We start from the raw sequence: 47,160 nt of genomic DNA, 5'->3' as shown, positions 1-47,160 counted from the left end.
CGTCGATGAGCGGTTTATAGGACAACCCACGCCAAACCGTCAACCGCCAAAAATGCAGAATCGTCAGAAATCGGAGAAAAAACGGAAGTGGCTGATTTTACTGGGGAAATGGCGTCGTCGGTTTGAAATGATGTCGGTGACGTAACGATAAGGCACACCTCGGCGCCCTCTTGGCGGACGTCGCGGAGGCCCTGCCTTGGAGGTCGGCAGCATAGGAAATTGGCACTTGGTGCACTGAAAATCACCAGGGCGGCCGGAGAGGGAAAGGCGCACATTCTGCGCTTTGGCCAAGCATTGGCGGGGTTGGCGAGCCTCTTTCTGGAGATGCCGGTTCTCTGTAAGGGCCCATCCGATATGAGGGATACGAGCGCCCGATGGGGGAGGGGTTTTGAACCGAAAGCCGGGATGGTGGAGACGAGCGTTCTTCTCCCCCACGGGGAGAAGGTCCCGGCAGGGGGATGAGGGGCCTTCAGACGGGGAGGCCTTCGGTCGGCGTTCCGGTTTGTCCGTACGGCGAGGGCATGCCCCTCATCGGCCTGCCGGCCACTTCTCCCCGCAGGGGAGAAGAACCCTGTTTTGAAGGATCGCGCGAATTTCGCGGATGGTGAGAGCCGGTCGGGAGTCCGTTGGCGCAATGTGAGCCTCACGCATAGAGGACCCTGGCGGGAGAGCCGGCGTCTGCTCCTCCTATATATAGGCGCGTCCGTCGTCCGATCGGCGGTGGCGGGCCGGCGTCCGTGGCGGCGCCGACCCCGCCTTGGCGGCTGGGCGTGCCGGAGCGGTTCGACGACCGAACAAGAATGCACTTATGGGTTGTATATCTGACTAGCGGAGCTTTCGAGCACCCCCATTGCGAGAAACCCCTTTTCGACAACACTTTATGCTGGTAAACATCCGGCAGGCTCAACTCTTTCGACGGCGATCTGATGGACGGCGGGCGACGGTCCCTTCTCTTGTTCGGCAACTCAGCGCTGCAATGGGGCGAGGAGACGGTCGCCGTTCCGCAGAAGGTCTTCGTCCTGTCCGCGCTCCTGCGCCTCGCCTTCGATCGCCGGGCGCCGCGCACGACGCTGGCGGCCTGGATGTACGAGGAGGCCCATCAGTCCGGGGCGCTCGCCAATCTCCGCCAGCTTCTCCTGCGCATCCAGAGCCGGCAGGCCGAGCTCGGCGCGGAGCTGCTGGTGATCACCCGCGCCGAGGTGCGGCTGCCCCGCCCGGCCACCGCGCCCTTCTGCGATCTCGACCGGTTCATGACGCTCGGCGTGCCGAAGGACGCAAGCGAGCTCGCCGCGCTCGGGGCGCTCTATCGCGGCGATCTGATGGAGAACCTCGCCGGCTGCGGCGAGACGCTGAGCGCCCACATCGCCGGGCATCGGGCCCGGCTGCGTGAGCGCTTCTGCGATCTGACGCTGGCGGGCGCCCGCCTCGTCCGCGGCCGGGCCGCGGAGGATGCGCTGCGCCATCTCCTTCTCGGCGATCCCTATCGCGAGGAGGCCTGGCGCGCGCTGATCGAGCTGGCGGCGGACGGGCAGGGGAGCGCCTCGGCCGCCGCGATCTACGACGACATGCGCGCGCGCTTCGCCGCCGATCTCGGCACGGCGCCGGACGAGCGCACGGCGGCCTTCGTCGCGGGCCTCACCCGGCGCGCCTCCCTGGCGCCCTATCCGGCGGTGCCGAGCGCGCCCGCCTCCGAGCGCCCGGCCGAGCCCGTGGCGGCCTCGACGATCGCGGCGGCCGCCGTGCCGAAGGTCTGCCTTCTCATGCCGCCCGCCGGCGGCGCGCCGCCGGAGGCGCAGCATCTGGCGGAGGCGCTGATCGAGGATGTGAGCCTCGGGCTCTGCCGCCTGCGCTCGCTGGCGGTGATCGCGCCGCACACGGCCTGGCAGCTTTCCGATGCCGGCGTGGCGCGCGATGCCTATGGGATCGACTATTTCGGCGAGACCAGCGTGCGCGCCTTCGCCGGGCGCACGCGGCTCGTGGCCAAGCTCGTGCGATCCGGCGACCGGCTGACGCTCTGGGCGCAGGACTACGATCTTCTGGCCGGCGCGCCGGCCGAGCACCATCGCGAACTCTCGCAGTCGATCACGCTGGCGCTGGCCGACGGGGTCGAACAGGCGGAGCTTCGGCGCTTCGAGATGCTGTGCGATCCCGGCGCCTATGCTCTCTACCTGCGCGCGCGCGAGCACATGCGGGTTCTCGACCTGCCCAGCACGCGCCGGGCGCGGCGCGTCTTCGCCGAGAGCGCGGCCCTTTCGCCGACCTTCGTGCCCGCGCTGAACGGGCTCTCGCGCACGCTGATCGTGGAATGGTTTCTCCTGGCGCGCACCGAACCCGATCTCCTGCGGCAGGCGCAGAAGATCGCCCAACGCGCGGTCGAGATCGATCCGTTCAGCGGCGAGGCTCTGTGCGAGGTGGCGACTGCGTCGCTCTATCTCGGCGGGCTCGACGAGGCGGTCGAGGGCCTCGGCCGGGCCGAGCGTCTGGCGCCCCATCATGCCGACATCCTGGCAGAACATGCGGACGCGCTGACCCATTCCTCCGATCTGAAGCCCGCCTTGCAGCGCATCCTCAAGGCGATCGAGCTGAACCCGCTGCCGCCCGACGACTATCTCTGGAAGGCCGGGGGCACGCTCTTCATGCTCGAAGACTATGACGGCGCGCTCGCCCAGCTCGGGCGCATGAAGCGGCGCGATCCGGTCAACCGGCTGACGGCCGCCTGCCTCGTCATGGCCGGGCGCCCCACCGAAGCCGCCCAATTCGTGGCCAAGGCGCTGGAGGACCAGCCCCTGTTCAGGATCGACGACTGGATCGAGACGATCCCGCTGCGCTCCAAGGACCATGTCGCCCACTATGCCGGGGCCTTGCGGAAGGCCGGGTTCCACTAGAACCCTCCACTTCCAGCCCTTCGAGACATCGCGAACGTCCGCGGCACGACCCGAGGGCGCCGGACGGTCGCGCGCACGAATATCGGGAGGCTCCGTCGCGGGCGCCCGGTATGACCCCCCCTCCGTAGAAGGAACAACGGGCATGGCAACGATCTTCATCGTCGGCGAGACCGGCAATTCAGACCTCTGGCTCGTCGACACAGGCGCCAGGACCGTCCAGCCGCTGGCACGCGGCGAGGCCGGCGGCTTCGACACGCAGACGATCGAGGCCGCTCGCGAGAACGGCTTCTCCATCGAAAAGAACGTCGACGTCGCCATCGCGGCCTCGACCAGCGAGGACGCGACCGCACGCATGCTGACCAGCCGCATGCTGGCCACCCCGATGCCGACGGCCCGGCAGCTGACCGGCAACTGATCGGAAGGGGCTCGCCATGTCGCGAAGGATTGCTCCGGCATTCGCCCGGGTTCAGGGCAGCGGCTCGCGCCGGCGGGGCGTTTCGCCCGGCGGCTTCGATGCGCGCGGCGGGGCCGTTTCGTGACCCTGGCGGGCACCCTGCCTCTGGGGGGCCGGATCCGCGAAGCGTCCGAGACGGTTCGCGGGCTCCGGCCCCATCTGGCCGATCTCGGCATATCGCGGCTGGCCTGCCAGACCGGGCTCGACCGGATCGGCATTCCGGTCTGGGCGGCCATGCGGCCGAACTCGCTCTCGCTCGCCGTCAACCAGGGCAAGGGCACCGACGACCATGCCGCGCGCGCCTCCGCGCTGATGGAGGCGGCCGAGTTCGCCATCGCGGAAGCGCCGGACGCGGACGTCGTCATCACCGCGAAGGCCGATCTCCTGGCCGCCGGCCACCGCGTCTTCGATCCGGCACGGCTGCTGGCGGAGGGCGCCGCGATCCCGGCGGACGAGCCCATCGGCTGGCTGGCGGGCCGGCAGCTGATCGGCGGCGAGACGGTGTTCATCCCGCTGGAGGCCGCGCGGCTCGATCTGACGCAGGAGGTCTATGGCGGCCTGTCGCGGTCGTCCAACGGCCTCGCCTCCGGCAACAACGAGGACGAGGCGGTGCTCCATGCCCTTTGCGAACTCGTCGAGCGCGACGCGCTGACGCTTCTGACCTTTCGCGCCGGGCGCAGCATCGGCGCCGCGCGCATCGATCCCGCCGCCTTCGAGAGCCCGGCCATCGACGATCTTACCCGCCGCATCCGCGAGGCCGGCTTCAAGCTCGATCTCTTCGACCTGACGACCGGCCTCGGCATTCCCGTCGTCCAGGCGACCATCCGGGAGGCGCGCGGTCCCGTCCGGCTCCAGCTCGATCTCGCCGCTGGCGTCGGCTGCCACCCGTTCGCGGCCGTGGCGGCGATCCGCGCGATCACGGAGGCCGCGCAGACGCGCATCACCAATATCGCGGGCGCGCGGGACGATATCGACCCCGCCGAATACGACGAGCCGCTGCGCCCGGGCCTCCGCTTCTATCTGGAGGAGGCCGGCCCCGCGCGGGCGCCGGTGCCGGCTTCGGTCCGGCCGGAGGGCGCCGTCTCCCCGCGCTCGCTGCTCGATGCCGTCACGGAAAAGCTCGCGCGCGCCGGCATCACCGACCTGCCGCTCGCCGTCCTCGGCGGTGCAAGACAAGGCATCGCCGTCGTCAAGCTCTTCGCGCCGCAGCTGGAGGACCGCCCGGCCAACCGCAACTGGCGCCCCGGCCCGAGGATCGCTTCCGCGATGATGCGCCTGTGGTGAAGATCCTCTTCGCGGGGCCCAGCCTTCACGGCGCCTCGCCCGCCGACGAGCGCGGCATCCGGCGCCGTGCGCCGGCGGCGCAGGGCGATCTGCAGTCGGCGGTGCTGGAGGGCGCGACCGTGATCGGGCTGGTGGACGGGCTCTACGAGAGCATCGCCGCCGTCTGGCACAAGGAGATTCTCTTCGCGCTCTCGCAAGGGGTCCACGTTCTCGGCGCGGCCTCGCTCGGCGCGCTGCGGGCGGCCGAGTGCCACGGCTTCGGCATGGTGCCGATCGGCGAGGTCGCGCGGCGCTACATCGAGGGCACGCTCGACGACGACGCGGCGGTCGCCCAGCTTCACGCGCCCGCCGAACTCGGCTTCCAGCCCGTGACCGAGGCGCTCGTCGACTGCGCGCCGGCGATCGCCGCGCTCGAGGCGGCAGGCCTCGTCGACGCCGGAGAGGCCGCGCGCCTGATCGCTTCGGCCGAGCGGCTCTTCTTCAAGGACCGGACCTGGAGCGCCGTCCTTCGCGGCGCCGGCATCGGCGGAGCCCGGGCGCAGGAGGCGCTTCGCCGGCTGAAGGACCGGCGGACCAGCGTGAAGCGGCAGGACGCGCTTCGTCTCGTCGCCGCGATGGCCGCGATGCCGGACGAACGCGCCGACCCACGCCCCGCTTTCGCCGTTTCGCCGACGCAAGCCTGGCAGCGGACGATGGACGCGTCGCGCGACGCCTTGGCGACCTTGCCGGGCGGGATCGTCACGTTTCTGTGACGCGGAGAGGCGCAAAGACGGATGAGACGCGAACCTTTGTCGAGCCGGCCAGGGCGGGGAAGGGCAGGGAAGGCGGCCCGGCCGCCGGAGCCCCGTGCCGCTCTGCGACCGGACCGTCGGGGAATCAGGCGAACGACGGAGGTCTGCATGACGCGCCCCGAGCCCGGCCGAGCCGCACCGCGACCCGAGCGGACGGCTGACCGATGACCGCGCCCATCCGGCCGCCGGAGACGACCGACGGCGAGAGCGAGGACGGCGCCGCGCGGGTGGCGATCGGCGAGCTGGTCGGGCTCTGGTCGCAGAGCGCGCTGTTCATGGAGATCGGCCTTCGCGCGGAAACGCTGAGGCTCGATCCCGGCCGGGCCTTTCCCTGGCCGGTCCTGCCGGCGCCGCCCGTCGGCGGACGATCGGCCCGTCCGGGGCTGGAGCGGCTGGGGAAGCGGCTGGTCCACCGGCTGGAGCGGCAGATCGAGGATCTCATCGCCGGCCGCGAGGCGGACGACGATCTCGACCGCGAGCGGCTGCTCGGCGCCGCGCGGCTCGCCTGCCCTGTGGCGGCGGCCGCGGCCCTCGCGCCCGCCCTCGTCGCCGGCTTCGGCCTCGCACCGCCGATCGCGCCGCTGGCCGCCGCCGCCCTCTGCCGTCGCGGCGCGCTCGCGCGCTGGTCCGAGATGTTCGGCCGCAGCCGGAGCGAGGTTCTCCTCGCCATCGAGCGGCTCGCCTTGCCGAAGTGACAGTGACCGCCCGGGGCAGGGGCAGGGGCAGCGGGGGAGGGGACAGGATGCGACGATCGGCCGGCGAGCGGCGTCGCCTCTCTGTCACGCTGGAGTCACGCAAGCTGCGCTTTCCGTAGGCGGGACTTTTTCCCGATTCCGGAGCCGCCCTTCATGTCCGATCGAGATGCCCTCTGCTCCATGCTGATCTACGCGCAGCGCGAAGCGGAGGACCTGAGCCTGCCATCGGTCGCCGACCTGCTTCGCCAAGCCATTGCCAGAATGGACATGGCCCGCAGCGCCGCCCCCTTCGACGCCCCTCATTCCGGCACCGCCCATTCCGGCACCGCCCAGTCCAGCAAGGATGGCATGATCCGCACCGATCTGTCCGCGGACGTAGACGTGCACCAGCATTTCACAAGCAGCCGCCTTCAATAGTTGGGGAAAGGAGTGTAAGCTTATCTTTCAGCCGATATGCTGATGAGTTGCCCACAGGACTGAACATGAGCGATGACATTCACCCCGTCGATTTGCGCGTCGGACAGAACGTGCGTCGCTTGCGCATGCTGCGAGGCCTCTCGCAGACCTCGGTCGCCAATGCCGTGGGCATCACCTTCCAGCAGATCCAGAAGTACGAGAAGGGCACGAACCGCATCAGCGCCAGCATGATGCATGACATCGCCAAGACGCTCGACGTGGATATTCTGGCCTTCTTCGCCGAGACCACGGCCGAGAGCGATTCCAAGTCCTTCACCATTCCCGATACGGGCGAACTCTTCAGCAAGCTCGACCTGCGCGTTCTCGAGAAGATCGCCCGGATCGACAATGCCGAGATCAAGAAGCAGATTATTCTCCTGATCGACGCCGTCTCCACCGGCGAGGCCCGCACGCCCGCCGACCTCGCGGCGGAAGAGCTGCACGCGGACGCCTGATCGCGCCCCGCCGGCTTCGGCCGGCCGCGCCTCGTTTCCCGCCTTCCTGCGTCTAAAACGACGACCCCCCGCCCGATGCCGACCCGCTTCGTCCCGATGGCGGGCGCCGTCGCGAGGCGGGCGAAGCCGTGCGTCGTGTGGGCCGGGTCCACCTTGCCGGACGGCATGGCCCGCGACCGGTCGACGCGAAGCGCAAGATGCGAAGCCGGCCGGCTGCGCGAGATGTCGCTCCCTCGGGCCGACCATCGGGCGCCCGACGTTCCCCGGCGCGATCCGTCCCGGCGACCACCATCCATCCCCCCTCGTCGCGATCGACCTGCGCCTTGATGATCAGCGGGTCCCGCAATTCCATCGGGCCGCGCGCGGGCCGGATTGCGGGCGGCGGCGGCTCGGCAGAGGCTCGGCCGGCCGCCGAAGCGCGACGGCTCGGCCCCCCGCGTTCCACCGAACCGGCCGCCTTCAGGCTCGTCAGCGCAAGGTCTCGACAGTCTAGAATAGGACACTTGTATCGTTTCTTGATATTCGTGTCTTTTTGCAGCGCACATTCATGTTTTCGCCGCTGCGAAAATTCCCCCGGCGGCCCATTTGCGCCCACCCTATCATCAGGGCGAGGTTCTTACGCATGTCCGTTCGCAATAGTTATTAATTTCAAGCTGTCCTTCGTCAAGGCTCTGCTTCGTTTTCATGAAACCGCCGCGCTTTCGACTTTGCGTTAACCATTGGTTAACTCTTTTCAAAGACCTTGTGAGCTACAAGGTTTCGGGAGCAGAGACGGTCGATATCTCCTATCGGCCCGCCGACGACGGCAAGACACCAATACCCCATCGGACGGCTCGAAAAGCCTGCGCGCCCCGTTCTGCCCGCGGCGGACGGCACGCCGGCGCAAGCGTGAATGCCCTGCGCCCCTCCCGACATTAGAAGGCTTTCGGACGGCGACCGCCCTCCGGCGGTGCGGGACCCTCGCGTCCCGAAATTCAGGCGACGCTCCGGATGCGGAGCGCCGTCGATGGCATTCCCTCGTCCAACGACATCCCGCCGGCAGGGTCGGCGGCTTCCTCGTTTTCGTTTCATATCGAGCCGCGCCGACGCGGCCATCGGAGACCCAGAATGGCACTCGTGAAGAAAAGCGCGCTCGGCGGGATTCAGAAGACTGCGCTCGGCGCGGACGAGGCCAGTCTCGGTCGGCTGTCCCGCCTCGCCGACGAGAGCCGCCGCAACGTGCGCACCCATGCCCGCCAGCAGAAGTCGGCCGAGCGCATCGCCAGCGCGACGGCCGAGCTGGCCAGCGGCATCAGCGAATCCGCCTCGGCCGCCGAGGAGCTGCGCAAGGCGATGGAGCTGATCGCCGCCGGCGCCGAGGAAGCCTCCAGCGCCTCCGAGGAATCGCGCCGCGCCGTCACCGCGATCGTCGGCACGCTCGTGCAGGCCAAGGCGACGGCCCAGTCCTCGCGCGACAAGACGCAGTCGCTGCGCCAGCTCGTCGGCGACCTCTCCCGGCAGATCGATTCCAGCGTCGACAGCATCGGCATGGCGGCGGATCGCCAGACCGCCTCCGTCACCATGATCCTGGAGCTCGAGCGCCAGGCCGCCAGCATCGGCGAGATCGTGCGCGCCGTCGGCCGCATCGCCGACCAGACCAATCTCCTGGCGCTGAACGCCGCCATCGAGGCCGCCCGCGCCGGCCAGCACGGCAAGGGCTTCGCCGTCGTCGCCGACGAGGTGCGCACGCTCGCCGAGACCTCCGAAAAGAGCGCCAGCGAGATCCAGCAGCTGATCGGCGCCATCCAGGGCGACGTGAAGACGATCGCGGAAGGCATCAACCGCGCCGCCGAGTCCGCCCGCTCCGAGGTCGAGAAGGGCCGCAACGTCTCCACCCAGCTCGGCCAGATCCGCGAGGCCATGGGGCAGATCCTGACCGGCGCCGAGGAGATCGTGCGCCTCTCCGCCGAGAGCGAGAAGGCCTCGGTCGAGGCGCAGAAGGGCGCGGAAGCCATCGCCGCCGCCGCCGAGGAGCAGTCGGCGGCCTGCGAGGAGGCGCTGAAGACGATCGACCAGCAGACGACCGCGCTTTCGCAGAGCGATCAGGCCTCCAACGAGCTGTCCGCCCTGTCCGAGGACCTCAAGAACGCCACCGATGTCGGCAAGAGCGCCGAGGGCGTCGCTTCCTCGGCCGAGGAACTGTCCTCCGCCGTCGAGGAGATCAACCGCGCGGCCGGCCAGATCATGACGGCTCTCGACCAGATCAGCCGCGGCTCGCAGCAGCAGTCCTCGGGCGCCCAGCAGTCTTCCGCCGCCGTCACGCAGATCGAGCACGGCTCGACGATCACGCAGCAGCGCGCCCAGGAGGCCGTCGAGCGCTGCGAGGCGATGCTGAAGCGCACCGACGAGAACAGCGTCGCCGTCGATCAGCTCATCGCGGGCGTCACCGCCTCGCTGGAGGACACCAACCGGACGCGCGATCAGGTGAACGCGCTGGAGCAGGTCAGCCGGCGCATCGACAAGATCGTCGACGCCATTTCCACCGTCGCGATCCAGACCAACATGCTGGCCGTCAACGGCTCGATCGAGGCGGCGCGCGCCGGCGAGTTCGGCAAGGGCTTCATGGTCGTCTCGACCGACATCCGCAATCTCGCCCGCGATTCCGCCGAGAATGCCGAGCGCATCAAGGATCTCGTGAAGTCCATCCAGGACCAGATCGTCGTCGTGCGCATGGATCTGGGCAACATCTCCTCCTCCGCCGCGCTGGAAGTGGAGAAGAACAAGGCCATCACCGCGAACCTCAAGACGGTGCAGGCCGATCTCGCCCTCGTCGTCTCCGGCAATGTCGAAATCCTGGAAGGCAGCGGGCAGATCGTCCAGACGCTCGGCGAGGCCAAGCGCGGCATCGAGCAGATCACCGCCGCCGCCCAGCAGGCCGCCACCGCCTCCGGCCAGGCCCAGCAGGCCGCCAAGGAACAGGCCAAGGGCGCCGAGGAGCTGGCCGCCGCGATCGAGGAGATCGCCTCCCTCGCCGACGAACTGCAGAGCCAGAGCTGACGGTCGGCGTCGAGGAGACAAGCCCCATGTCGATCAGCACGCAAGGCGGCGCGGGCCTTCCCCCGCAGGGCTCGCCGCCCACAGGACCGGAGCTCGGCGAAGGCCTGCACGCGCAGGGCGCCGTCGCGCGCCAGTTCGTGACCTTCCAGATGGGCGAGGAGATCTTCGCCGTTCCCCTCACCGACGTGCAGGAGATCATCCGCCTGCCGACGATCGTCGAGGTTCCGATGGCCATGTCGAGCCTGGAAGGGCTCGCCAACCTTCGCGGATCGGTCCTGCCGATCATCAACCTCCGGCGCGTCTTCCATCTCGACGACAGCGTCCACGACGACGCCACGCGCGTCGTCGTCATCAACCGGGGCAGCCTCGTCGGCTTCGTCGTGGACCGCATGGCCCGCGTCGTCACCGCCGAGCCGCGCGAGATCGAGACGATCGCCGGCCAGTCCGCCATCGAGAGCGATCTCCTGGAGGGCATCATCAAGCGCGGTCAGTCGATGATCATGATCCTCGACACCGAGCGCCTCTCCGCGCAGCTCGGCTCCGCCGCCGACCGCGGCACGGGCCGCAAGGCCCGCGACGCCGGCGGTCCCGCCGCCGAGAGCGCGTCGGTGGAGATGGTCTCGGACGAGCTGCAGCTCGTCTCCTTCGAGCTCGACCGGCAGGAATACGCCCTGCCGATCGAGAGCGTGCAGGAGATCGTGCAGGTGCCGGGCACGATCAACGCGATCCCCCGCTCGCCCGGCCACGTGCTCGGCGTGATGAACCTGCGCAACCGGCTCCTGCCGCTGCTCAGCCTGCGCTCCATGTTCGGCATGATGTCCGCCCCGCTCGGCGAGCAGAGCCGCATCGTCGTCGTCGCCCATCGCACCGGCGGCGTGGAGCACGCGGTCGGCCTCGTCACCGACACGGTGAAGGAGGTCCTGCGCGTCCAGCGCTCGCTGGTCGATCCGATCCCGCCCATGCTGGCGGCCGGCGGCTCCTCCGACGAGGTGGACCAGATCTGCCGCATCGACAACGGGCGCCGGCTCGTCTCCATCCTGCGCCCCGACCGGCTGTTCCACGACACGGCGGTTCGGGACGCCCTCGCCCAAGCCTCGATCGAACACACGGAGAGCGACATGACGGGACCTGCCGGCGGCCATGCCGCGCCGCTCGACGAGGAGGAGCAGTTCGTCGTCTTCCGCGTCGCCGACGAGGAATACGGCGTGCCGATCGAGGCGGTCCAGGAGATCGTGCGCATCCCCGACCAGCTGACCCGCGTGCCCAAGGCGCCGTCCTTCATCGAGGGCGTCGTGAACCTGCGCGGCGCGGTCCTGCCGGTCGTGGACCAGCGCCGCCGCTTCGCGCTGCCGAACCTGGAGCGCAACGACCGCCAGCGCATCATGGTCTTCCTGATCCAGGGCATGCGCACGGGCTTCATCGTGGATTCCGTGTCCGAGGTCCTCAAGATCTCGCGCTCGGCCATCTCGGCGGCGCCCGACATGTCGCTCCAGCACGGCAGCGCGATCTCGCGCATCGCCAATATCGTGGAGCTGAAGCGCATGATCCTCATGCTCGACGTCGAGCAGCTGCTCGACCGCGCCGAGACCTCCGAACTGCGCGCCGCCGCCTGAGGGCGGGGGAGGGGGCGCCCGGCCGTCGATCCCGCCCGCCCGCCGGGCCGGATCGACGCCGGCGCCCGTTCGATCCCAGCATCCGCCACGAACGCCGAGCGCGGCGGGGCAAAGAGACACCCGCATGACCAAGCTCCTCATCGTCGACGACTCCGCGCTCATGCGCAAATACCTGCGCGAGATCTTCGAGGCCGACGGCACGTTCGAGGTGGCGACGGCGCGCAACGGACGCGACGCGCTGGCGCAGATCGCCCAGTTCAACCCCGACGTGGTGACGCTCGACGTCAACATGCCGGAAATGGACGGCATCACTTGCCTCGCCGCGATCATGACGGACACGCCGCGCCCGGTCGTCATGGTCTCCTCCATCACCACGCGCGGCGCCGAGGTGACGCTGGAGGCGCTGAAGCTCGGCGCGGTCGACTATGTCGAGAAGCCCGGCGGCACCGTGTCGCTCAACATCGACCAGATCGCCGGCCGCCTCGTCCAGACCGTGAAGGCCGCCGCCAAGGCCAAGCCGCGCCGCTCGCGAAACCTCGTGGAGCGCGTGCGCAACGCCGCCCGCTCCGTGCCGGAGCCGCGCCCGGCAAGCGCGGAGGCGGCCGCCGGCCTCGTCCTCATCGGCGTCTCGACGGGCGGCCCGCGCACGATCGAGGACATCCTCCCCGAGCTGCCGGCGGGCTTTCCCCTTCCCATCGTCGTCGCCCAGCACATGCCGGCCGCCTTCACCGCCTCCTTCGCCGCCCGGCTGGACTCGATCTGCCGCATCCAGGTGACGGAGGTCTCGGGGCCAACGCAGCTGAAGGCGGGCCATGCCTATATCGGCCGCGGCAATGCCGACGTCGTCGTCGAGACGCGGCTCGGGCGGCCGGTCGTCAACGTCGCCGCCGAGGAGCCGAGCCATCTCTGGCATCCAAGCGTGGAGCGGCTGGTGCGCACCGCCATGCGCGCCTTCGATCCGCGCCGCCTCGTCGCCGTGCAGCTGACCGGCATGGGCAATGACGGGGCGCAGGCCATGGCCGAGCTGCGCCAGGCCGGCGGACACACGATCGCCGAGCATGAATCGACCGCCATCGTCTACGGCATGCCCGCCGAACTCGTGCGGCTCGGCGGGGCGGAGAAGATCCTCCCCTCCGACCGCATCGCCGATCAGCTGATCTCCTGGAGCAAGTGAGCGCCGTGCCCCTCGTCCGCCCCTCCGCCGCACCGTCTCCCGAAGCCGGCATCCTCGCCTCGATCGACCGGACGGATCTTCGCGCCGATCTGTCCTGCGGCGATCCCGCCCGCCGCCGGAACGCGGTTCTGCTGGCCGCGCGCCTCGGCGAGGCCGAGCTTCTCGCCGACCATGTCGGTGAGGAGCAGGATGCCGGGCTCCGCGCCCGCATCATGACGATCCTCGCCCGCGCCGCCGACCCGAAGACGGTCGCCTCCCTCGTCGCGCTCCTGCGCAGCGAGGATGCCGGCCTTCGCAACGAGGCGATCGAGACGCTCCAGGCGATGGGCGAGGCGACCGCGCCGGAGATCGAGGCCTTGCTGGACGACGAGGATTCCGACGTTCGCATCTTCGCCATGAACGTCGCCCTCCAGCTGAAGAGCGCGCGCGTGCCGGACCTGGCGCTGCGGGTTCTCCTCACCGACGGCAACGTCAATGTCTGCGCGGCGGCGCTCGACATCCTGTCCGAGGTCGGCCGGCCCGACATGGCCGACGAGATCCGGTCGGCGGCGGACCGGTTTCCCGACGCGCCCTTCCTCGCCTTCGCCGTGCGCGCGGCCCTGAAGCGGATCGGCTGAGCCCATGTCCCTCGCCCTGACGACCGAGGCGCCCCCGATCATCCGCGAAGCGGACTTCCTGACGTTTCGCGAGTTCTTCTATCGCAAGACCGGCATCATGTTCGCCGACAACAAGCGCTACTTCGTGGACAAGCGCCTGCAGCAGCTGATGCAGGAGGGCGGCTTCCGGCATTTCCGCGACTACTTCCACACCGTCTGCTTCGAGCCGAACGGCGCGGCCATGCAGGCGCTCGTCAATTCGATGACCGTCAACGAGACCTATTTCTACCGCGAGGAATACCAGTTTCGCTGCCTCGTGCAGTCGCTGATGCCGGAGATCGTGCAGACGCGGACCTTCGGCGAGACGGTGAAGATCTGGTCGATGCCGTGCTCGACGGGCGAGGAGCCCTACTCGATCGCCTTCTACCTGCTCGAATACTGGAAGCAGGTCGATCACTTCAACATCGAGATCATCGCCTCCGACATCGACACGGAGGTACTGCGCCGGGCCAAGCTCGGCACCTATGCCGCCCGCGCCCTGCAGAACGTCTCGGACGAGACGCTGGCGAAGTACACGACCGCCGTCGCGGACGGAAACCGGCAGGTGATCGACGCGATCCGCCAGTCGATCCACTTCTCGCGCACCAACATTCTCGACGCGGCCAAGGACCGGCTGTTCCGCGACATCGACGTGATCTTCTGCCGCAACCTTCTCATCTACTTCGACGACGTGTCGCGCCGGGAGGCGGCGGAGGCGATGTTCGAGACGATGAAGCCCGGCGGCTTCGTCTGCCTCGGCCATTCCGAATCCATGAGCCGCATCTCGTCCCTGTTCCGCATGCGCAAGTTCGCGGACGCCATCGTCTATCAAAAACCGGCTTGAAGCTTAGGAGCAGATTCATGGCTCACGCCCTGATCATCGACGATTCGAGCACGGTGCGCATGTTCTACCGCGAGGTGCTGGAAGCGGAAGGCTTCGCGGTGGACGAGGCGATCAACGGCCTGGAAGGGCTGGAGAAGGTTATGTCGGAGGCCTTCGACGTCGTTCTCGTGGACGTCAACATGCCCAGGATGGACGGCTACACCTTCCTGAAGGAGATGCGGGCCATGCCCGAGACGCAAGGGCTGCCGGCGGTGATGATCTCCACAGAGGCCAAGCCCGAGGACCAGACCAAGGCCTACGCCTCCGGCGCCAACATCTACATGGTGAAGCCGGTTCACCCCACGGAACTTGCCGCGATCGTCCGCCTCGTGACGGGCGCGGCCCCTGCCCAACGGACGCTGTCATGAACGCGCTTCTCGCCCAATTCATCCCCGAAGCGCGCGACCTTCTCGAGCAGGCAGGAACCGGCATGCTCGCGCTGGAGCGCGACCACCGCTCGCAGAGCGTCATCAACGACGTCTTCCGCGCCGTCCACACGCTGAAGGGCTCCTCCGGCCTCTTCGACATCGCCCCGCTGACCCGCCTCGTCCATGCCGCCGAGGACCTCCTCGGCGAGGTGCGCACCGGCCAGCTGGAGGTGACGCCCGACATCGTCGACCGCCTCCTCGACAGCCTCGACCTCGTCGGCCAGTGGATCGACTCGCTAGAGGCGCGCGAAAAGCTGCCGGTGGACGCGGAGGGCGCCATGGCCGAGCGCGTCGCCGTCCTGCGCCAATGGCTGGAGCCCAGGGAGACGGGCGCCGCCGGGGGCGCTGCGACGGCCGAGGCGCCTCTGCCGCCGCCGGACTGGCTGGGCGAACTCGCCGAGGCCGACCGCATGGCCGCCTTCTCCGCCGTGTCGGCCGGGCCGCTCGTCGCCTGGTCCTTCCGGCCGGACGAGGGCTGCTTCTTCCGGGGCGACGATCCGCTGGCCATGGTGCGCCAGTCGCCGGGGCTTCTCGCCCTCCGCGTCCTGCCCCAGGACGGCGCCTTTCCCGATCTCGCGGGCTTCGATCCGCTGACATCGATCCTCGCTTTCGAGATCCTCAGCCGCCCCTCGGCGGCCGGGATCGAGGAGCACATGCGCTATGCCGCCGAGGCGGTGGAGATCCGGCCGATCGAGGCGGCCGATCTCGCCCTCCCCGCCGGCTCCTCGGCGGGCGGCCCGGTCTTCGGCGATTTCGGCCGGCTGGCGCAGGGCTATCTGGACTCCGGCGACGCCGCGAGCCTCGCCCATGCCGCCGCGACCCTTCTCGGCATGGTTGCCGGCGACAGTTTCCAGGCCTCGGCCCTGCGCTGGTGCCAGCTGATCCTCGCCACGTCCGGCCTCGGCGAGGTCGACCTCCTCGCCCGCATGGTCGAGGCCGTGGCGACCGGCGTGCTGCCGCCCCGCCGGCCCGCCGCCGCCTCGATACCAACACCGGCACCGGCCGTATCGTCCGCCACATCCTCGGCCGATCCCGCCGAACGTCGGCGCGTCCATGCCGTCGCCCGCGAGCAGCTCGCGGTTCTGGAAACGCAGACCGACGCGGCGGTCGCGGGCGGGCGGCTGGAATCGGTCGGGGCCATCCTGGTGCGCCTCGGCCGGGCGAGCGGGCTCGACCTCGAAGCCGACGTCGCGGCGTCGCTCGCCCCCGTGCGCGCCTCCGGCGACCTCACAGCGCTCCGCGCCGTCGTCGCGCGGCTGGAGGGTGGAAAAGTCGGACCGGCACCGGGCCCGTCGCCCATTCCCGCGGAAAGGGCCGATGTCGCGGCGAGGACCGAGCCCGAGCCCCGCGCCGCCGAAGCCCCGGAGGCCGCGGCGCCGGAGGTGAAGCCCGTCGGCCGGGTCCTGCGGATTGATCAGTCCAAGATCGATTCCATCATGAACCTCGTCGCCGAGCTGATCGTGGCCAAGAATGGCCTCTCCTATCTGGCGACGCGCGCCGAAGAGGTGCATGGCGCACGCGCCGTCGCCCGCGAGATCAAGGACCAGTTCGCCGTCATCGACCGGATCACGCAGGGGCTGCAGGTCGGCGTGATGTCGGTCCGCATGATGCCGGTCGGCCAGGTCTTCCAGCGCTTCCCCCGCCTCGTGCGCGACATTTCCCGGAAGCTCGGCAAGAAGATCGAGCTCGTCATCGAGGGCGAGGACACCGAAGCCGACAAGAACGTCCTCGAAAGCCTCGCCGATCCGCTGATCCACATGGTGCGCAACAGTCTCGACCACGGGATCGAGCTGCCCGAGGACCGGCTGGCGGCCGGCAAGTCCGAACACGGCACGCTGCGCATCACGGCCCGGCAGGAGAACGACTTCGTCGTCATCGAGGTGCGCGACGACGGCAAGGGCATCGACCCGGACGCGGTCAAGCGCAAATGCGTGGCGAGCGGCGTCATCACCGCCGAGCGGGCCGCGCAGATGAGCGACGAGGAGGCGGCCAATCTCGTCTTCGCCGCCGGCTTCTCCACCAAGGAGGTCGTCTCCGACCTCTCCGGGCGCGGCGTCGGCATGGACGTGGTGCGCTCGGCCGTCGTCAAGGCCGGCGGCGACGTGATGCTGCGATCGACGCTCGGGCAGGGCACCTCGGTCGTGGTGCGCCTGCCGCTGACCATGGCCGTGACGCGGATCGTCACGATCGACTGCCAGGGCCGCATCTTCGGCATTCCGATGGATCTCGTCGTGGAGACCGTGCGCCTCAAGACCGAGGACATCCACCGCTTCAAGGACATGGAGACCTTCGTTCTGCGCGACGCGATCATCCCGATCGTGCGGCTGGCGCGGCTTCTCGACCTGCCGGCGGAGGAGGGCGCGAGCGAGGCGGCCGGGGACGAGGCGGTCATGGTCGTGCGCATCGGCCGCGAGCGGGTCGGCGTCATCGTCGACGGGTTCCGCGAGCGCATGGAGGTCATCGTCAAGCCGCTCGAGGGCGTGCTCGACGGCATGCCCGGCTTCTCCGGCACGGCGCTTCTGGGCGACGGCCGCGTCCTTCTCATTCTCGATCTCCAGGAGATGCTGTGATGCCGTTCGAGGTGAGGGAGGGCGTGGTCGCGCTGAAGGGCGCCTGCACGATCGAGGAGGCCGAGGCGCTGCACGAGGCCGTGCGCGATCTCGGCGACGCGCGCTTCGATCTGTCGGGGACGAGCTACATGCACACGGCGATCGTGCAGGTGATCCTGGCCTCCGGCGGCACGCTCGCCGCGCGGCCGGCCGAGGTCGATCCCGTGCTCGGCGCCTGCCTCGACACGCTGCGCCCGGCCTGACGGACGAACCGCCATGCCGAGCCGCGTGATCGCCGTCGCCAACTGCAAGGGGGGAACCGGCAAGACGACGACCGCGGTCAACGTCTCGGCGGAGCTGGCCCGGCGCGGCCGTCGCGTGCTGCTCGTGGACCTCGATCCGCAGGGCCATGCGGGTTTCGGCTTCGGCGTCTTCGCGGCGAAGGGCGACCTCACCGCCCACGACTTCCTGGGCGAGGGCGGCCACGACATGGCGCGGGCGATCCGGCCGACGCGGAGCGCCGGCGTCGACGTTCTGCCCGCCGACCGGAGCTTTCGCGTGCGCTCGGCCAGCGAGGACCAGAGGCGGCTTTCGGCGGCGCTCGCAACGCTCGGCGAACGCTACGACACCGTCGTCATCGACACGCCGCCGGCGGCCGAGGCGCCGCTGCGCGCCGCGCTCGCGGCGGCCGGCGGCGTGCTGATCCCGACGCAGCTCCAGCATCTGACCTATGACGGCCTGATGCAGCTCTCGCGCCTCGTCTTCGAGACCGCGCTCGGCGTCAATCCGACCCTGCGCGACCTCGCCATCGTGCCCGTCCAGGTGGACATCCGCATGCATCTCCAGCAGCGCATCCTGGCCGAGCTTCTCATGGAGTTCGGCCACGAACGCATCTTTCGCGGCATCCGCACCGACGTCGCGCTGGCCGAAGCCTTCGGCAGCCACTGCCCGGTCCACGACCACCGCCGCAGCTCGCGCGGAGCCAGGGACTACGATCTTCTCGCGGAAGACGTCGTCCGATTCTGGAAAATCTAAGCATCTCTCCGCCGGAACCGCGCCATTCTCGGCATTCTTCTCCGAAATTTCGAATGTAAGATCATCATTATTACGAAACGCTCAAATGATAATCGCGATGATAGCTGACATGACCATCTATAAACTTGCAGACAGGCAGGGATGATCACGGTTTTTTAAAATCTGAATGGCAGATTGCTTCCGACAGGGAAAGGATTCCGAAATGAAGAAGATTCTCTTGGTGGACGATTCGCCGACCATGCTGGCGAGCATTTCGACCATCCTGAAAAAGGCCGGATACGAGTGCGACACGGCCGCCGACGGGCAGATCGCCGTGGACAAGGTCGGCCGTGGCCTCGCGCCGAACCTCGTGATCACCGACTATCACATGCCCGGAATGGACGGCGTCGAGCTGATCGGCAAGCTGCGGCGGCTGGGCGCCACGCGCTTCGTGCCCATGCTGGTGCTGACGACGGATTCGCAGCCGGAAAAGCGCAGCGCCGCCAAGGCCGCCGGCGCCACCGGCTGGCTCGTCAAGCCCGTCGATCCGCCGGCGCTCCTCCAGGTCATCCGCCAGTTGCTGCCGGCCGCCTGATGTCGGCCCTGGTCGCCCTCTCCCCGAGCCGCGCCGAGAGCGCGCGCCTGCCCCGGCTCCGATCTCTCAGGACCGGAACCGGATCGGACGCCGCCGCGACCGCGCGGGCGGTCGGGCCCGCCGCGCTCGGGCTGGCGCTCGTCTTGGGGGTCGGCGGCGTCTTCGTCCTGCCGCTGGTTCCGGCGGCCGTCCAGCCGCTGATCGCGCCGCTCGCGCTCCTCGTAGGCGCGGCGCTCGCGATGCGGCTCCGGCCGGCCCCGGCGCGCGCGCCGATCGAGGCGTCCGCCCTCGCGGCATCGACGGTGCCCGAGGCCCGGCCGACGGCGGCGGTGGTCGCGCTCGTCCCGGCCGAAGCCCTGCCGGACGCGATGCCGGCGGCCTCGCCCGAGGTCGCCGCGGAGTTGCGCGACTATCCGCTCTTCACCGAGATCCTCTGCCGGCAGCTGTCCTCGGTGACGCAGATCAGCGAAGAGGCCGCCGGCAAGATCCTGGCCGGCCTGATGAGCGTGGACGGGCAGATCGACGCCCTCATGAGCTTCATCCAGCAATCGGCCTCGAACGATCAGGTGGCCGAGGTCGTGCGCGACATCGAGGGCCAGATCGGCGCCTGCCGCGATCTTCTCGGCCAGTTCGTCGCCTATCAGGCGACGGAAGCGGGGCAGGTGGTGCAGCAGCGGGCTCGCCTCCAGGCGGAGACGCAGAGCGTCTCGACCGCCCTCGACGGGATCGGCGTCATCGCGCGCCAGACGACGATGCTGTCGATCAACGTGGCGATCCAGGCCGCGCGCGCCGGCGACGTCGGCAAGGGCTTCATGGTGATCGGCAACGAGATCCGCACGCTCGCCCAGGAGGTCCACGTCCTCTCGCAGGATATCCACGCCCGCATCGAGACGCTGATGCGCACCGTCATGGTGGACTTCCAGGAGCGAGCGGAAAGCCGCGCGACCATGGAGCAGAGCTCGATCGGCCACATCGTCGAGACGCTGGATTGCCTCGCCGAGAACGTCACCACGCTCCTGACCCATCAGCGCGACGTGCTGCAGAAGGTCGAGACCGAGAACGAGGCGATCGCCCGGCCGATCCTCGACATGATGGGCAGCATCCAGTTCCAGGACATCACGCGCCAGCAGATCGAGCAGCTGAACACCATGTCGACCATGGTCACGAGCCATATGGACGAGCTGGCCGAGCGTCTCGAAGGGGCGGAGCGGCCCGCGGATTCCGGCACGATGTCACACAAACTTGATGCGCTGTTCGCCGGCTATGTTATGGATAGCCAACGAAACACGCATCGCGCCGCGCAGGGCCAGGGATCGGATGCCGTCCCCCAGACCGCCGCGATCGAGCTGTTCTGATGGACCGAGCCGCCGGGCCTTGAACGAGAACGAGGCTGCCGCATGGCTCTCATCCTTCTGATCGAAGACACCGTGCTCGTCCGCATCACCTTGCGCAAGTTCCTCGAGAAGGCCGGGCACGAGGTCGTGGACTGCGCAGGGGGCATCGAAGGGCTGCGGCTCTTTTCGGGGCAGCGCTTCGATCTCGTCGTCACCGACCTCTGGATGCAGGCCGGCGACGGCCTGGACTTCATCCGATCCGCCCGGAGCGCCGATTCCGGCATTCCGATCCTCGCCATCACCGGCGGCGATCCGCGCTCGCCCCTCTCCACGTCGGCCGAGGCCGCGCGCGGCGTCGGCGCGAGCGATGTCGTCATGAAGCCCGTCACCAAGGCGGCGCTCGTCGCGGCCGTCTCGCATCTCCTGGCGAACGCCTCGACACAAAGCCTCGCGAAAGGTGACTGCATTGGCGTCTAAGACCTCTTCCTCCCTCGGCGCGATCCTCCTCGCGCAGCGCGCCGAGATCGTCGCCGCCTGGCAGGCGAACACGGCCGCGCTTCTCGCAAGGCACGCCGCTTCGCCGCAGATCGCCGGCCTGCTTCGCGCCGAGGCGGCAGAGTTCCTCAGCGAACTCTGCCGCTATGTCGGCGACGAGGAGGCCGGGGCGGGCGAGACCTCGCGCAGCTTCGCGCGCCTCACCGCGCTCGCCGCCGGCGCCAGCGCCGCCCATGCGCGGGAGGGGCTGACGCCGAGCGAGACCTCGAGCTTCGTCCTCTCCTTCCGCGATGCGCTGACGCCCTTCGTCGTCGAGGCCTTCGCCGCCGACGGCCGGCGGCTGACCGCCGAGCTCGCGCGCATCGGCGCCATCGTGGACCGGCTGGCGATCGACGCGGCCGAGGCCCACGGCGCGACGCGCGAGACGATGATCGAGCGCCAGAGCCGGGCGATCGTCGATCTCTCGACGCCGGTCCTCCAGGTCTGGCCGCAGATCCTCCTCATGCCGCTGGTCGGCGTCGTCGACACGCGGCGGGCGCAGCAGGTGATGGAGGATCTCCTCAACGCCATCGCGCGCGACCGCGCCCTCGTCGTCATCCTCGACGTGACGGGCGTCCCGGTGATCGACACGCGCGTCGCCCTGCACCTCACCAAGACGGTGAGCGCGGCCAACATGCTGGGCGCGCAGGTGATCCTCACCGGCATCAGCCCGGACGCGGCGCAGACGCTGGTCAAGCTCGACGTCGACCTGAAGGCCATCCGCACCCGCGGCACGCTGCATTTCGGCCTCGTCGAGGCGCTGCGGATGCTCGGCCAGAAGGTCGGCGACCATGCGGTCCGATCGGGCGGCACATGAACCGCATCCCGATCCTGCGCCTGGGACGCATTCTCCTCACCTCGATCCAGACCGACCTCACGGACGATCAGGCGGTCGGGCTGCAGGGCGATCTCCTCGCCATGCTGAAGGAGGGCAAGGCCGCCGGCATCGTGCTCGACATCACCGGCCTCGACGTCGTCGATTCCTACGTCGCGCGCATCCTCAACGAGACGACGCGCATGGCGCGGCTGATCGGCGGCGAGGTCGTCTTGACCGGCATGCAGCCCATGGTCGCGCTGACGCTGGTCGAGATGGGCCGCGAGATCATCGGCATCGACACCGCGATCGACCTGGAGGCCGGCGTCGAGAGGCTGAAGGCCATCCTCGACGAGCGCGACGGCTGACCCGCGCCCGCCCGGCCGGGCCGGCGGCGGCGCCGCGCGGGCGGGATCGAAGCTGCAGGGAAGGCCGAAGCCGGCGCCCAGACATGTCCGGCACCGCGACACGGCGGGTCCGTCGAACGAACGGACCGCGCGAGCGCGGCAACGGACAGGCAGGGAAATGACCATGCGACCCATCACGGAACGGAACGGGGCGGCGGCAGGGGCGGCGGCGACGGGCTTGAGGCCGAGAAGCCCATCATGATCCCCCGCGTCCATGCAACCGTCGCCATTCTGGCGCAGAGCGACGTCATCGCGGCCCGCCATGCCGGCCGCGAGCTCGCGCGCGCCCTCGGCTTCGGCACCGTGGACCAGACCCGCCTCGCCACCGCCATCTCGGAACTCGCGCGCAACACGCTGCAGCATGCCGGCACCGGCCTCTGCACCATCCACGAAGAGGCCGCGCCGGGCGCGCAGACCCTGATCCGCGTCGTCGTCTCCGACGAGGGGCCCGGCATCGCGGATGTCGCAGCGGCCCTCCAGCCGGGCTTCTCCACCGGAAACGGCCTCGGCCTCGGCCTGCCCGCCGTGCAGCGCCTGACCGACCAGCTGACGATCGACAGCCGGCCCGGCCGGACCGTCATCGAGATCACGATGGGCCGCCGCCGTTGATCGGCGACATCGTGGCGGAGGTGGCGGACGAGCTGGACGTCGCCGACATCCGCCGGCGGGCGCGCCAGCTGGCCGACGATCTCGGCTTTCGCAGCGCCAAGTCCTACCGCCTCGCGACCATCGTCTCGGAGCTCGCGCACAATCTCCACTTCCACGCCGCGGCCGGCCGGACCATCCGCCTGACGCCCGTCGAGCTCTCGGGCCGCGTCGGCATCGAGGTCGTCTCCTCCGACACCGGGCCCGGCATCGCCGACGTCGCGCTCGCCATGAGCGACGGCTACTCCACCAATCGCGGCCTCGGGGCGGGCCTGCCCGGCGTCGCGCGCCTGGCCGACGACTTCCACATCTCCTCCGAGCTGGGCGTCGGAACGACGGTCGTGGCAAGGCTCTGGCGCTGATGCGGATCGCGGGCGCATTCCGGTCGCTCGATCCCGCGGAGCCCTGCGGCGACGCCTTCGCCTGGTGGTCCGACGGCCCCCTCTGGACGATCTGCCTCGTCGACGGCCTCGGCCACGGCCCGGACGCGGCACGGGCCTCCGGCATGGCGCTGGCCAAGGCCGACGCCTGCCGCGCCTTGTCGCCGGAGGCCATCATCGCGGCGGTGGACGGCGCGATCCGCAACAGCCGGGGGGCCGCCATGTCCGTCGTGCGGATCGACCTTGCGGGAAGGACGCTGCGCTTCGCCGGCGTCGGCAACGTGCGCATGGCGCTCGTCGGCGAGGCGGTCACGCGCTTCGAGGCCCGTCCGGGCATCGTCGGCACGGGCTGCCGCGTGGCCGCCGCCAACGAGGCGCCCTTCGTCGAGGACGATCTCCTCGTCCTGTGGACCGACGGCTTTCCCGCCCATCTGGAGTTCGGCCGGGATCATCGGAGCCGGGCGGGCGATCCCGAAGCGCTGGCCGAGGCGGTGATCGAAAGCGGGCGGTCCGGGCGCGACGACGCCGCCATCGTCTGCGCGCGCCTTCGCAGGGTGCCCGCATGAGAGACGAGGGCGGGGCCTACGCGGCGCTGATGCGCAACTACATCCTGAAAGGGGAGGAGGCCGATCTCCTGCGGATCGAGGACATCGGCGCCGCCCTCGTGGCCGACGCGGTGCCGCTGGTCGAGCTCTCCGGCCTGCACGAGCAGGCGCTTCTCGGCGCGGCCGGGGAGGGGCTGCTCCACGCATCCACCCCCGATGCCACGATGGAGGCGATCCGGCGAAGCTCGGCCTGCCTCTCCGAGCTGATGATCGCCTATTCGATCGCCGACGCCAAGCGTCAGGCGCTTCTGGAGCGCGAGCGCCGGCTCGACGCCGACCGCCAGCGGCTGGAATCGCTCGGACAGATGGCGGGCGGCGTCTGCCACGAGATCAACAACCTGCTCCAGCCGATCCTCGGCCTCAGCGAACTCGTGCTGGAGGATGCCGAGCCCGGCAGCGAGGCCGCGCGCAACCTCGCCATGATCGTGGAATGCTCGGTGCAGGCCGCCGCGATCGTCCGCGGCATTCTGACCACGGCCCGCCAGGACACGCCGGCGCCCCGCGCCCTCGTCTTCGCGCCGCTCCTGCGCAACACGGTGGATTTCCTGAAGGCCATCCTGCCGCCGGGCGTCGAGATCGCGCTGTCGATCGAATGCGGGGAGGAGAGCGTCCTCTGCGAGGAGGCGGAGCTGTCGCAGATCCTCCTCAACCTCGTGCGCAACGCGAGCCGCGCCATGGGCGGGGCCGGCACCGTCGCGGTGAGCCTCGTCCACCGGGCGGACCCGGAAGGGACCGGGCCGGGACTCTTGCGCCTTTCGGTCTCCGACACCGGCAGCGGCATGGCGCCCGACGTGGCCGAGCGCGCCTTCCATCCCTTCTTCACGACCCATGCCTCGGCGGGCGGCAGCGGCCTCGGCCTCTCCATCGTCATGGCGATCGCGCTCGCCTGGGGCGCCAGGCTCGGCATCGACACCGACCTCGGCCGCGGCACCTCGATCACGCTCGACCTTCCCGTCCAGCCCGCCGCCTGACCCGTTCCGATCCGCGCCGCCGCCGTCCCGCCGCCGGGGCCGGGCCGGGCCGACGCATGTCCGAACGCGCGTCCGGTCCTCCATACCCGCGAGCCCATTCGACGATCGTCTCATATTGTCATCATACCAGTTGACGAGATGGCGATCTCTGGAGATAGTCCCCCTCGCGGATCGAAGCGCTGGGAGGCGCGCCGCTCTTTCGAGGCTCGAAGGACCCGGACGTGGCGCCAGCCCGGCCGCCGGCGGGTCGGCCTCGACGCCACCGATGGGAGGACCTGTTCCGTGTTGAAGTCTCTGCTGATGTCCGCGGCCGCGAGCGCCGTCCTGATGCTCGCCGCACCGCTCGGCGCCTCCGCCGCCGACCTGATCGCGGTCATGACGCCCAGCCACGACAACCCGTTCTTCAAGGCCGAGGCCGAAGGAGCGGTGGCCAAGGCCAAGGAGCTGGGCTTCGAGACGCTGGTCCTCGTCCACGACGACGACGCCAACAAGCAGAGCCAGATGTTCGACACCGCCATCGCGCGGGGCGCCAAGGCCATCATCCTCGACAATGCGGGCGCGGCCGCCACGACCGCCGCCGTGCAGAAGGCCAAGGATGCCGGCATTCCGAGCTTCCTCATCGACCGCGAGATCAACGAGACCGGCATCGCCGTCTCCCAGATCGTCTCGAACAACTACCAGGGCGCGCAGCTCGGCGCCGAGGAGTTCGTGAAGCTGATGGAGGAGAAGGGCCCCTATGCCGAGCTCGTCGGCCGCGAAGCCGACACCAATGCCGGCATCCGCTCGGGCGGCTATCACGACGTGATCGACCAGTATCCCGACATGAAGCTCGTCGCCAAGCAGTCGGCCAACTGGAGCCAGACCGAGGCCTTCGAGAAGATGCAGACGATCCTGCAGGCCAATCCCGAGATCAAGGGCGTCATCTCCGGCAACGACACGATGGCCATGGGCGCCTGGGCGGCGCTGGAGGCGGCCGGCCGCAAGGACGTGATCGTGGTGGGCTTCGACGGCTCCAACGACGTGCGCGATTCGATCAAGGCCGGCGGCATCAAGGCCACCGTCCTCCAGCCCGCCTACCGGCAGGCCCAGCTCGCGGTCGAGCAGGCCAAGCTCTATCTCGACACCGGCAAGACCGGCGTCGAGGAGAAGCAGCTGATGGACTGCATCCTGATCAACGCGGAGAATGCCGGGAAGCTGGAGACCTTCGCGCTGAAGGATTGAGTTCGAAATCTTGAGGGGCGGCGCGAGGCGCCCCCCTCTGCCTTGCCAGGCATCTCCCCCTCAAGGGGGGAGATCAATCTCGTCGAAGACGGCACAGAACGAGCGGCGTCTTTGAAGCTGCCGATCTCCCCCCTTGAGGGGGAGATGTCCGGCAGGACAGAGGGGGGCGCCGTCGAGCGCCACGTCCCGCGTCACTCTCGTCCCGAGCCCCGAGCTTTTCGCAGAGGCGAAGGACGGGGGTAACGCACAAGGGCCGCACCAAGCGACCTCGTCCTTCGACAGGCCCAGGATGAGGGCTGCGGAAACGCTCGTTCTCAAGTGCACACATCCCGAAATGTTCGAGCGATCCGTTGATGACATCTCACATTCGCATCGCCCTCGCCCTCAGCCTCCTCGCGCTGCCCGCCTGCAAGTTCGTGGACACAGCCGAACTCGCCGCCAAGCGTCAGGCCGCCGCGGCGCCCACGGCCGGCGCGAGCGCCACCACGCTCTACGCCGCCAAGGTGCTGCCCTACATCGCCGAAAAGGCCGCGCCCTACGCCGACATCCGCAAGGCTCTGACCGCCGACTTCGCTGCCGGCGCCAAGACCTTCGGCTATCGCGAGGTCCAGGAGGGCGCGCCGTTCAATTTCCTCGCCCGCGTCTCCGGCACGATCGTCTCGGCCGACACCAAGTCGCGCGCGGCGACCGCGCTGGTCGACACCGACGGCGACGGCACGGGCGACGTGACGCTGCAGCTCGGACCCGTGATCAAGGGCACGTCGCTGCGCGACGCGCTGCCCTTCGTCACCTTCACCAGCTATGCCAACCAGATCGAATTCGCCGACGTCGCGAAGGCCTTCAACACGCAGGCCTACGAGACCGCGCTGAAGGCCCTGCCGCGCGAGGCTCTCGCCGGGCAGAGCGTCGAGGCGCTCGGCGCCTTCACGGTGAAGGGCGCGTCCGACAAGGTTCTCCTCACGCCCGTCGAGATCCGCCTCGGGGCCGGCGCATGAGCGGGATCGAGGCGACCGCCGAAAGCTCCGCTGCCACCGGCGCCGAAAGCTCCGCTTTCACCGGTGACGAAAGCTCCGCTTTCATCGGGGACGAAAGCTCCGCTTTCGTCGACATCGTCCTCTCCGTGCGCGGGGCGACGAAGGTCTATCCGGGCACGCAGGCGCTGAAGGGCGTCGATTTCGACGTCCGGCGCGGCGCGGTGAACGTGCTCGTCGGCGAGAACGGCGCGGGCAAGTCGACGCTGATGAAGATCATCGCGGGCGTGGAGCAGCCGACCACGGGCGAGGTCATCCTCGACGGCCAGCCGATCCAGCTGCCGACCACGGCGGCGGCGCGGGCGGCGGGCATCGGCATCGTCTTCCAGGAGCTGAACCTCTTTCCGAACATGACGATCGCCGAGAACATCTTCATCGGCCGCGAGAAGACGCGCGCGGGGATCGACATCGACATGCCCGCCCAGCGCGAGGTGGCGGCCGCCCTGATGAAACGGCTGGAGCACGCCAATTCGCCGGACACGCTGGTCGGCGATCTCCGGATCGGCGAGCAGCAGATCGTCGAGATCGCCAAAGCCCTCGCGCAGGACGCGCGCATCCTCATCATGGACGAGCCGACCTCCGCGCTCTCGGCCGCGGAGGTGGACATCCTCTTCCGCGTCATCGGCGAGCTGAAGGCGCAAGGGGTCGCCATCGTCTACATCTCGCACCGGCTGGAGGAGCTGGTGCGCATCGGCGACGTCATCACCGTCCTGCGCGACGGCCGCATCACCGGCTCGCGCGAGATGACGGACGTGGACGTGCCCTGGATCGTGCGCGCCATGATCGGCGCCTCCTCCAAGGACTTCGCCAAGACGATCCACCACGAGTTCGGCCCCGAGGTCCTTCGGGTCGAGGACATGGTCCTGCCGCGCAAGGCCGGCGGCCTCGCCGTCGACCATGTGTCGCTCTCCCTGAGGCGCGGCGAGATCGTCGGCATCTACGGGCTGATGGGCGCCGGGCGCACCGAGCTTCTCAACTGCATCATGGGCCGCGAGGAGGCCGCCACGGGCCGGGTCGTGCTCGACGGCCAGCCACTCACCGACCGCACCGTCCACGGGCGCATCAAGCGCGGCATCGCGCTGATCCCGGAGGACCGCAAGGCCGAAGGGCTCGTGCAGATCCTCTCCGTCGCCGAGAACATGAGCCTCTCCTCGCTCAAAAGCTTCACGACCGTCTTCCATCTCGACACCGCCAAGGAGCGGCGCAGCGTGACGGATTTCGTCAAGCGGCTCGCCGTGAAGGTTGCGGGGCTCGACAGCCCCGTCTCCTCGCTGTCGGGCGGCAACCAGCAGAAGATCGTCATCGGCAAGGCGCTGATGACGGGGCCGAAGGTGCTTCTCATGGACGAGCCGAGCCGGGGCATCGACATCGGCGCCAAGGCCGAGGTCTTCCGCGTGATGCGCACGCTCGCGGCCGAAGGGCTCGGCATCCTCTTCGTCACCTCGGACCTCGAAGAGGTGATGGAGCTGTCCGACCGCATCGTCGTCATGTCCAACGGCTGCGTCACCGGCGACCTGCCGCGCGGCGAGGCGACCGAGGAGCGGGTCGTCGAGCTCTCGGCGGCCGGCCATGGTCCGCACCGAACCATTCCGACCGTCGTGGAGACTCGAGCATGACCCTCGCCCCCGCAGCAAGCCCGCCGGCGCGCCAGGAGATCTCCCCCGTGCTCCTTCTCCTGAAGGCGCGCACCTTCATCGCGCTGATCGCGGTCGTCGTCTTCTTCTCCTTCGCCGCGCCGAACTTCCTCTCCACGGCCAATATGGTCATCATGGCCGAACACGTCGCGCTGAACGCGTTCCTGGCGATCGGCATGACCTTCGTCATCATCACCGGCGGCATCGATCTTTCCGTCGGCTCGATCGTCGGGCTCTGCGGCATGGTGGCGGGCTATCTCGTGCTGAACGGCGTCGAGATCGGCTTTCTCGGCCAGACCGTCTTCTTCAACACGGTCGAGATCATCGGCCTGACGCTTCTCGTCGGCATCGCGGTCGGCGTCGTCAACGGGCTGCTCATCACCAAGCTCAACGTCGCGCCCTTCATCGCGACGCTCGGCACGCTCTACGTGGCGCGGGGCCTCGCGCTCCTCTCCTCGGACGGCGCGACCTTCCCGAACCTTCGCGGCTCCGCCGAATGGGGCACGGACACGTTTCCGCTGATCGGCGCGGGCTCCGTGCTCGGCATTCCCGTCTCGATCGCGACGCTGATCGTGGTGGGCCTCGGCGCCGCCTATCTCGCCGCGCGCACGCCGCTCGGGCGCTACATCTACGCCGTCGGCGGCAACGAGAGGGCCGCGGCGCTCTCGGGCATCCAGGTCAACCGGACGAAGATGTTCGTCTACATGTTCTCCGGCTTCTGCGCGGCGATCGTCGGGCTGATCGTCGCCTCCCAGCTCGTCGCCTCCCATCCCGCCACCGGCGAGACCTTCGAGCTGAACGCCATCGCGGCGGCGGTGCTCGGCGGCACGTCCATGTCGGGCGGGCGCGGCCGGATCGGCGGCACGATCATCGGCGCCTTCGTCATCGGCATTCTCTCGGACGGGCTCGTGATGATGGGCGTCTCCTCCTTCTGGCAAACCGTCATCAAGGGCCTCGTCATCATCGCCGCCGTCGTCGTCGACCAGTTCCAGCAGCGCCTCCAGCAGCGCATCGCGCTCCAGAGGCAGGCGGCGCTCGGCCGTTAAGCCCGCGCGATCCCCGCGGGGATCGTCGCGTCCCGTAACCCCAGCGCGATTTCGCAGAAATCGTCGCCTCCAGCTCCCACCGAACCAACACCGACATCAACGGAAAGACCCCCGACAATGACTGCGATCGCTCTCTTCGGCGCCGGCGGCAAGATGGGCTACCGCCTCTCGGCCAATCTCAAGGGCTCGCGCTTCGACGTGCGCCATGTCGAGCTGAACCCCGCCGGCCGGGAGCGGCTGAAGACCGGCCTCGGCTTCGACTGCGTGGACCAGGCGGCAGCGCTGGACGGCGCGGAGGTCGTGGTCCTCGCCGTGCCCGATACGCTGATCGGCAAGGTCGCGGCCGGGATCGAAAAGGATCTGAAACCCGGCACGATCGTCGTCGTGCTCGACGCCGCCGCGCCCTTCGCCGGCCACCTGCCGGCGCGGCCGGACCTCACCTATTTCGTTACCCATCCCTGCCATCCGCCGATCTTCAACGACGAGACCGACCCCGCCGCGAAGCGCGACTTCTTCGGCGGCGTCGCGGCCAAGCAGCATATCGTCTCCTCGCTGATGCAGGGGCCGGAGGAGCACTATGCGCTGGGCGAGGAGGTGGCCAAGGTCATCTGGGCGCCGGTCATGCGCTCGCATCGCGTCACCGTGGAGCAGATGGCGCTGCTCGAGCCCGGCCTCTCCGAAACCGTCTGCGCCTCGCTTCTCGACGTCATGCGCGAGGCGATGGACGAGGTCGTGCGCCGGGGCGTGCCGAAAGAGGCCGCCCGCGACTTCCTGCTCGGCCACATGAACGTGCTCGGCTCCGTCATCTTCGAGGAAACGCCCGGCGTCTTCTCCGACGCCTGCAACAAGGCGATCGAATTCGGCAAGCCCATGCTGATGAAGGACGACTGGAAGCGCGTCTTCGAACCGCAGGAACTCGCGGACTCCATCAAGCGCATCACCTGACGCCTGCCTGAGAAGGAGCCGGCCGGCGGGAGAAGAGGCCGGCCGGCTCCCCTTGCATGAGCATCGAGACGAGCGGGCGCGGCGGGGCCGGCCGCATCGTCTTCGAAGTCGCGTCCGATCGATGGGCCTGCGCGCCCCGAGCGGCACCAGAATGGGGGGAATTGTCGATGACCGCATTGGACAGGAACGTCGAGACATCGACCATCTCCAAGATATCCTGGAGGCTGGTACCGTTCATCGGCTTGATGTTCTTCATCAACTTTCTCGACCGGACCGCGATCAGCTTCGCGGGGCCGAACGGGATGATGACAGATCTGGCGCTGACCACGGCGCAGTTCGGCTTCGCGGCCGGCATCTTCTTCTTCGGCTACATCCTGCTCGAAGTGCCGAGCAACCTCGCGCTGCACCGCTTCGGCGCGCGCAAGTGGCTGGCACGCATCATGATCAGCTGGGGCATCGTCTCACTGCTCTTCACCTGGGTCGGCAATGCCACGCAGCTCTACTGGCTACGCTTCTTCCTCGGCATCGCAGAAGCCGGCTTCTTCCCGGGCGCGATCCTCTATCTCAGCCTCTGGGTTCCCTCGCGCCATCGCAGCCGGGTGCTCGCCGTCTTCTACGTCGCCCAACCGCTGACCACGGTCATCGGCGCGCCCATCGCCTCGCTCCTGATCGGCGCCCACGGCGCCTTCGGCCTGGAAGGTTGGCGCCTCATGTTCTTCGGCGTGTCCGTGCCCGCGATCGTCGTCGGCATCGTCACGCTCTACTACCTGCCGGACCGCCCGAACGACGCGCGTTGGCTCACGGCGGAGGAGAAACGCTGGCTGAACGGCGAGTTGGAGCGCGAGGAGCGCGTGAAGACGGCCGAACATGGCCTCGCCAGCGCCAAGGCGCTTCTGGACGGGCGGGTCTGGATTCTCGCTGCCATCTATTTCGGCTTCATCTATGGGCTCTACACGCTCGGCTTCTTCCTGCCGACCATCATCGGCGGCTTCGAAGCAAGCTTCGGCACCAAGTTCACGATCTTCGAGCGCGGCCTCATCACCGCGGTTCCCTACCTTCCGGCGGCGGTTGCCCTGGTTCTCTGGAGCCGGGATGCCACCCGGCGCGGTATCCGTTCCTGGCATGTCGGCCTGCCCGCTCTCGTCGGCGCAGCATCCATTCCGCTCGCGCTCACCATGTCGTCACCGGCGGCGACCATCGCCGTCATCACGATCACGGCCTGCGCCATCTTCTCGGCCCTGCCGAACTTCTGGTCGATCCCGGCGCGCTTCCTCTCCGGCGCGGGCGCGGCGGCCGGCATCGCGCTGATCAACACGATCGGCAATGTCGCCGGCTTCGCGGCCCCCTTCATAACGGGGGCCGTCAAGGACTGGACGGGCTCCTACGTCGTTCCGATGATGATCGTCGGCGTTGCCATGCTGGTCTCCGCGATCCTCACCTTCTCGATTGCCGGCCGCATCCGCGAGCCGGTACCCGTCGCAGGGGCAAACAACGGGGCCGCGGCAGAGCCGGCGACCGCGCGGGGGCGCCCGGCGTCATGATGTGCCATCCGACGAACAGCCTATGACATCGGCGCCCCATATCCGTCAGAACGGGTTGCCATCCAGACGAACGAGATCGGGGATACCGACATGACCGAACTTCGCGGCGGCCTCATCGGCTGCGGATTCTTCGCCAACAACCATCTGAACGCCTGGCGCGACCTGTCCGCGTCGGGCGACGGCGCGGCGATCGTGGCTCTCTGCGACCGCGACGAGGCGCGGCTCGCCTCCGTCGCGAAGGCCTTCGGCATCGGGCGGACCTATACCGATGCGAAGGCCATGTTCGAGGCCGAGGCGCTCGACTTCGTCGACATCGCGACGACCGCGCCGACGCATCGCGCGCTGGTGGAGCTGGCCGCCGCCCACAAGGTGCCGGTCATCTGCCAGAAGCCGATGGCGCCGACCATCGCGGACGGGCGCGCCATGGTCGCGGCCTGCGAGGCGGCCGGCGTGCCGATGATGGTGCACGAGAACTTTCGCTGGCAGAAGCCGATCATGGCGGTGGAGGAGATCGTCCGCTCCGGCGCGATCGGCAAGCCGTTCTGGGGCCGCGTCTCCTTCCGCTCCGGCTACGACGTCATTTCCGGCCAGCCCTATCTGGCGGAAGGGACACGTTTCATCATCGAAGATCTCGGCGTCCACGTCCTCGACACCGCGCGCTTTCTCTTCGGAGAGGTCTCCCGGCTCACCGCCTCGACCGCGCAGGTGAACCCGACCATCAAGGGCGAAGACGTCGCCACCATGCTCCTCGTCCACGAAGGCGGCGTCACCTCCGTCGTCGACTGCTCCTATTCCTCGCGGCGGGCGCGCGAGCTGTTTCCCGAAGTTCTCATCGACGTCGAGGGCAGCGAGGGCTCGGTGCAGCTCGATGCCGGCTATCAGCTGACCCTCATCACCAAGGACGGGCCGCAGACGCGCGACGTCTCGCCGACGCCGCTCGCCTGGGCGGAGCAGCCCTGGCACGGCGTGCAGGAGAGCGTCCTCAACATCGAGCGCCATTTCATCGAGACCCTGCGCGCGGGCACGGAGCCCGCGACGTCCGGGGCGGACAATCTGAAGACCTTCGAGCTGGTGGAGGCGGCCTATCTCAGCGCCGCCACGGGCCGGACCGTAGATCCCTCCGAGGCCCGCTAGTCCCATGGAGAGGGCCGCCGCCGATCGCCTGAAGCTCTTCGGCACGACCGAGGCGCCGCCGGTCTCCCGCCGCCTCGTCGCGGGCCCGCTGGAGGCCGATCTCGACGCGGGCGGGCTTCGCGCCATCCGCTGGCGCGGCGTCGAGGTCCTGCGCGCGGTCGCCTATGTCGTGCGCGACCGCGACTGGGGCACCTATGCCCCGGAGATCGAGGGGCTCGAGGTCGCCGAGCGGGCGGGCCGGAACGGGGAGGACACGTTCGACGTGTCCTATCGCGCGACCTGCCGGGCGGAGACCGGGGAGATCCTCCGCTTCACCGCGCAGATCGGCGGCCATGCGACGGGCCGGCTCGTCTTCGCCGTCGATGCCGTGTCGGAAGGGCCTTTCGAGACGAACCGCTGCGGCTTCTGCGTGCTCCACCCGATCGAGAGCCTCGCCGGCCGGCCCGCCACCGTGACGCACACGGATGGCCAGGTGGAGTTCGCGCGCTTTCCCGATCTCATCGAGCCCTGGCAGCCCTTCCAGGACATTCGCGCCATCGCCCACGAAACGGCGCCCGGCGCGCTCGCGACCTGCCGGATGGAGGGCGACGCCTTCGAGATGGAGGACCAGCGCAACTGGTCGGACGCCTCCTACAAGACCTATGTGCGCCCGCTGGCATTGCCCTGGCCCTATCGCCTGCCCGCCGGGCGCACGATCCATCAGAGCGTGACGCTGACCATCGCCGACATCCGCCGCCAGATCGAGCCGGCGACCGAGGCCGGAGAGACCGGAGAGGGCGCGTCCGCCGGCCGCATCGCCCCGCCGATCCGCGTCGAGCTCGGCGCAACTGATGGCAAGACCCTGCCGCGCTTCGGCGTCGCGGTGTCGCCGGAGGAGGCGCCGGCCGCGCTGGCGGCCCTCGAGTCCTTCCGCGATCTCGCGCCGCGCCATCTCCTCCTGCAGTTCGATCCCACAGCCGGCCATGGCGCCGAGGCGCTCGCCGCGCTCGCCCGGCTCGCGCAGGCCCTGCCGGACGCACCCGTGACGCTCGAATGCGTGGTGCCCGGCGTGGCCGCGCCCGGCGAGGAGCTGGCCGGCATCGCGGCGCTGGTGTCGGCCTCCGGGCTCGCGCCCGCCGCGATCGTCGTCGGCCCCTCCGTCGACCGGCAGTCGACCCCGCCCGGCAGCGCCTGGCCGGATTGTCCGCCGCTGGAGGAGGTCTATGCCGCCGCCCGCGCGGCCTTTCCGGGCATCGCGCTCGGCGGGGGCATGTTCAGCTACTTCACCGAGCTGAACCGCAAGCGCGTGCCGGCGGAGCTTCTCGATTTCGCGACCCATGCGACCTGCCCGATCGTGCACGCCGCCGACGATGCGAGCGTCATGCAGACGCTGGAGGCGTTGCCCTTCATCGCGCGGACGGCCCGGAGCTTTCTCGGGGAGGTGCCCTATCACCTCGGCCCCACCACGATCGGCATGCGCCAGAACCCCTACGGCTCGCGCACCCTGCCGAACCCCGATGGTGGCCGCGTCGCCATGGCCGCCGACGACCCGCGCCAGCGCGGCCTCTTCGCGGCCGCCTGGACCATCGGCTATGCCGCGCGCCTTGCCGGAAGCGGCGTCGCCGCCTGGACAGGCGCCGCCTTCGCCGGGCCGCGCGGTCTTCTGGCGCCAAGCGGCGGCGTCGTGCCCGCCTTCCACGTCGCCAAGGCGCTCGCTGCCCTGTCGGGCCTGCCCCGCCGCGCGCTCCGCTCGTCCGACCCACGCCGCCTCGACGGCTTCGCGGCGCAACGCCCGGACGGCTCGACGGAAATCTGGCTCGCCAATCTCACCGGAGAGAACCAGCCCCTCCAACTCGACGCCGCGGTCGACCCCGCCCGCACCGCCATCCTCGACCTCGACAGCTTCGACCTGGCCGCCGACGGATCGCTGCCGCCATCCCGCCCCGGCACGCCCCCCACCCATCTCGGCCCCTACGCCGCCCTGCGCCTCGTCACACGACCGGCATGATCGATCTCCCGAAGCTGCAACCGATCAAGCTGCCGATCTCCCCCCTTGAGGGGGAGATGTCCGGCAGGACAGAGGGGGGCGCCTCCCGCAACCGGCGGATCGAGACACCCGGCAAATCGTCCAACGCTGGCACCCCGTCGCGCCCCCCTCTGCCTGCCGGCATCTCCCCCTCAAGGGGGGAGATCAGGCTTGTCGCGACGGGCGATGGCGCACAACCAAGTCGCGACAGCCGGCACCTAGACCGCATCGCGCAGCGTCATGCCACCGGCCCAACCGCTCTCCCGAACACACCGCCCGCCCAGCCGCCGATCTCCCTCCTTGCGGGGGAGATGCCCGGCAGGGCAGAGGGGGGTGCCTCCCGCAACCGGCGGATCGAGACATCCGGCAAATCGTCCGACGCTGCCGTCCCTGCGCACCCCCCTCTGCCTGCCGGCATCTTCCCCGCAAGGAGGGAGATCAGGCTTGCCGCGACGGGCGATGGCGCACGACCCAGGCGCGACAGCCGGCGCCTAGACCGCATCGCGCGGCGTCACGCTTCCGACCCCGCCGCTTTCCCGAACACACCGCCCGCCAAGCTGCCGATCTCCCTCCTTGCGGGGGAGATGCCCGGCAGGGCAGAGGGGGGTGCCTCCCGCAACCGGCAGATCGAAACACCCTTCAAACCGTCCAACGCCGGCACTCTGTCGCGCCCCCCTCTGCCTGCCGGCATCTCCCCCTCGAGGGGGGAGATCAAGCTAACCTCGAACGCCCCCGCTCACCCCATCTGGTGCACGTACAGCGCCCGCGAGCGTTCCAGATGGCGCACCATCGCAGCTTCGGCCGCGACGGGGTCGCGTGCCTTCAGGGCCGCGACGATCTCCTCGTGCTCGACGAGGGTCAGGTTTTCCTTGCCCGTCCAGATCAGCATGTCCGTGTGGTACTGTTTCAGCCAGCCGAGCATGGCCTCGGCGACAGCTGCGAAGATCGGGTTGCCTGGGATTTCGGCGATGCGCAGGTGGAAGCGCATGTCGGCGGCGATGAAGGTTTCGGCGTCGCCGAGGGCGTCGCGCTGGGTCTGGAGAAGCGCCTCCAGCGCCGCGATGTCGGCCTCGCCCGCCCGGCTCGCGGCCTGCACGACGATGCCGCGCTCGAAGAAGATGCGCGCCTCCTTCAGATGGCCGAGCGCGTCCGGCGAGGTCTGGAGCATGATCTCGGCGCCCGCGTCCACCGTGCCGAAGAGCGAGCGCGGCGTCATGCGCAGCACGCGCGCGCGCTCGCCGTGGTTGATCGCGAGAAGGCCGAGCCCCGCCAGCGACTGCATGGCCTCGCGGATCGCCGGCCGGCCGACGCCGAAGCGCTCCATCAGCTCGCGCTCGGAGGGCATCGCGTCGCCCGGCTGGAGCTCGCCGCCCGTGATCATCGCCTTCAGCCGGACGAAGACCTCGTCGGAGAGCTTGCGGCGCACGATGGGTCCGGCGGGAACGGGCATGGATCGACCCCTGCAAAAACGAGCCGACCATCAGCCCGCCTTCTGGTATAATGATGATACCAGAGCGCTCAGTCGATGGATACGGGGCGGCCTCGAAAACGGCTCGCGGCCTTTCCGTCCGCGAAGGTCCCAAGCCTCTCATGCCGTTGAAACATTCGGGGCGTCTCCGACACGCGGATACGCCGAAATGTCGGGCCGTCGGGCTTAAGATGAGCATCACTTTCGAAGGGCAGCCGATGCGCAGCGAGATCGTCGTCACCTACCGGATCGAAACCGCCGGCAGCGTCGAGGCGCTGGCCGAAAAGATCGCGAGCGACCAGTCGACCGGCACCTTCGTCGCGCTGCCCGGCGAGACGCCGGAGCTGAAGGCCCGCGTCGGCGCGCGCGTCCTCGCCGTGCGCGATCTCGGGACGACCGAGGAGCCCGGCTTCGGCCGCGAGGGCGCCGGCGACCCCGGCCCCTACCGGCGCGGCGAGGCCGACATCGCCTATCCGCTGGAGGCGGTCGGCACCGATCTCGCCGCCCTCATGACCATCTGCATCGCCGGCGTCTACGCGATCAAGGGTTTCACGGGCATCCGCGTCACCGGGCTCCGGCTGCCGCCCGAATTCGCGGAGCGCTATCCCGGCCCCCGATACGGCATCGAGGGCTCCTTCGCGCTGACGGGCGTGCCGCGCGACCGGCCGATCATCGGCACGATCGTCAAGCCCGCGCTCGGCCTGCGCCCGGAGGAGTCCGCCGCCATGATCGCGGACCTCGCCGAGGCCGGCGTCGATTTCGTCAAGGACGACGAGAAGCTGATGAGCCCGGCCTATTCGAGCCTGGAGGACCGGGTGAAGGCCGTGATGCCGGTGATCCTCGACCACGAGCAGAAGACCGGCAAGAAGGTGATGATGGCCTTCGGCATCACCGCCGCCGATCCCGACGAGATGATGCGCAACCACGACATCGTGCTCGCCGCCGGCGGCAACGCGGCCGTCGTCAACATCAACTCGATCGGCATGGGCGCCATGCTTTTCCTGCGCAAGCGCTCGGGGCTCGCGCTCCACGCCCATCGCAACGGCTGGGACATCCTCACCCGCCATCCCGCGCTCGGCCTCGACTTCTCCGTCTACGAGACGATCTGGCGGCTGCTCGGCGTCGATCAGTTCCAGATCAACGGCATAGCGGCCAAGTACTGGGAGCCCGACGCCTCCTTCGTGCGCTCGTACGAAGCGCTGCAAAGGCCGCTCGGCAGCGCGATGGAGCGCCCGCTCCCGGTCGTCTGCTCCGGCCAATGGGGCGGGCAGGCGCCGGAGACCTTCCGCGTCACCGGCGGCTCGACGGACCTCCTCTATCTCTGCGGCGGCGGCGTCGTCAGCCATCCGATGGGGCCGGCGGCGGGCGTGCGCGCCGTGCGACAGGCCTGGGAGGCGGCGAAAGCCGGCGTGCCCCTCGAAACCTACGCCGCCGACCATCCCGAACTTTCCGCCTCGCTCGCCAAGTTCGGCGCCTCCGCCTCCGCCGCCTGATGGACATGCCGACCATGCCGACCCCACCGCTTCTCCTCAGCTTCTACGGCGACGATCTCACCGGCTCGACCGATGTCATGGAGGCGCTGGCGCTTCGCGGCGTCGAAACCGTGCTCTTCCTCGACCGGCCGACCGAGGCGCAGCGCTCGAAGTTTCCCGATGTCAAAGCCCTCGGCCTTGCCGGCACCAGCCGCTCGGAATCTCCGGCCTGGATGGACGAGCATCTTCGCCCCGCCTTCGACTGGCTGGCCGAACAGGGCGCCGAGATCTGCCACTACAAGGTCTGCTCGACCTTCGATTCCTCCCCCGCCATCGGCAATATCGGCCGGGCGCTGGAGCTCGGCCGCGCCGCCTTCGGCCATCGCCCGGTGCCGCTCCTCGTCGGCGCGCCGCAGCTCAAGCGCTACACCGCCTTCGGCGAGCTTTTCGCGGCCTATCGCGGCGAGGTCTTCCGCATCGACCGCCATCCCGTCATGAGCCGCCATCCCGTGACGCCCATGCACGAGGCGGACCTGCGCCGCCATCTGGCGGGTCAGACCGACCTCTCCATCGCGCTGGTCGATCACCTCGCGCTCTCGGACGGCGACGCGGACGCGGCGGTGGACGCGGCACTCGGCGCCGAACCCGGCGCGATCCTCCTCGACGTCCTGAACGCGGCGACGCAAAGGTCCGCCGGCCGCCAGTTGCAGCGCCTTGCCGAAGCCGGCTGCCGCTTCGCGGTCGGCTCGTCCGGCGTCGAATATGCGCTGGCGGAAGCCTGGAAGGCTTCGGGCCGCATTCCGGGCGCGGCGCGCTTTTCGCCCCTGCCGCCGGTCGATCGCCTCGCCGTCGTCTCCGGCAGCTGCTCGCCGACGACCGAGAGGCAGATCCGTCATGCCGAGGCCGAAGGCTTCTCCGCCATCGCCTTCGATCCCCGCGCCTTCATAGCCGGCGACGAGGCCGCGATCGCCGCCATGACGGAGGCGGCGCTGGCGCATCTGGCCGCCGGCCGCTCCGTCCTCGTCCACACCGCGATGGGGCCGGAGAGCGATCTCGGCGAGGAGATCGCGAACGAGGCCGGCGCCCGCCACGCCATCGGCCGCGGCCTCGGCCGCCTCCAGGCGCGCCTCGTGCGCGAGGCCCGGCTCACCCGCGCCGTGATCGCCGGCGGCGACACGTCGAGCCACGCGCTGCGCCAGCTCGACGTCCACGCCCTGACCCCCCGCTTCCCGCTCGCCGAAACGCCGGGCTCGCCGGTCGCCTCCGCCCATAGCGACGACCCAGCCATCCACGGCCTCGAAATCGCGCTGAAGGGCGGGCAGGTCGGAAACGACGACTATTTCGTCAAGCTCCGCTCGGGCATCCCCGGCTGACGGGCGTCAGGCCGCGACGCCGAGAAAGCGCTGGAGTTCGGGCGTCTTCGGATCGGAGAAGACGCTACCCGGCGGGCCGATCTCGTGGACGCGGCCCTCGTGCATGAAGACGACGCGCGAGCAGACGTCGCGGGCGAACTTCATCTCGTGCGTCACCATCATCAGCGTCATGCCCTCGGCGGCGAGTTCCCGCACCACGGCCAGCACTTCGGCGACGAGTTCGGGATCGAGCGCGGAGGTGATCTCGTCGCAGAGGAGCGCGATCGGCTCCATGGCGAGCGCCCGCGCGATGGCGACGCGCTGCTGCTGCCCGCCGGAGAGCTCGTCCGGATAGGCGTCGAACTTGTGGGCGAGGCCGACGCGCTCGAGCTGCCGGCGCGCCATGGCCTCGGCCTCCGCCTTGCCGGTCTTCCTCACCACCATCTGGCTCAGCATGACGTTCCGCCCGGCGGTGAGATGGGGGAAGAGGTTGAACTGCTGGAAGATCATGCCGACCTTCAGGCGCAGCGCCTTCAGATGCGTCTCGTCCGGCAGGAGCTGGGCGCCCGCGACCATGATCGAGCCGTCGTCGATCGTCTCCAGCCCGTTGATGCAGCGCAGGAGGGTGGACTTGCCCGAGCCGCTCTTGCCGATGATGGCGATGACCTCGCCCGGCTCGACGTCGAGGTCGATCCCCTTCAGGACCTCGTTGGCGCCAAAGCGCTTCCTGACCTCAGTGACCGCGATGAGCGACATTGAGCTTCCTTTCCAGCATCTGGGCGGATTTCGAGAGCGGCCAGCAGAGCGCGAAATAGACGAGCGCGACGAGGCCGTAGACGGTGAAGGGCTCGAAGGTGGCGTTGGTGACGATCGTGCCGGCCTTGGAGAGTTCGGTGAAGCCGATGATGGAGGTCAGCGCCGTGCCCTTCACCACCTGGACGGAGAAGCCGACGGTGGGCGGCACCGCGACGCGCAGCGCCTGCGGCAGGATCACCCAGCGCATCTGCTGCAGGCGGCCCATGCCCAGACTCGCCGAGGCCTCCCACTGGCCCTTGGCGACCGCCTCCACGCAGCCACGCCAGATCTCGGCCAGGAACGCCGCCGACCAGAGGATCAGCGCCGCGCCCGCCGCGAGCCAGGCCGGCACGTCGATGCCGAAGAGGCCGAGGCCGAAGAAGGCGAGGAAGAGCTGCATCAGGAGCGGCGTGCCCTGGAAGAGCTCGACATAGCCGCGCGCGAGGATGCGCGTGCCTTTCGATTTCGAGATGCGCAGGAAGAGGATGGCGAGCCCGACGAGGCCGCCGCCGACGAAGGAGACGAGCGAGAGCACGACCGTCCAGCGCGCGGCCAGAAGCAGGTTGCGCAGGATGTCCCAGGTGGTGAACTCGGTCATGCCGCCGCCCTCTTGGGAAAGATCGCAGCGCCCGCAAGGCCCATCAGCTGCCTGAGGAGGATCGCCAGCGCCAGATAGGTCAGCGTCGAGACGGCATAGGTCTCGAAGGCGCGGAAGTTGCGGGACTGGATGAAGTTCGCCGCGAAGGTCAGGTCCTCCGCCGCGATCTGCGAGACGACGGCCGAGCCGAGCATCACGATCACGACCTGCGAGGAGAGCGCCGGCCAGATGCGCTGGAGCGAGGGCACGAGCACGACATGGCGGAAGGTCTCGAAGCGCGTCATCGCAAGGCTCACGCCCGCCTCGAACTGGCCCTTCGGCGTCGACTGGATGCCCGCCCGGATGATCTCGCAGCTGTAGGCGCCGAGATTGATCGTCATGGCGATGTAGGCCGCCGTCATCTCGCCCATCTGCAGCCCGAGGCCGGGCAGGCCGAAGAAGACGAAGAAGAGCTGGATCAGGAAGGGCGTGTTGCGGATCAGCTCGACATAGGCCGCGACGGGATAGCCGAGCGCCCGCGGCCCGAGCGCCCGGATCCAGGCGCAGACGATGCCGAGGCCGATTCCGAGGACGGACCCGACCAGCGTCAGCTGGACCGTGACGCGCACCCCGTGGACAAGGACCGGCCAGTATTCCGCCAGCCAGGAGAAGTCGAACTGATAGGTCATCTCTGAGGCGTCCGCCTATGAAACCGAAGGAGGCCCCCGCCGGATGGGGCGGGGGCCCGAGCGATCCGGCCGATCACAGATCGGCGGGCAGATCCGTCTTCAGCCATTTCTGGGAGATCGCGTTCAGCGTGCCGTCCGCCTTGGCGGCGGAGACGATCTCGTCCACCTTCGCCTTCAGCGCGGCCTCGCCCTTGGTCAGGCCGATGTAGCAGGGCGAGTTCTTGATGAGGAACTTCATCTCCGGGCGCTTGGGCGGATTGCGCTCGATGATCGCGGCGGCGACGACGTTGCCGGTCGCGACCAGCTCGACCTGACCGGAGAGGAAGGCCGAGATCGTGCCGTTATTGTCCTCGTAGCGCTTGATGGTGACGTCGGAGCCGGCGATCTTGGAGAGCTCCAGATCCTCCACCGCGCCGCGCGTCACGCCGACCGTCTTGCCCGACAGCGCCGCGACATCGGCAGCCGCGACGTCGGCGGGGCCGAAGACGCCGTTGTAGAAGGGCGCATAGGGCACCGAGAAGTCGATCACCTTCTCGCGGTCCGGGTTCTTGCCGAGCGAGGAGATGACGAGATCGACCTTGTTGGTCTGCAGGAAGGGCACACGGTTGGCCGAGGTGACGGGCGTCAGCTCGACCTTCACGCCAAGCTTCTCGGCGATCAGCGTGGCCATGTCGATGTCGTAGCCCTGCGGGGTCATGTCGACGCCGACCGAGCCGAAGGGCGGGAAGTCCTGGGGCACGGCGACGCGCAGCGTGCCGCGGCTTTGGATGTCGGAGAGCGCGTCGGCGCGGGCGGCGGCCGGCAGCGCGGCGAGGGTGGCCAGCGCGAGGCCGGCGGCCAGGAGGGAGCGGCGGTTCATCATGGGGGATCGGTCCTTCATAAAGACGAATGGTCAGGCGGCGTTGGAGGGTCGGGACTTGCCCGGTGCGGGTGAGGGGAGGTCGGCGGACATGGCAAGCGACAGCCGGAGCGCGGCGAGCGGATCGGCCGCAAGGTCGAGATCGAGACCGGCCTCGACCTCGTCGATGTGGAGGACGGCAAGATCGGCGGCGGCGGCGAGGTCGCCCCGCTCCAGGGCCTCGACGATCCGGCAATGGCCGAGATGGGACTCCTCGGCATGGTCGTCCGACTGGTAGAGCATCGCGATCAGGATCGTTCGCGCCGTGAGATCGCGCACGATCGAGGTGAGGACGGGATTGTCGAGGATCTCGACGATGCGGATGTGGAAGTCGCCCATCAGGCAGACGAGCCGGGGATGATCGCCGACGGCGAGCGCCTGGCGCTCCTCGGCCAGATGGGCATGCAGATGGCCGAGCGCGCCGGCCCCGAGGCGCGGCAGGAGCCGGATGGCGCCAGCCTCCACGGCCCGCCGCGCCTGGAAGACGCGCCCGGCCTCCTCTGCGGAAGGCTCGACCACGAACCAGCCGCGGCGCGGACGCACCTCGACGATGCCCCGCGTCTCCAGCCGCATCATCGCCTCGCGCACGAGCGTCCGCGAGACGCCGAACAGCGTCGCGAGCTCGCCCTCGCCGAGCCGCGCGCCCGGCCGGATGCGATGCGCCAGGATGGAGCCGAGGATCGTCTGGTCGATCGAGTCGGCCGATTTGTCGTGAACGTCGCCGTCTTGCATACAAGAGAGGAATGCAAGGCTCGTGCCATGTGCCCGGCCGCGCTGCTGCAGCAGCTTAGCGGGACGCGGCGGGCTCTACCTGCCTGCCGCTGCGGCAGATCGCTGCCTTCTTGGGCAGGCCGGGATCGCCTTCGGCCGGGATCGCAACCGCGGCGTCAGAACCGGGCTCTTCGGCGCAGACCGGAATTTCATAGCCGGGTAATAATACGATAACACATTGATGATGAAAGGAGGTCTCCTCCCCCTCTGAAAGGAACGACAGTGCTGAGCCGTTTCCGGATCGCGACAAAGGTCGCCTGTATTACCATCGTCATCAGCATGATCGGCGTTTGCGCCTCGCTCTATGCCGTCAGTGCCCTGCGAGCCGCCGATCGCGACTACTCCTCGCTCATCTCCAATCCCGACCGTTCGGCCCTTCTTCTTGCGCGCCTCAACCGCGTGACCAACGCAGTCGGCTACGGCGTCTATCGGGCCTTCACCTATGACGGGCCCGAAGCCGCCGAGGCGGCGAAGGCGGTGCAGACGGCCGTCGAGCTCGGCAAGTCCTATATCGACGAGGCCGCCCGCCTTCTCCCCGATCGCGCGGACCGGATCGAGACGATCAAGGCCGATTTCCTCCTGATCTCGAAGGTCGCCACGAACGCGGCAGGCGTGGCCGCCAGGGCCGACAACGCAACGGCTTCCGCCCAGAACGAAGCCGCCAAGCGCTCGATGATGGCGATCGACGGCAAGATCGCCGCCCTGTCCGCCGAGATCGCGGTCCTGAACGACGAGACGGTGGAACGGGTCGAAACCCGGTCGAACGAGCTGACCGCCGAGGCAGAGAGCACCAGCACGCTCCTGATCGGCGGCACGCTGGCGAGCGCGCTTCTGGGCCTCTTCGCGGCGCTCTTCGTCTCCTCGCGGGGCATTACCGGCCCGTTGAACGTCTTGCGCGACAAGATGGTGGAACTGGCGGACGGTCGTCTCGACACCGAGATCACCGGCCAGGAGCGCGGCGACGAGGTCGGCGCGATGGCCAAGGCCGTGCAGATCTTCAAGGACGCGGCGCTGCGCAACAAGCGCCTGGCCGGCCAGGAGCGCGGCGACGAGGTCGGCGCGATGGCCAAGGCCGTGCAGATCTTCAAGGACGCGGCGCTGCGCAACAAGCGCCTGGAGGCCGAGGCCAGCGCCGCCCAGAGCGCCCAGGCCGAGCAGCGCGAGCGCCAGTCCGCCATCGACGGCGCCAAGGCCGAGGATCTGAAAGCCTTCGTCCATCAGGTCGAGGAAGGCTTCGACCGCCTCTCGGCCGGCGACCTCACCACCCGCATGACCCGAGCCGTCGCGCCCGAGTTCGAGCCCATCCGCGCCAAGTTCAACGGCTCGGTCTCGCAGCTGGAAACCACCATCGGCTCCGTCGTCACCGCCGTCGGCACGATGCGCACCGGCCTCGGCGAGATCACGGTCGCCGCCGGCGATCTGTCCCAGCGCACCGAGCAGCAGGCGGCGAGCCTCGAAGAGACCGTCGCGGCGCTGTCGGAGGTCGTGCGCGGCGTCGGCCTGACCGCCGAGAGCGCCGACGACGCACGCGCGGCCGCCTTCATGGCGCAGAAGGAAGCGGAAAAGGGCGGCGCGGTCGTCACCCAGGCGGTGGCCGCCATGGCCGAGATCGAGGCCTCATCCGACAAGATCGGCCAGATCATCGGCGTCATCGACGAGATCGCCTTCCAGACGAACCTCCTGGCGCTGAACGCGGGCGTCGAGGCGGCGCGCGCCGGCGAGGCGGGCAGAGGCTTCGCCGTCGTCGCGCAGGAGGTCCGCGGGCTCGCCCAGCGCTCGGCGGAGGCCGCCAAGGAGATCAAGGCGCTGATCGCGACCTCCTCGACCCAGGTTGAGCAGGGCGTCGGCCTCGTCTCGGCCTCGGGCCGCAGTCTCGAACAGATCGTCGCCCAGGTCGGCGCGGTGGCGCAGGCGATCGCGCAGATGGCGCAGTCGGCCCGCGAGCAGTCGGTGAGCCTGAAGGAGGTCTCGGTGGCCGCCGACCAGATGGACAAGGTGACGCAGCAGAACGCGGCCATGGTGGAGGAGACCACCGCCGCCGCGCAGTCGCTGTCCGCCGAGACCGAGCAGCTCGCCGGCCTCGTCGACAGCTTCCGCACCGGCGCCTCCGCGGCTCCCGCCGCAAGGCCGGCCACGCCCGTTCGCCGCAGCTCGGCATCCACCGTCCAGCGGCCGGTGGTTCAGATGCGCAGCACCGGCGGCGCGGCGCAGAAGGCGCAGGCTGCGGAGGATTGGGCGGAGTTCTGAGCCGGGGCCGTCCGGCCCTCACGGGTCCGGCGCAGACGCGCGAATGGCCTGACCTCGGGTGCCGCCGTGCGAGGCGGCCCCTCGCCCGTTCTGCGAACCTCAAGCGACGAACTCGTCCTCATGGAAGCGTCCGGCGGCTCCGAGCCGCCGAGGCTTTCTTCTCCGTCGGGACCTTTGGAAAGAAGGGAGATCGGCTGCCTCGGTGGCCGATCGAAATTTTCAGCCGTCTGCGAGGGGTCGAAGCCGTTTGCAGCAAGCTCGATCCGTCTGAATGAAGCCTGCCCCCTGCATCAGGCTCGACCCTCAACGACGAGCCTGGACCTCCTGCAACCGAGCCGAACCGTTTGCGACAGGCTGAACCGTCCGTGTTCGGCCTGTCGTCCCTCCTTGCGAAGAGATGCCGGGAAAAGGGGGGGTGCCTCCCGCCGAAGTCCGACGTTCCGGCGGTCGCCCCGACCGACGCCTGATCTGCGGTGCGCCTCCTCCTCCGATCTCGCGGCCACCGCTTCGCCGCTTCTCGAACCGGCCCTTACCCTTCGTGCTTCTCTCCAAAGCTGGTTCCGCGATCCCGGCGATCCCAGAGCCTCGCACCCCGTCGGCACCCTCCACCGATCCGGGCATCCCGCGCCCCCTCGCGCGCCGCCTCATCGCCCTGCCGGGACGGTCTCGCCTGGAGTTTGTCCGGGATCAGGAGAAGCCGGTTATCCCGAAACGGCAAACGACCACACGGAAGTCGAGAGTCTGCCTGGTTCAAGATGGACCTGACAGACTCCGGCGCCACGCTCCTACGGGACGGACCCCGGCTCAGAACTCCGCCCAATCCTCCGCAGCCTGCGCCTTCTGCGCCGCGCCACCGGAGCCGACACTGCGCATCTGAACCACCGGCCGCTGAGCCGCGGGTGCGGCGCTGCGGCGAACGGGGGCGGCCGGCCTTGCGGCGGGGGCCGCGGAGGCGCCGGTGCGGAAGCTGTCGACGAGGCCGGCGAGCTGCTCGGTCTCGGCGGACAGCGACTGCGCGGCGGCGGTCGTCTCCTCCACCATCGCCGCGTTCTGCTGCGTCACCTTGTCCATCTGATCGGCCGCCACCGAGACCTCCTTCAGGCTGACCGACTGCTCGCGCGCCGACTGCGCCATCTGCGCGATCGCCTGCGCCACCGCGCCGACTTGGGCGACGATCTGTTCGAGACTGCGGCCCGAGGCCGAGACGAGGCCGACGCCCTGCTCGACCTGGGTCGAGGAGGTCGCGATCAGGCTCTTGATCTCCTTGGCCGCTTCCGCCGAGCGCTGGGCGAGCCCGCGCACTTCCTGGGCGACGACGGCGAAGCCTCTGCCCGCCTCGCCCGCGCGCGCCGCCTCGACGCCGGCATTCAGCGCGAGAAGGTTCGTCTGGAAGGCGATCTCGTCGATCACGCCGATGATCTGGCCGATCTTGTCGGAGGAGGCCTCGATCTCGGCCATGGCCGCCACCGCCTGGGTGACGACCGCGCCGCCCTTTTCCGCCTCCTTCTGCGCCATGAAGGCGGCCGCGCGCGCGTCGTCGGCGCTCTCGGCGGTCAGGCCGACGCCGCGCACGACCTCCGACAGCGCCGCGACGGTCTCTTCCAGGCTCGCCGCCTGCTGCTCGGTGCGCTGCGACAGATCGCCGGCGGCCACCGTGATCTCGCCGAGGCCGGTGCGCATCGTGCCGACGGCGGTGA

At 69.4% G+C, this 47,160-nt stretch carries 43 protein-coding genes (1 of these 43 running past the window's edge); 36 read left to right on the top strand and 7 right to left on the bottom strand.

All coding sequences use genetic code 11. The annotated features are described in order from the left end of the window. Positions 1 to 953: 953 nt before the first annotated feature. The 33 genes from ASG62_RS03895 to ASG62_RS03735 all read left to right on the top strand — a co-directional run bounded on the left by ASG62_RS03895 (position 954) and on the right by ASG62_RS03735 (position 35,176). Complete coding sequence (locus tag ASG62_RS03895) at positions 954 to 2,885, top strand: BTAD domain-containing putative transcriptional regulator (RefSeq protein ID WP_162246999.1); 1,932 nt, start codon at positions 954 to 956, stop codon at positions 2,883 to 2,885. 142 nt (positions 2,886 to 3,027) lie between these two features. Beyond that, complete coding sequence (locus tag ASG62_RS03890; protein WP_056698478.1) at positions 3,028 to 3,300, top strand: hypothetical protein; 273 nt, start codon at positions 3,028 to 3,030, stop codon at positions 3,298 to 3,300. 120 nt (positions 3,301 to 3,420) lie between these two features. Beyond that, complete coding sequence (locus tag ASG62_RS03885) at positions 3,421 to 4,623, top strand: YcaO-like family protein (protein WP_056698476.1); 1,203 nt, start codon at positions 3,421 to 3,423, stop codon at positions 4,621 to 4,623. Further along, positions 4,620 to 5,375, top strand: a complete 756-nt coding sequence (locus ASG62_RS03880; RefSeq protein WP_082537447.1) for a TfuA-like protein — start codon at positions 4,620 to 4,622, stop codon at positions 5,373 to 5,375. The genes ASG62_RS03885 and ASG62_RS03880 overlap by 4 nt, the downstream gene beginning before the upstream one ends. Positions 5,376 to 5,578: 203 nt before the next feature. Next, positions 5,579 to 6,109, top strand: a complete 531-nt coding sequence (locus ASG62_RS03875; protein WP_056698470.1) for a hypothetical protein — start codon at positions 5,579 to 5,581, stop codon at positions 6,107 to 6,109. A 180-nt stretch (positions 6,110 to 6,289) separates the two neighbouring features. Further along, positions 6,290 to 6,526, top strand: a complete 237-nt coding sequence (locus ASG62_RS03870) for a hypothetical protein (RefSeq protein WP_057180295.1) — start codon at positions 6,290 to 6,292, stop codon at positions 6,524 to 6,526. Positions 6,527 to 6,591: 65 nt separating this feature from the next. Continuing rightward, entirely contained in the window at positions 6,592 to 7,020 is a 429-nt protein-coding gene (locus ASG62_RS03865) for a helix-turn-helix domain-containing protein (RefSeq protein WP_056698466.1), read from the top strand. A gap of 1,107 nt (positions 7,021 to 8,127) precedes the next feature. Then, the gene (locus ASG62_RS03860) at positions 8,128 to 10,056 is read left to right on the top strand and encodes a methyl-accepting chemotaxis protein (RefSeq protein WP_056698463.1); all 1,929 of its coding nucleotides are present in this window, start codon (positions 8,128 to 8,130) and stop codon (positions 10,054 to 10,056) included. Positions 10,057 to 10,082: 26 nt separating this feature from the next. Beyond that, positions 10,083 to 11,669, top strand: a complete 1,587-nt coding sequence (locus tag ASG62_RS03855; RefSeq protein WP_082537435.1) for a chemotaxis protein CheW — start codon at positions 10,083 to 10,085, stop codon at positions 11,667 to 11,669. A 124-nt stretch (positions 11,670 to 11,793) separates the two neighbouring features. After that, on the top strand, positions 11,794 to 12,843 hold the full coding sequence (locus ASG62_RS03850) for a protein-glutamate methylesterase/protein-glutamine glutaminase (RefSeq protein WP_056698461.1): 1,050 nt from the start codon (positions 11,794 to 11,796) through the stop codon (positions 12,841 to 12,843). Beyond that, positions 12,840 to 13,460: a HEAT repeat domain-containing protein gene (locus ASG62_RS03845; RefSeq protein WP_056698458.1), complete on the top strand. Its 621-nt coding sequence runs from the start codon at positions 12,840 to 12,842 to the stop codon at positions 13,458 to 13,460. The genes ASG62_RS03850 and ASG62_RS03845 overlap by 4 nt, the downstream gene beginning before the upstream one ends. Positions 13,461 to 13,464: 4 nt before the next feature. Further along, positions 13,465 to 14,322: a CheR family methyltransferase gene (locus tag ASG62_RS03840; RefSeq protein WP_056698455.1), complete on the top strand. Its 858-nt coding sequence runs from the start codon at positions 13,465 to 13,467 to the stop codon at positions 14,320 to 14,322. 17 nt (positions 14,323 to 14,339) lie between these two features. Then, a complete protein-coding gene (locus tag ASG62_RS03835; RefSeq protein ID WP_056698451.1) occupies positions 14,340 to 14,729 on the top strand; it encodes a response regulator in 390 nt (129 codons plus the stop codon). After that, complete coding sequence (locus tag ASG62_RS03830) at positions 14,726 to 17,359, top strand: chemotaxis protein CheA (RefSeq protein WP_056698448.1); 2,634 nt, start codon at positions 14,726 to 14,728, stop codon at positions 17,357 to 17,359. The genes ASG62_RS03835 and ASG62_RS03830 overlap by 4 nt, the downstream gene beginning before the upstream one ends. Beyond that, the gene (locus tag ASG62_RS03825; protein ID WP_056698445.1) at positions 17,359 to 17,601 is read left to right on the top strand and encodes a hypothetical protein; all 243 of its coding nucleotides are present in this window, start codon (positions 17,359 to 17,361) and stop codon (positions 17,599 to 17,601) included. Before ASG62_RS03830 ends, ASG62_RS03825 begins: the two co-directional genes overlap by 1 nt. Positions 17,602 to 17,614: 13 nt before the next feature. Then, on the top strand, positions 17,615 to 18,373 hold the full coding sequence (locus tag ASG62_RS03820; RefSeq protein WP_056698441.1) for a ParA family protein: 759 nt from the start codon (positions 17,615 to 17,617) through the stop codon (positions 18,371 to 18,373). Between the two features lie 202 nt (positions 18,374 to 18,575). Next, complete coding sequence (locus tag ASG62_RS03815; protein WP_056698437.1) at positions 18,576 to 18,947, top strand: response regulator; 372 nt, start codon at positions 18,576 to 18,578, stop codon at positions 18,945 to 18,947. Beyond that, positions 18,947 to 20,302 (top strand): methyl-accepting chemotaxis protein, encoded by a 1,356-nt coding sequence (locus ASG62_RS03810; protein ID WP_056698434.1) that lies wholly within the window; start codon positions 18,947 to 18,949, stop codon positions 20,300 to 20,302. The genes ASG62_RS03815 and ASG62_RS03810 overlap by 1 nt, the downstream gene beginning before the upstream one ends. A gap of 42 nt (positions 20,303 to 20,344) precedes the next feature. Continuing rightward, positions 20,345 to 20,758: a response regulator gene (locus ASG62_RS03805; RefSeq protein ID WP_056698430.1), complete on the top strand. Its 414-nt coding sequence runs from the start codon at positions 20,345 to 20,347 to the stop codon at positions 20,756 to 20,758. Next, positions 20,748 to 21,632: an STAS domain-containing protein gene (locus tag ASG62_RS03800; RefSeq protein ID WP_156381949.1), complete on the top strand. Its 885-nt coding sequence runs from the start codon at positions 20,748 to 20,750 to the stop codon at positions 21,630 to 21,632. Before ASG62_RS03805 ends, ASG62_RS03800 begins: the two co-directional genes overlap by 11 nt. Next, the gene (locus ASG62_RS03795) at positions 21,629 to 21,997 is read left to right on the top strand and encodes an STAS domain-containing protein (RefSeq protein WP_056698423.1); all 369 of its coding nucleotides are present in this window, start codon (positions 21,629 to 21,631) and stop codon (positions 21,995 to 21,997) included. The genes ASG62_RS03800 and ASG62_RS03795 overlap by 4 nt, the downstream gene beginning before the upstream one ends. A 237-nt stretch (positions 21,998 to 22,234) precedes the next feature. After that, on the top strand, positions 22,235 to 22,645 hold the full coding sequence (locus ASG62_RS03790) for an anti-sigma regulatory factor (RefSeq protein WP_056698421.1): 411 nt from the start codon (positions 22,235 to 22,237) through the stop codon (positions 22,643 to 22,645). Further along, positions 22,642 to 23,043 (top strand): anti-sigma regulatory factor, encoded by a 402-nt coding sequence (locus ASG62_RS03785; RefSeq protein WP_056698417.1) that lies wholly within the window; start codon positions 22,642 to 22,644, stop codon positions 23,041 to 23,043. Before ASG62_RS03790 ends, ASG62_RS03785 begins: the two co-directional genes overlap by 4 nt. Beyond that, positions 23,043 to 23,627: a SpoIIE family protein phosphatase gene (locus ASG62_RS03780; protein WP_056698414.1), complete on the top strand. Its 585-nt coding sequence runs from the start codon at positions 23,043 to 23,045 to the stop codon at positions 23,625 to 23,627. Before ASG62_RS03785 ends, ASG62_RS03780 begins: the two co-directional genes overlap by 1 nt. Further along, positions 23,624 to 24,637, top strand: a complete 1,014-nt coding sequence (locus tag ASG62_RS03775; protein WP_056698411.1) for a sensor histidine kinase — start codon at positions 23,624 to 23,626, stop codon at positions 24,635 to 24,637. Before ASG62_RS03780 ends, ASG62_RS03775 begins: the two co-directional genes overlap by 4 nt. Positions 24,638 to 24,937: 300 nt before the next feature. Continuing rightward, positions 24,938 to 25,858, top strand: a complete 921-nt coding sequence (locus ASG62_RS03770; protein WP_056698409.1) for a D-ribose ABC transporter substrate-binding protein — start codon at positions 24,938 to 24,940, stop codon at positions 25,856 to 25,858. A 353-nt stretch (positions 25,859 to 26,211) separates the two neighbouring features. After that, positions 26,212 to 26,853: a DUF2291 family protein gene (locus ASG62_RS03765; RefSeq protein ID WP_056698405.1), complete on the top strand. Its 642-nt coding sequence runs from the start codon at positions 26,212 to 26,214 to the stop codon at positions 26,851 to 26,853. Next, positions 26,850 to 28,505 (top strand): sugar ABC transporter ATP-binding protein, encoded by a 1,656-nt coding sequence (locus tag ASG62_RS03760; protein ID WP_082537433.1) that lies wholly within the window; start codon positions 26,850 to 26,852, stop codon positions 28,503 to 28,505. Before ASG62_RS03765 ends, ASG62_RS03760 begins: the two co-directional genes overlap by 4 nt. Next, positions 28,502 to 29,569, top strand: a complete 1,068-nt coding sequence (locus ASG62_RS03755; RefSeq protein ID WP_056698401.1) for an ABC transporter permease — start codon at positions 28,502 to 28,504, stop codon at positions 29,567 to 29,569. The genes ASG62_RS03760 and ASG62_RS03755 overlap by 4 nt, the downstream gene beginning before the upstream one ends. Positions 29,570 to 29,686: 117 nt before the next feature. Then, the gene (locus tag ASG62_RS03750; RefSeq protein WP_056698398.1) at positions 29,687 to 30,514 is read left to right on the top strand and encodes a phosphogluconate dehydrogenase C-terminal domain-containing protein; all 828 of its coding nucleotides are present in this window, start codon (positions 29,687 to 29,689) and stop codon (positions 30,512 to 30,514) included. A gap of 167 nt (positions 30,515 to 30,681) precedes the next feature. Next, positions 30,682 to 32,055: an MFS transporter gene (locus ASG62_RS03745; RefSeq protein ID WP_056698563.1), complete on the top strand. Its 1,374-nt coding sequence runs from the start codon at positions 30,682 to 30,684 to the stop codon at positions 32,053 to 32,055. Positions 32,056 to 32,145: 90 nt separating this feature from the next. Beyond that, the gene (locus tag ASG62_RS03740) at positions 32,146 to 33,189 is read left to right on the top strand and encodes a Gfo/Idh/MocA family protein (protein WP_056698395.1); all 1,044 of its coding nucleotides are present in this window, start codon (positions 32,146 to 32,148) and stop codon (positions 33,187 to 33,189) included. A 4-nt stretch (positions 33,190 to 33,193) separates the two neighbouring features. After that, entirely contained in the window at positions 33,194 to 35,176 is a 1,983-nt protein-coding gene (locus ASG62_RS03735) for a hypothetical protein (RefSeq protein ID WP_057180290.1), read from the top strand. A gap of 754 nt (positions 35,177 to 35,930) precedes the next feature. On the opposite strand, the gene ASG62_RS03730 is transcribed toward ASG62_RS03735, so the two are convergent. Then, positions 35,931 to 36,644: a transcriptional regulator NanR gene (locus ASG62_RS03730; RefSeq protein ID WP_056698391.1), complete on the bottom strand. Its 714-nt coding sequence runs from the start codon at positions 36,642 to 36,644 to the stop codon at positions 35,931 to 35,933. A gap of 209 nt (positions 36,645 to 36,853) precedes the next feature. Between ASG62_RS03730 and oiaX the strand changes: the two genes are divergently transcribed. Beyond that, the gene (gene oiaX, locus ASG62_RS03725) at positions 36,854 to 38,155 is read left to right on the top strand and encodes a 3-oxo-isoapionate-4-phosphate decarboxylase OiaX (protein WP_244487669.1); all 1,302 of its coding nucleotides are present in this window, start codon (positions 36,854 to 36,856) and stop codon (positions 38,153 to 38,155) included. 5 nt (positions 38,156 to 38,160) lie between these two features. After that, positions 38,161 to 39,507, top strand: a complete 1,347-nt coding sequence (locus ASG62_RS03720; RefSeq protein ID WP_413814171.1) for a four-carbon acid sugar kinase family protein — start codon at positions 38,161 to 38,163, stop codon at positions 39,505 to 39,507. Positions 39,508 to 39,513: 6 nt separating this feature from the next. Here the strand turns inward: ASG62_RS03720 and ASG62_RS03715 are convergent, their stop codons facing one another. The 5 genes from ASG62_RS03715 to ASG62_RS03695 form a co-directional block, all read right to left on the bottom strand. After that, entirely contained in the window at positions 39,514 to 40,242 is a 729-nt protein-coding gene (locus tag ASG62_RS03715) for an amino acid ABC transporter ATP-binding protein (RefSeq protein WP_056698383.1), read from the bottom strand. Beyond that, positions 40,220 to 40,879 (bottom strand): amino acid ABC transporter permease, encoded by a 660-nt coding sequence (locus tag ASG62_RS03710; RefSeq protein ID WP_056698379.1) that lies wholly within the window; start codon positions 40,877 to 40,879, stop codon positions 40,220 to 40,222. Before ASG62_RS03710 ends, ASG62_RS03715 begins: the two co-directional genes overlap by 23 nt. After that, complete coding sequence (locus tag ASG62_RS03705) at positions 40,876 to 41,547, bottom strand: amino acid ABC transporter permease (RefSeq protein ID WP_056698376.1); 672 nt, start codon at positions 41,545 to 41,547, stop codon at positions 40,876 to 40,878. The genes ASG62_RS03710 and ASG62_RS03705 overlap by 4 nt, the downstream gene beginning before the upstream one ends. 73 nt (positions 41,548 to 41,620) lie before the next feature. Further along, complete coding sequence (locus ASG62_RS03700; protein WP_056698373.1) at positions 41,621 to 42,409, bottom strand: transporter substrate-binding domain-containing protein; 789 nt, start codon at positions 42,407 to 42,409, stop codon at positions 41,621 to 41,623. Between the two features lie 30 nt (positions 42,410 to 42,439). Further along, positions 42,440 to 43,177 (bottom strand): GntR family transcriptional regulator, encoded by a 738-nt coding sequence (locus ASG62_RS03695; protein WP_056698370.1) that lies wholly within the window; start codon positions 43,175 to 43,177, stop codon positions 42,440 to 42,442. A gap of 261 nt (positions 43,178 to 43,438) precedes the next feature. On the opposite strand from ASG62_RS03695, the gene ASG62_RS03690 reads away from it, so the two are divergent. Next, complete coding sequence (locus ASG62_RS03690; RefSeq protein WP_057180288.1) at positions 43,439 to 45,463, top strand: methyl-accepting chemotaxis protein; 2,025 nt, start codon at positions 43,439 to 43,441, stop codon at positions 45,461 to 45,463. 804 nt (positions 45,464 to 46,267) lie between these two features. Here the strand turns inward: ASG62_RS03690 and ASG62_RS03685 are convergent. Then, a protein-coding gene (locus ASG62_RS03685; protein WP_057180286.1) for a methyl-accepting chemotaxis protein crosses the window boundary here: on the bottom strand, positions 46,268 to 47,160 show its 3' portion. It continues 1,201 nt past the right edge of the window; the window shows 893 of its 2,094 coding nt (coding positions 1,202–2,094); the start codon falls outside the window, past its right edge; its stop codon occupies positions 46,268 to 46,270.

Origin of the sequence: Aureimonas sp. Leaf427 (genome assembly GCF_001425485.1) — a bacterium.
Lineage (GTDB): Bacteria > Pseudomonadota > Alphaproteobacteria > Rhizobiales > Rhizobiaceae > Plantimonas.
Note: the sequence above shows the minus strand (reverse complement) of the source record. Positions and strands in the feature narration are given on the sequence as shown.

Excerpts from the sequence above, each read along its gene's own strand:
- ASG62_RS03890 (WP_056698478.1), top strand. The coding sequence starts at position 3,028 with ATGGCAACGATCTTCATCGTCGGCGAGACCGGCAATTCAGACCTCTGG.
- ASG62_RS03875 (WP_056698470.1), top strand. The coding sequence starts at position 5,579 with ATGACCGCGCCCATCCGGCCGCCGGAGACGACCGACGGCGAGAGCGAG.
- ASG62_RS03870 (WP_057180295.1), top strand. The coding sequence starts at position 6,290 with ATGCTGATCTACGCGCAGCGCGAAGCGGAGGACCTGAGCCTGCCATCG.
- ASG62_RS03865 (WP_056698466.1), top strand. The coding sequence starts at position 6,592 with ATGAGCGATGACATTCACCCCGTCGATTTGCGCGTCGGACAGAACGTG.
- ASG62_RS03860 (WP_056698463.1), top strand. The coding sequence starts at position 8,128 with ATGGCACTCGTGAAGAAAAGCGCGCTCGGCGGGATTCAGAAGACTGCG.
- ASG62_RS03855 (WP_082537435.1), top strand. The coding sequence starts at position 10,083 with ATGTCGATCAGCACGCAAGGCGGCGCGGGCCTTCCCCCGCAGGGCTCG.
- ASG62_RS03850 (WP_056698461.1), top strand. The coding sequence starts at position 11,794 with ATGACCAAGCTCCTCATCGTCGACGACTCCGCGCTCATGCGCAAATAC.
- ASG62_RS03840 (WP_056698455.1), top strand. The coding sequence starts at position 13,465 with ATGTCCCTCGCCCTGACGACCGAGGCGCCCCCGATCATCCGCGAAGCG.
- ASG62_RS03835 (WP_056698451.1), top strand. The coding sequence starts at position 14,340 with ATGGCTCACGCCCTGATCATCGACGATTCGAGCACGGTGCGCATGTTC.
- ASG62_RS03830 (WP_056698448.1), top strand. The coding sequence starts at position 14,726 with ATGAACGCGCTTCTCGCCCAATTCATCCCCGAAGCGCGCGACCTTCTC.
- ASG62_RS03825 (WP_056698445.1), top strand. The coding sequence starts at position 17,359 with ATGCCGTTCGAGGTGAGGGAGGGCGTGGTCGCGCTGAAGGGCGCCTGC.
- ASG62_RS03820 (WP_056698441.1), top strand. The coding sequence starts at position 17,615 with ATGCCGAGCCGCGTGATCGCCGTCGCCAACTGCAAGGGGGGAACCGGC.
- ASG62_RS03815 (WP_056698437.1), top strand. The coding sequence starts at position 18,576 with ATGAAGAAGATTCTCTTGGTGGACGATTCGCCGACCATGCTGGCGAGC.
- ASG62_RS03810 (WP_056698434.1), top strand. The coding sequence starts at position 18,947 with ATGTCGGCCCTGGTCGCCCTCTCCCCGAGCCGCGCCGAGAGCGCGCGC.
- ASG62_RS03805 (WP_056698430.1), top strand. The coding sequence starts at position 20,345 with ATGGCTCTCATCCTTCTGATCGAAGACACCGTGCTCGTCCGCATCACC.
- ASG62_RS03795 (WP_056698423.1), top strand. The coding sequence starts at position 21,629 with ATGAACCGCATCCCGATCCTGCGCCTGGGACGCATTCTCCTCACCTCG.
- ASG62_RS03790 (WP_056698421.1), top strand. The coding sequence starts at position 22,235 with ATGATCCCCCGCGTCCATGCAACCGTCGCCATTCTGGCGCAGAGCGAC.
- ASG62_RS03780 (WP_056698414.1), top strand. The coding sequence starts at position 23,043 with ATGCGGATCGCGGGCGCATTCCGGTCGCTCGATCCCGCGGAGCCCTGC.
- ASG62_RS03775 (WP_056698411.1), top strand. The coding sequence starts at position 23,624 with ATGAGAGACGAGGGCGGGGCCTACGCGGCGCTGATGCGCAACTACATC.
- ASG62_RS03770 (WP_056698409.1), top strand. The coding sequence starts at position 24,938 with ATGTCCGCGGCCGCGAGCGCCGTCCTGATGCTCGCCGCACCGCTCGGC.
- ASG62_RS03765 (WP_056698405.1), top strand. The coding sequence starts at position 26,212 with ATGACATCTCACATTCGCATCGCCCTCGCCCTCAGCCTCCTCGCGCTG.
- ASG62_RS03760 (WP_082537433.1), top strand. The coding sequence starts at position 26,850 with ATGAGCGGGATCGAGGCGACCGCCGAAAGCTCCGCTGCCACCGGCGCC.
- ASG62_RS03755 (WP_056698401.1), top strand. The coding sequence starts at position 28,502 with ATGACCCTCGCCCCCGCAGCAAGCCCGCCGGCGCGCCAGGAGATCTCC.
- ASG62_RS03750 (WP_056698398.1), top strand. The coding sequence starts at position 29,687 with ATGACTGCGATCGCTCTCTTCGGCGCCGGCGGCAAGATGGGCTACCGC.
- ASG62_RS03745 (WP_056698563.1), top strand. The coding sequence starts at position 30,682 with ATGACCGCATTGGACAGGAACGTCGAGACATCGACCATCTCCAAGATA.
- ASG62_RS03740 (WP_056698395.1), top strand. The coding sequence starts at position 32,146 with ATGACCGAACTTCGCGGCGGCCTCATCGGCTGCGGATTCTTCGCCAAC.
- ASG62_RS03735 (WP_057180290.1), top strand. The coding sequence starts at position 33,194 with ATGGAGAGGGCCGCCGCCGATCGCCTGAAGCTCTTCGGCACGACCGAG.
- ASG62_RS03730 (WP_056698391.1), bottom strand. The coding sequence starts at position 36,644 with ATGCCCGTTCCCGCCGGACCCATCGTGCGCCGCAAGCTCTCCGACGAG.
- oiaX (WP_244487669.1), top strand. The coding sequence starts at position 36,854 with ATGAGCATCACTTTCGAAGGGCAGCCGATGCGCAGCGAGATCGTCGTC.
- ASG62_RS03720 (WP_413814171.1), top strand. The coding sequence starts at position 38,161 with ATGCCGACCATGCCGACCCCACCGCTTCTCCTCAGCTTCTACGGCGAC.
- ASG62_RS03715 (WP_056698383.1), bottom strand. The coding sequence starts at position 40,242 with ATGTCGCTCATCGCGGTCACTGAGGTCAGGAAGCGCTTTGGCGCCAAC.
- ASG62_RS03710 (WP_056698379.1), bottom strand. The coding sequence starts at position 40,879 with ATGACCGAGTTCACCACCTGGGACATCCTGCGCAACCTGCTTCTGGCC.
- ASG62_RS03705 (WP_056698376.1), bottom strand. The coding sequence starts at position 41,547 with ATGACCTATCAGTTCGACTTCTCCTGGCTGGCGGAATACTGGCCGGTC.
- ASG62_RS03700 (WP_056698373.1), bottom strand. The coding sequence starts at position 42,409 with ATGATGAACCGCCGCTCCCTCCTGGCCGCCGGCCTCGCGCTGGCCACC.
- ASG62_RS03695 (WP_056698370.1), bottom strand. The coding sequence starts at position 43,177 with ATGCAAGACGGCGACGTTCACGACAAATCGGCCGACTCGATCGACCAG.